Source organism: Pseudomonas sp. 10-1B (assembly GCF_000935045.1).
Taxonomy (GTDB): Bacteria; Pseudomonadota; Gammaproteobacteria; order Pseudomonadales; family Pseudomonadaceae; genus Aquipseudomonas.
In genome coordinates this window covers 113,779-171,449 of sequence record NZ_JYKS01000008.1, presented here as the reverse complement: position 1 = coordinate 171,449, position 57,671 = coordinate 113,779, and the positions used below count along the sequence as shown (strand labels likewise).

At 63.6% G+C, this 57,671-nt stretch carries 43 protein-coding genes (2 of these 43 only partly in view); 16 read left to right on the top strand and 27 right to left on the bottom strand.

Annotated elements, in window-relative coordinates; all coding sequences use genetic code 11:
* The 5 genes from purT to TZ03_RS07380 form a co-directional block, all read right to left on the bottom strand.
* Positions 1-1,127, bottom strand: the 5' portion of a protein-coding gene (gene purT / locus TZ03_RS07400; RefSeq protein ID WP_051096691.1) for a formate-dependent phosphoribosylglycinamide formyltransferase. It extends 55 nt beyond the left edge of the window; 1,127 of the gene's 1,182 nt are visible here — the first part of the coding sequence; its start codon is at positions 1,125-1,127; its stop codon lies off the left edge, out of view.
* Positions 1,128-1,203: 76 nt separating this feature from the next.
* Entirely contained in the window at positions 1,204-1,671 is a 468-nt protein-coding gene (locus TZ03_RS07395; protein WP_051096690.1) for a VUT family protein, read from the bottom strand.
* Between the two features lie 189 nt (positions 1,672-1,860).
* Positions 1,861-2,061, bottom strand: coding sequence for a DUF1289 domain-containing protein (locus TZ03_RS07390; protein ID WP_051096689.1), 201 nt, complete (start codon positions 2,059-2,061; stop codon positions 1,861-1,863).
* Complete coding sequence (locus TZ03_RS07385) at positions 2,054-2,578, bottom strand: gamma carbonic anhydrase family protein (protein ID WP_051096688.1); 525 nt, start codon at positions 2,576-2,578, stop codon at positions 2,054-2,056. The genes TZ03_RS07390 and TZ03_RS07385 overlap by 8 nt, the downstream gene beginning before the upstream one ends.
* 44 nt (positions 2,579-2,622) lie before the next feature.
* Positions 2,623-3,222, bottom strand: coding sequence for a CoA pyrophosphatase (locus TZ03_RS07380; protein ID WP_051096687.1), 600 nt, complete (start codon positions 3,220-3,222; stop codon positions 2,623-2,625).
* Between the two features lie 124 nt (positions 3,223-3,346).
* Between TZ03_RS07380 and TZ03_RS07375 the strand changes: the two genes are divergently transcribed.
* The 5 genes from TZ03_RS07375 to TZ03_RS07355 all read left to right on the top strand — a co-directional run bounded on the left by TZ03_RS07375 (position 3,347) and on the right by TZ03_RS07355 (position 13,065).
* Positions 3,347-3,898 (top strand): NUDIX hydrolase, encoded by a 552-nt coding sequence (locus TZ03_RS07375; protein ID WP_051096686.1) that lies wholly within the window; start codon positions 3,347-3,349, stop codon positions 3,896-3,898.
* Between the two features lie 22 nt (positions 3,899-3,920).
* Positions 3,921-4,475: a L,D-transpeptidase family protein gene (locus TZ03_RS07370; protein ID WP_051096685.1), complete on the top strand. Its 555-nt coding sequence runs from the start codon at positions 3,921-3,923 to the stop codon at positions 4,473-4,475.
* Between the two features lie 160 nt (positions 4,476-4,635).
* Positions 4,636-6,318 carry a ShlB/FhaC/HecB family hemolysin secretion/activation protein gene (locus tag TZ03_RS07365; protein WP_051096684.1) on the top strand — a complete coding sequence of 561 codons (1,683 nt, stop codon included), beginning with the start codon at positions 4,636-4,638 and terminating at the stop codon, positions 6,316-6,318.
* Positions 6,319-6,345: 27 nt separating this feature from the next.
* On the top strand, positions 6,346-10,872 hold the full coding sequence (locus tag TZ03_RS07360; RefSeq protein WP_051096683.1) for a hemagglutinin repeat-containing protein: 4,527 nt from the start codon (positions 6,346-6,348) through the stop codon (positions 10,870-10,872).
* Between the two features lie 132 nt (positions 10,873-11,004).
* A complete protein-coding gene (locus TZ03_RS07355; RefSeq protein ID WP_051096682.1) occupies positions 11,005-13,065 on the top strand; it encodes a PhoX family protein in 2,061 nt (686 codons plus the stop codon).
* A 546-nt stretch (positions 13,066-13,611) separates the two neighbouring features.
* On the opposite strand, the gene TZ03_RS07350 is transcribed toward TZ03_RS07355, so the two are convergent.
* Together TZ03_RS07350 and purL are read right to left on the bottom strand one after the other, a co-directional pair.
* The gene (locus tag TZ03_RS07350; RefSeq protein WP_051096681.1) at positions 13,612-13,923 is read right to left on the bottom strand and encodes an NGG1p interacting factor 3 protein, NIF3; all 312 of its coding nucleotides are present in this window, start codon (positions 13,921-13,923) and stop codon (positions 13,612-13,614) included.
* Between the two features lie 3 nt (positions 13,924-13,926).
* Positions 13,927-17,826, bottom strand: a complete 3,900-nt coding sequence (gene purL, locus TZ03_RS07345) for a phosphoribosylformylglycinamidine synthase (protein ID WP_051096680.1) — start codon at positions 17,824-17,826, stop codon at positions 13,927-13,929.
* A 504-nt stretch (positions 17,827-18,330) separates the two neighbouring features.
* Here purL and mltF point away from each other — a divergent pair.
* A complete protein-coding gene (mltF, locus tag TZ03_RS07340) occupies positions 18,331-19,788 on the top strand; it encodes a membrane-bound lytic murein transglycosylase MltF (RefSeq protein WP_051096679.1) in 1,458 nt (485 codons plus the stop codon).
* A 110-nt stretch (positions 19,789-19,898) separates the two neighbouring features.
* Here mltF and tadA read toward each other — a convergent pair whose 3' ends face one another.
* Both tadA and TZ03_RS07330 read right to left on the bottom strand, forming a co-directional pair.
* Positions 19,899-20,378 (bottom strand): tRNA adenosine(34) deaminase TadA, encoded by a 480-nt coding sequence (gene tadA / locus TZ03_RS07335; RefSeq protein WP_051096678.1) that lies wholly within the window; start codon positions 20,376-20,378, stop codon positions 19,899-19,901.
* Positions 20,378-21,760 carry a multicopper oxidase family protein gene (locus TZ03_RS07330; RefSeq protein ID WP_051096677.1) on the bottom strand — a complete coding sequence of 461 codons (1,383 nt, stop codon included), beginning with the start codon at positions 21,758-21,760 and terminating at the stop codon, positions 20,378-20,380. The genes tadA and TZ03_RS07330 overlap by 1 nt, the downstream gene beginning before the upstream one ends.
* 299 nt (positions 21,761-22,059) lie before the next feature.
* On the opposite strand from TZ03_RS07330, the gene TZ03_RS07325 reads away from it, so the two are divergent.
* Complete coding sequence (locus TZ03_RS07325; RefSeq protein ID WP_051096676.1) at positions 22,060-23,946, top strand: LTA synthase family protein; 1,887 nt, start codon at positions 22,060-22,062, stop codon at positions 23,944-23,946.
* A gap of 81 nt (positions 23,947-24,027) precedes the next feature.
* Here TZ03_RS07325 and guaA read toward each other — a convergent pair whose 3' ends face one another.
* From guaA to TZ03_RS07305, 4 genes are all read right to left on the bottom strand, one after another.
* Entirely contained in the window at positions 24,028-25,605 is a 1,578-nt protein-coding gene (guaA, locus tag TZ03_RS07320; protein WP_051096675.1) for a glutamine-hydrolyzing GMP synthase, read from the bottom strand.
* A 78-nt stretch (positions 25,606-25,683) separates the two neighbouring features.
* A complete protein-coding gene (gene guaB / locus TZ03_RS07315; protein ID WP_051096674.1) occupies positions 25,684-27,153 on the bottom strand; it encodes an IMP dehydrogenase in 1,470 nt (489 codons plus the stop codon).
* An 86-nt stretch (positions 27,154-27,239) separates the two neighbouring features.
* Positions 27,240-27,797 carry a hypothetical protein gene (locus TZ03_RS07310; RefSeq protein ID WP_051096673.1) on the bottom strand — a complete coding sequence of 186 codons (558 nt, stop codon included), beginning with the start codon at positions 27,795-27,797 and terminating at the stop codon, positions 27,240-27,242.
* A 51-nt stretch (positions 27,798-27,848) separates the two neighbouring features.
* Entirely contained in the window at positions 27,849-28,604 is a 756-nt protein-coding gene (locus TZ03_RS07305) for a sulfite exporter TauE/SafE family protein (protein WP_051096672.1), read from the bottom strand.
* A 302-nt stretch (positions 28,605-28,906) separates the two neighbouring features.
* On the opposite strand from TZ03_RS07305, the gene xseA reads away from it, so the two are divergent.
* The 3 genes from xseA (at position 28,907) to leuA (ending at position 33,224) form a co-directional block, all read left to right on the top strand.
* Positions 28,907-30,286 (top strand): exodeoxyribonuclease VII large subunit, encoded by a 1,380-nt coding sequence (gene xseA, locus TZ03_RS07300; protein WP_051096714.1) that lies wholly within the window; start codon positions 28,907-28,909, stop codon positions 30,284-30,286.
* Positions 30,287-30,289: 3 nt separating this feature from the next.
* On the top strand, positions 30,290-31,117 hold the full coding sequence (locus tag TZ03_RS07295) for a M23 family metallopeptidase (RefSeq protein WP_051096671.1): 828 nt from the start codon (positions 30,290-30,292) through the stop codon (positions 31,115-31,117).
* Between the two features lie 433 nt (positions 31,118-31,550).
* Positions 31,551-33,224 carry a 2-isopropylmalate synthase gene (gene leuA, locus TZ03_RS07290; protein ID WP_051096670.1) on the top strand — a complete coding sequence of 558 codons (1,674 nt, stop codon included), beginning with the start codon at positions 31,551-31,553 and terminating at the stop codon, positions 33,222-33,224.
* Positions 33,225-34,013: 789 nt separating this feature from the next.
* Here the strand turns inward: leuA and TZ03_RS07285 are convergent.
* From TZ03_RS07285 to zwf, 3 genes are read right to left on the bottom strand one after another with little or no spacing between them, the layout of a single operon-like run.
* Positions 34,014-34,694 (bottom strand): bifunctional 4-hydroxy-2-oxoglutarate aldolase/2-dehydro-3-deoxy-phosphogluconate aldolase, encoded by a 681-nt coding sequence (locus tag TZ03_RS07285; protein ID WP_051096669.1) that lies wholly within the window; start codon positions 34,692-34,694, stop codon positions 34,014-34,016.
* Between the two features lie 17 nt (positions 34,695-34,711).
* The gene (pgl, locus tag TZ03_RS07280; protein WP_051096668.1) at positions 34,712-35,425 is read right to left on the bottom strand and encodes a 6-phosphogluconolactonase; all 714 of its coding nucleotides are present in this window, start codon (positions 35,423-35,425) and stop codon (positions 34,712-34,714) included.
* Positions 35,412-36,881, bottom strand: a complete 1,470-nt coding sequence (gene zwf, locus TZ03_RS07275) for a glucose-6-phosphate dehydrogenase (protein ID WP_051096667.1) — start codon at positions 36,879-36,881, stop codon at positions 35,412-35,414. The genes pgl and zwf overlap by 14 nt, the downstream gene beginning before the upstream one ends.
* 211 nt (positions 36,882-37,092) lie before the next feature.
* On the opposite strand from zwf, the gene hexR reads away from it, so the two are divergent.
* The gene (hexR, locus tag TZ03_RS07270) at positions 37,093-37,956 is read left to right on the top strand and encodes a DNA-binding transcriptional regulator HexR (RefSeq protein WP_169774905.1); all 864 of its coding nucleotides are present in this window, start codon (positions 37,093-37,095) and stop codon (positions 37,954-37,956) included.
* On the opposite strand, the gene TZ03_RS07265 is transcribed toward hexR, so the two are convergent.
* The 11 genes from TZ03_RS07265 to edd form a co-directional block, all read right to left on the bottom strand.
* Positions 37,949-38,803: a D-hexose-6-phosphate mutarotase gene (locus TZ03_RS07265; protein ID WP_051096666.1), complete on the bottom strand. Its 855-nt coding sequence runs from the start codon at positions 38,801-38,803 to the stop codon at positions 37,949-37,951. The two genes, hexR and TZ03_RS07265, sit on opposite strands and share 8 nt — an antisense overlap.
* 128 nt (positions 38,804-38,931) lie before the next feature.
* Entirely contained in the window at positions 38,932-40,275 is a 1,344-nt protein-coding gene (locus tag TZ03_RS07260; RefSeq protein WP_051096665.1) for a carbohydrate porin, read from the bottom strand.
* Between the two features lie 41 nt (positions 40,276-40,316).
* Positions 40,317-41,471 carry an ABC transporter ATP-binding protein gene (locus TZ03_RS07255; protein WP_051096664.1) on the bottom strand — a complete coding sequence of 385 codons (1,155 nt, stop codon included), beginning with the start codon at positions 41,469-41,471 and terminating at the stop codon, positions 40,317-40,319.
* Between the two features lie 3 nt (positions 41,472-41,474).
* A complete protein-coding gene (locus tag TZ03_RS07250; protein WP_051096663.1) occupies positions 41,475-42,332 on the bottom strand; it encodes a carbohydrate ABC transporter permease in 858 nt (285 codons plus the stop codon).
* The gene (locus TZ03_RS07245) at positions 42,325-43,233 is read right to left on the bottom strand and encodes a carbohydrate ABC transporter permease (RefSeq protein ID WP_051096662.1); all 909 of its coding nucleotides are present in this window, start codon (positions 43,231-43,233) and stop codon (positions 42,325-42,327) included. The genes TZ03_RS07250 and TZ03_RS07245 overlap by 8 nt, the downstream gene beginning before the upstream one ends.
* Positions 43,234-43,393: 160 nt before the next feature.
* Positions 43,394-44,680 (bottom strand): ABC transporter substrate-binding protein, encoded by a 1,287-nt coding sequence (locus TZ03_RS07240; RefSeq protein WP_051096661.1) that lies wholly within the window; start codon positions 44,678-44,680, stop codon positions 43,394-43,396.
* Positions 44,681-44,784: 104 nt separating this feature from the next.
* The gene (locus TZ03_RS07235; RefSeq protein WP_051096660.1) at positions 44,785-46,035 is read right to left on the bottom strand and encodes an AGE family epimerase/isomerase; all 1,251 of its coding nucleotides are present in this window, start codon (positions 46,033-46,035) and stop codon (positions 44,785-44,787) included.
* A gap of 227 nt (positions 46,036-46,262) precedes the next feature.
* Entirely contained in the window at positions 46,263-47,717 is a 1,455-nt protein-coding gene (locus tag TZ03_RS07230) for an ATP-binding protein (RefSeq protein WP_051096659.1), read from the bottom strand.
* The gene (gene gltR, locus TZ03_RS07225) at positions 47,698-48,423 is read right to left on the bottom strand and encodes a two-component system response regulator GltR (protein WP_051096658.1); all 726 of its coding nucleotides are present in this window, start codon (positions 48,421-48,423) and stop codon (positions 47,698-47,700) included. The genes TZ03_RS07230 and gltR overlap by 20 nt, the downstream gene beginning before the upstream one ends.
* Positions 48,424-48,591: 168 nt before the next feature.
* Positions 48,592-49,551 carry a glucokinase gene (locus TZ03_RS07220; RefSeq protein WP_051096657.1) on the bottom strand — a complete coding sequence of 320 codons (960 nt, stop codon included), beginning with the start codon at positions 49,549-49,551 and terminating at the stop codon, positions 48,592-48,594.
* The gene (gene edd / locus TZ03_RS07215; RefSeq protein ID WP_051096656.1) at positions 49,548-51,374 is read right to left on the bottom strand and encodes a phosphogluconate dehydratase; all 1,827 of its coding nucleotides are present in this window, start codon (positions 51,372-51,374) and stop codon (positions 49,548-49,550) included. The genes TZ03_RS07220 and edd overlap by 4 nt, the downstream gene beginning before the upstream one ends.
* A 265-nt stretch (positions 51,375-51,639) precedes the next feature.
* Here edd and gap point away from each other — a divergent pair, with 265 nt between their 5' ends.
* From gap to TZ03_RS07190, 5 genes are all read left to right on the top strand, one after another.
* On the top strand, positions 51,640-52,641 hold the full coding sequence (gene gap / locus TZ03_RS07210) for a type I glyceraldehyde-3-phosphate dehydrogenase (RefSeq protein ID WP_051096655.1): 1,002 nt from the start codon (positions 51,640-51,642) through the stop codon (positions 52,639-52,641).
* A 198-nt stretch (positions 52,642-52,839) separates the two neighbouring features.
* Positions 52,840-53,352 (top strand): RNA polymerase sigma factor, encoded by a 513-nt coding sequence (locus TZ03_RS07205; protein ID WP_051096654.1) that lies wholly within the window; start codon positions 52,840-52,842, stop codon positions 53,350-53,352.
* An 89-nt stretch (positions 53,353-53,441) separates the two neighbouring features.
* Positions 53,442-54,404, top strand: coding sequence for a FecR family protein (locus TZ03_RS07200; RefSeq protein WP_051096653.1), 963 nt, complete (start codon positions 53,442-53,444; stop codon positions 54,402-54,404).
* A 261-nt stretch (positions 54,405-54,665) separates the two neighbouring features.
* Entirely contained in the window at positions 54,666-57,251 is a 2,586-nt protein-coding gene (locus TZ03_RS07195; protein ID WP_051096652.1) for a TonB-dependent receptor, read from the top strand.
* Positions 57,252-57,454: 203 nt separating this feature from the next.
* A protein-coding gene (locus TZ03_RS07190) for a biliverdin-producing heme oxygenase (RefSeq protein ID WP_051096651.1) crosses the window boundary here: on the top strand, positions 57,455-57,671 show its start. 377 nt of this gene lie beyond the right edge of the window; only the first 217 of its 594 coding nucleotides appear in the window; the start codon lies at positions 57,455-57,457; its stop codon lies beyond the right edge, outside the window.

The window sequence follows — 57,671 nt, the reverse complement described above, 5'->3', positions numbered from 1 at the left end:
TCGACCGATTCGTCACGCGCCAGGCACACGCCCATGCGACGGGTACCGTTGATTTCCGGCTTGCCGAACAGGCGGATGGCGGTATCCGGCTCGCTCAGCGCCGCACCCAGGTTGGCGAAGCTGGTCTGCTGTGACTGCCCTTCCGGCAAGATCACCGCCGAGGCCGACGGGCCAAACTGACGCACTACCGGGATCGGCAGGCCGAGAATGGCACGGGCATGCAGGGCGAACTGCGACAGGTCCTGGGAAATCAGGGTCACCAGGCCGGTGTCATGCGGGCGTGGCGACACTTCGCTGAACCATACCTGGTCGCCTTTGACGAACAGTTCCACGCCAAACAAGCCGCGACCGCCCAGGGCATCGGTGACCGCCTTGGCCACGCGCTGCGATTCGGCCAGGGCTTTGGGGCTCATCGCCTGCGGCTGCCAGGACTCCTGGTAATCGCCCTTCTCCTGACGGTGGCCGACCGGTTCGAGGAAGGTGGTGCCGCCCACGTGGCGCACGGTCAGCAGGGTGATTTCGTAGTCGAAATCGATGAAGCCCTCGATGATCACCCGGCCCTTGCCGGCACGCCCGCCTTCCTGGGCGTAATCCCACGACTTCTGCAGGTCGGCATCGCTGCGCAGCAGGCTCTGGCCCTTGCCCGACGAGCTCATCACCGGCTTGACCACGCATGGGTAGCCGACATCGGCCACGGCCTTGGCGTAGTCCTCGTAGGTGTCGGCGAAGTGGTACGGCGAGGTCGGCAGATCCAGCTCTTCAGCGGCCAGGCGACGGATGCCTTCGCGGTTCATGGTCAGCTGGGTGGCGCGGGCGGTCGGCACCACGTTGAAACCTTCGTTTTCCAGCTCGACCAGGGTGGCGGTGGCGATGGCTTCGATTTCCGGGACGATGTAGTGCGGCTTCTCGGCCTCGATCACTGCGCGCAGGGCAACGCCATCGAGCATGTTGACCACGTGGCTGCGATGCGCCACCTGCATGGCCGGGGCATTGGCGTAGCGGTCGACGGCGATCACTTCGACGCCCAGGCGCTGCAGCTCGATCACCACTTCCTTGCCCAGTTCGCCACAGCCGCACAGCAGTACACGGGTCGCGGTGGGCGACAAGGGGGTTCCGATACGGGTCATTTCAGGTCCTCGAAGGCATCCGGGGCCGCACCAGGCTTGGTGCCGCCCGCTGAAAAAGGACCGCTATTCTACACCATCAACCGGCGACGGCAGCCCGCCGGGCGCGAAATGCCATGGCCAGCCACACGGCGGTGACACCGGCGAATTTCGAGGCCATGGCGGTGCCGATCACGGCCGGGGTCAAGGCGCCGATCATGCCGAAGAAGATGAAGGTATCCACCGGAATGCTCAGCGCCGAACTCAGCCACAGGCGATCGCGCAGTGGCCGACGGGTGATGCTGAACACCAGCCAGTCGATCAACTCGGAGATGAAGAACGCGGTGGCACTGGCCAGGGCGATGGCCGGCTCCGAGGTGACATAGGACAGCACCAGTGCCACCAGCATGGCGACCAGGGCACCATGGCCGAAGCGGGTCTGCACCATGTCGCGCAGGATGAACACCAAGCCGCCCCAGGCGGACCAGATGACGTCCAGGTGTGGGGCGCTGGAGAAGGCGTAGTTGATCAGCACTACGCTGCTGATGTAGGCAATCAGATAGAACATGAGCAGTGACCGTCGGGCAAGCGATACAGATTACTTGATTTTCAGGTCAATGGCAGCTTGATCAAACAGATGCATTACCAGCGCTGGCCCTATCGCCGGCAAGCCGGCTCCCACAGGGATTGCACATGGCTTGCGGCTAGTGCTGTCGTTGTGGGAGCTGGCTTGCCAGCGATGAAGCCAACACTGTGCTCAGCTTCCGATCATCATCCCCGATGCAACCGCCCGCTCATGGCAAAGCTTCAGCACCACCCGGCGCTCGTCATTGCTCATCCGCCCCCAGCGGCCGATCTCGGCCACGGTGCGCTGGCAGCCGGTGCAGATATCCTGCTCGTCCAGCGCGCAGATGCTCACGCAAGGCGAGGCCACCGGCCGCTCTGCAACATCACTCATCGTCAACCACCAACTCCCGCGCATAACGCTGGGCATTGTGCACGTAATGCGCGGCGCTGGCTTCGAGCATGCGTTTCTGCTGCTCGGTCAGCTCACGCACCACCTTGCCCGGCGAGCCCATCACCAGCGAACCGTCGGGAATTTCCTTGCCCTCGGCGATCAGCGCATTGGCGCCGATGATGCAGTGCTTGCCGATGCGCGCACCGTTGAGGATCACCGCATTGATACCGACCAGGCTGTAGTCGCCCACCGTGCAGCCATGCAGCATGGCGTTGTGGCCGACGGTCACGCCTTTGCCCAAGGTCAGCGGCGAGCCCATGTCGGTGTGCATCACTGTGCCATCCTGGACGTTGCTGCCCTCACCGATATCGATCAGTTCGTTGTCCCCACGCAGCACCGCGCCAAACCACACGCTGGCATTGGCCTGCAAGCGCACGTTGCCGATCAGCGTGGCGTTGGGTGCGGCCCAACTGGTGGGGTGGCTCTCGACCCGCAGGTCGCCCAGGCGATATTTCATGCATGCTCCTCAGGCTGGGACACAGACGGCGGGGTTGGCCCCGCTCAGTTTTCGCTGTAACGCTCGGGGGGCTGGTGCAGGCTGATGCCGGCATCGAACAGCAGGTTGACCAATTCGACGATCATGATCGCCGACAACCCCCAGATCTTGTATTCACCGTAGCGGTAGCTGGGCACATACCAACTGCGCCCCTGGTAATCGATACGGTGGGTATGGTCGCGCGGGTCCTGGCGGAAGAACTCCAGCGGCACGGTGAATACTGCCGCGATCTCGGCGTCATTGGCGCGGTATTCGACAAAGTCCGGGATAACCCCGACGAATGGCGTCACCTTCAGGCCATGCAGCGAAATCAGCGGGCTCAGCGGGCCAATCACTTCCACCAGCCCAGGCGGCAGGCCGATTTCCTCTTCGGCCTCGCGCAAGGCGGTGAATACCAGGTCCGGGTCTTCCGGGTCACGACGGCCACCCGGAAAGGCCACTTCGCCACCGTGGGTGGACAGGCCCTTGGCGCGCAGGGTCAAGACCAGTTCGGGCGCTTCGCTGCGAGTAATGGGCAAAAGGACCGCCGCTTCAGGGAACCGTCGATCGGTTTCCAGTGATGCGGGTTGGTGATTGCTCATTCGGCGAAGTAGCTCGTCCAGCATTACACACGCTCGTATCCAAGGCCTGCCTTGCATGATGCACCAAAGCCACGACGCACCCAAGCCCTGCACGCTTGCGGCGACCCTGTGGCCGCGCCAAGATAGCCTTGAACAAAAGGAACGACACATGAAATTCTGCAGCGCGTGCGGCCAGCCGGTCATTCAACGGATCCCCGAGGGCGACAGCCGCCAGCGGTATGTCTGCGAGTCTTGCCAGACCATCCACTACCAGAACCCCAACATCGTCGCCGGCGTGTTGCCGACCTGGGGTAGCCAGGTACTGCTGTGCCGGCGCGCCATCGAGCCACGCCGGGGCTTCTGGACCCTGCCCGCCGGCTTCATGGAGAACGGCGAAACCCTCGACCAGGCCGCCCGTCGCGAAACCATCGAGGAAGCCTGCGCCCGGGTCGGGCCGACCAGCCTGTACCAGCTGTTCGATTTGCCGCACATCAACCAGGTACATGTGTTCTTCCGCGCCGAACTGGCGGACCTTGACTTCGATGTCGGTGTCGAAAGCCTGGAGGTGCGGCTGTTCGAGGAACATGAGATACCGTGGGGCGAGCTGGCTTTCCGCACCGTCACACGCACACTAGAATGCTACTATCGCGACCGCATCGGGCAGCACTACCCCATAGGCCATGAATACCTGCCGCCGATGAACGTCTCGACCATTACCTAGAAGCCTTCAGAGATACCCTTACATGCGCTGGTTGCTTGCCTTTTTCTGCCTTTGCGTTACCTCGGTGTCCCAGGCGGCCTTCACCGAGACCATCATCCGCAAGCCCCTGCCGGCAGCGCAAAGCCCCTCGCCCTCGCAGCAAGCCATGCAACCGCTGATCGACAAGGTGCTGGTGATCAAGTCCGAACGCCGCCTGCAACTGATCAGCCGCGGCGAACCACTGAAGACCTACCGTATCTCCCTGGGCAAGCAGCCCAAGGGCGCGAAGGAGCGCGAGGGCGACAAGAAGACCCCCGAGGGCCTGTACTGGCTGGACTGGCGCAAGCAGAGCGACCGTTTCAACCTGGCCATGCACATCAACTACCCGAATATCAGCGATGCCGCCCGCGCTACCCGTGAAGGCGTGAGCCCCGGCAGCATGATCATGATCCATGGCACGCCGATCAACGACGAGTACCCGGAGTGGTACTTCCATACGCTGGACTGGACCGATGGCTGCATCGCCATGCGCAACCGCGACATGCAGGAAGTATGGGACCTGGTGCGGGATGGGACGTTGATCGAGATCCGGCCTTGATATAGAGCCTTCCAACCAATGTTGTAGGAAACTTCCCACCATCAGGCACGAATTCGTCTGACCGGCGCATAGGAAGGGTACTGCATCCAAACCAACGACTTAATTTTTAGCATCCACGCAGACGAGTACGAGATCCGTACTCCATTTGCCGGGTGCTTGTATGCCTTGTCGATTTCACCGCATTGTCCGTTGGGCGCCAGCCTGCTGCCTGTCAGGGTTGCTGTCCATGCCTCAAGCGCTGGCCAACGACCCGGCCAGCCAACAACTGCGCGATCAACAGCAAATACTGCGGCAGTTGGAGCAGCAACAGCGGCTGGAGCGCTGGCAGCGCATACCCGCCCCATCTGAAAACGACGACACCAGCGCCCCCCTTGCTCAGCAGGACCGTTGCTGGGCCATCGATGGCATACGCGTGGCTGGCAACCGCCAGCTTTCGAACCCGGAACTGGAAGCGACCATCCGCGGCCTCACCCCCGCGTGCATGGGTATCGCCGAAATCAACCGGCTGCTGAAAGCCATCACCCAGCGCTACGTGCAAGCCGGCTACCCGACGGCCCGGCCTTACCTGCGGCAACCGCCCCAGGATGGCATGCCGCTGGACATCGACATTGTCGAGGGTTTCGTTGAAACCATCGAACTGGCGGGCCCGGCCCTGCCCTTGTCGCTGTCCGGTGCCTTCCCCAGCCTGCTCGGGCAGCCGCTGTACCTGCCGGACCTGGAGCAAGGCCTCGATCAACTGAACCGCTTGCGCGCCTATGACCTGGCTGCCGACCTATTGCCTGGCGAACTGCAGGGCGGCACCCGCGTTGTCGTGCAGCCACGCAAGGTGGCCTCGCGCTGGCACCTGGACAGCCGTTTCGACAACCGTGGCAGCGACCTCACCGGCCGCCATCGCCTGAACCTCGGCCTCGGCCTGGACAGCCCGCTGGGGCTCAATGATGACCTGCGCCTATCGCTGACCAGCACGGTGCTGGATGCGCCCGGCCAAAGCCGAGGCGTCTCGCTGTACTACAGCGTCCCCTACGGCGCCTGGACCTTCGCACTCAGCGCCAGCCAGCTGCGCTACCAGGCGCCCCTCCCCCATAGCGACAAGGCGGCCAGCGGCAGTAGCCGCTACCAAGGCCTGAGCATCGAGCGCGTACTGTGGCGCAACCAGCAAGGCATGCTCAGCGCCAGCCTCCGTCTAGACCGCAAGCAGTTGCTCAACCGCAGCGCAGGTGCGGTCATCGTCCAGCAGAGCCCCACGCTGGCCTCCCTGGAGGCAGGTATCAACCTGCTGTGGCTCGAAGGTGGCTTGTGGAATGGCTACCTGGCTATCGCCCAAGGCGTGGACGCGTTCGGTGCCGACCGCTCGCCGCTGGGCGCGGAGCGCTTGCGCCCGGACTTTCGCAAGTACCGCGCCAACCTGCTGCACTTGCGCCAGGGCCCTGTTGGCACGCCGTGGCGCTGGCAGAGCGAGCTGGGCCTGCAATACAGCAGTGACCCGCTGCCTGCCGTGGAGCAATTGCTGGCCAGTGACGACTCGGCCGTACGCGGGTTTCGCCTGCGTACCTATTCCGGTGCCAGCAGTGCGGTGTGGCGCAATACCTTCAGCCAGCCGCTGCCCCCAACCTGGGCCGCGCCTGTGCAAATACGTCCCTATATCGGCCTGGACCTGGGCTGGGTCCGGACAGCCAACGGCAAGCCGTCCCAACGCCTTGCCGGGGCCACCGCCGGAGCCGAACTGAGCCTGCCCGGCAGCCAACTGCGCCTGGGCTACCAACGCGCCCTGTACGCCAGCGACTTGCCCCGCCCACTGCTGGAACCCGGTTTCTGGGTGCTGGAGTGGACCTTGAACATCTGATTCACCCACAACAAAGAGAACGAGAACATGCAAACACTCTCGCAGTCACCGTCTATCCGCCCAGATACCTTGCGCTGGGCCATCTTCCTCGCCTTGCTGGGTTCCTCCAGCGCCGCCTTGGCCCAGGGCGGCCTGGAGGCAGCCAGCGGCCCCGCAGGCACGCCGGTCATCAACAACGGCCACGGCGTACCGGTAATCGACATCGTACCGCCCAACGCCAGCGGGCTGTCACACAACCAGTTCATCGACTACAACGTTGGCACCCCTGGTCTGGTGTTGAACAACGCCACCCAGGCCGGGCAGTCGCAACTGGCCGGCGCCTTGGCGGCCAACCCGCAGTTCCAGGGCCAGGCCGCCTCGACCATCCTCAACGAGGTGGTCAGCCGCAACGCCTCGCTGATCGAAGGCCCACAGGAAATCTTCGGGCGCCCGGCCGACTACATCCTGGCCAACCCCAATGGCATCACCCTCAATGGCGGCAGCTTCATCAACACCACTCGCGCCGGCTTCGTGGTTGGCACTCCGGAGTTCGAGGACCAGCAACTCAAGTACCTCGACACGCTCCAGGCCAGCGGCACCCTGCAGGTACTGGAGCATGGCCAGAACAATAGCGGTGGCGCCCTCGAACTGATTGCACCGCGCGTGGACAGCAAAGGCCTGCTCAAGGCCAGCGAAGCGCTCGACATCACAGTCGGGCGCAACCGCATCGACCGTCGCAGTGGCGAGGTTGTCGAACACCTGCCCAGCACCCCTTCCAGCATTGATGCCAACCTGTTCGGGGCAATGCGCGCCGGGCGTATCCGTGTGGTGAGCACTGCCGAAGGCGCGGGTGTGCGCGTGGGGGCAACGCAGGTTGTGGGCAAGGAGGGGGTCGAGATTCGCTCGGCTGGGGGCCTGCATGTCAGCGGCACGGTCGACAACCCCATCGAGCTGCGCAGCGAGCGCGGCACACTGAAACTCACCGCTGCCGATGACCTGACGCTTGAAACGGTCGACGGCCGGGCCCGGCGAATCGAAGCCAAGGCCGGCAACAAGCTCACACTGGACGCCAAGACCCGCGAGCACATCGAGCACGACAGTGACAGCTGGAACAAGAAGTTCTTGTTCATCACCCGTGAAACCTACAACCGCAAAACCACCACCACCCACCGGCAGCAACAGGGCAGTCAACTGCTGGGCAGTGACAGCGTGCTGTTGCAGTCCGGTGACGACATGCGCCTGACCGCAGCGAAGGTGGATGCAGGTAACGAGCTGATAGTCGACAGCGGGGCCGACCTGGACATCGTGGCCGGTATCGACAGCCAGCGCATCGAAGAGCAGGTGCGCCACCGCAAGGACTTATGGCGCGGCGACAGCGATAGCGACCAGCTCAAGGAAACCGCAAGGGGCAGTACGCTCGGCGCCAAGCACATGACGGTCAAGGCAAGCGGCAACCTCAACGTGCAAGGCAGCAGCCTGCACAGCCGCGGCGACTTGGCTATCCATGCAAAACAGGCAAACATCGGTACCACCACCTTGCAGGAGCGTGGAACCCAACGCGACTACCGTGGCGACCTGGTATCCGGCGCGTTCTTTGCTGATCGAAAAGGTAACGATATCGAGGGCCAGGCCGTTGCCGGCAGCAAGGTCGCCAGCGATGGCAAGCTTACCGTGACCGCCGACCAGGTCACCATCAAAGGCAGTAGCGTGCACGGCAAGCAGGATGCGGTGCTCTACAGCAAGAAAGGTTCACTGGCCATCAAGGCAGACCACGCCAGCACTACTGCCACCAACCGCAACAGCGACAGCAAACTGTTCGGCCTGCTTGGCAGCACGCACGAAAGCACGGACCACAAACAGCAGGTACTGGTCAGCGACGTCAGCTCGACCAGCAACCTGCGCCTGGCCAGCGCCGAAGAACTGCGCATCCAGGGCGCCAAGGTCGAAGCGGGCAAGCATCTGCAAGTCGAGGCCAAAAGCGACCTGCTGATCGACAGTGCGCAATCGCTCGATGAACGCAAAACCCGCGACCAGCAACGCAGCTTCACAGCCAGCGCCAGGCAGACCCAGGAAGCTGAGGATGGCAAGCCCGAGTCCCGCCAGTACGAGGCCGGCGTGGCCTATGACGTCGTGACCAGCACCAGCGAGCAGCGCATCACCAGCCAGGTTGCCAGTGAACTCAAGGGCGGCTCGGTGGACCTGCGCAGCGGCGCTCACCTGCAGGTCAACGGCTCCAAGGTCAAGGCCGGCGCAGGCGACCTCGACGTGCAGGCGCAGAAGGTGACGCTGGGCGCTACCCGCAATGACCGCGAGACGACCACCAACACCACCCAGAGTGGTGGCGGCTTGACGTTGACCGGCGGCATCGACCGACTGGGCAGCGCGTTCGAAGGCCATCACAACCGCGAGATGATGAGCGAGCGCGACAGCACCGCGCAGCGCAGCGAGTTGCAGGCCAGCGGTAACCTCAAGCTGCATAGCGACGAATTGGTTACCGAAGCCGCACGTATCAAGGCTGGCGACAACCTGCAGGTAACTGCCAAACGCATCGACAACCGCGCCGTGCAGGATACCCAGGAACGTGAAAAGCGCCGTAATGAGTGGTCTGGCAGCCTGGGCGCCAGTGTCGAGTACCGCGACCTTACCCGCCCCATCGAACGCCTGGTGCAGGGCAAGGAAGCCGCACGCTTCCAGCAAGCCTCGCCCGAGGACGCCATGGCGCCGCCTAGCGTCGGCGCCGAGATGACCGTGGAACACCTCAAGCGCCTGGAAAACCAGCGCCGCAGTTTGGCCCGTGTGAGTGAGTTTTCCGGGGCCAAGGTCGAGGTCAAGGCCGACACCCTGGCTGACCAGGGAACAGCCTGGCGGGCCGATACCGGCACGCTGAACATCGAGGCGCAGCAGCACCAGATGGACGCCGCCGAGAACACCCAGGAAACCACCGTGCAGCGCCTGGCCTTTGGTGGCGATGCCCGCCTGGACACCAGCACCGGCGAGGACCTTAATGTACGCGTAGCCGGCCAGGGCGGGTCGCTGGATAAAAAGGACAGCGCCAGCACCGCCGTGCCCGGTAGCCTGTACGGGCAACAGGGTATCCAGGTACAGCTGGGCAGCGATGGCCGCTACGAAGGTACCCGCATCGATGGCGGCGAAGGCAATGTGGTCATGCACAGTGCAGGCTCGCTGACCTTGCCACAGGCGACCGACCAGACCAAACAACAGTCACGCCAGCTCGATGGCAATGCCTGGGCCAAAGTCGGCAACCGCCCGGGTAGCACCGGTGTCGATGGCCGTGGCTATCTCGACCACAGCCAAAAGCTGAGCACGCAGAACACGGCGCAAGTGGCCCAAGTCGACGCCAAGGGCCAGGTACACCTGACCAGTAAAGGCGACCTCTTGCTCGAAGGCACGCGCATTGGCAGCCGCGAAGCCAAGGCTGGCGGCATACAGGTGCACAGCGACGGCCGACTGCAGGTCAAGGCCGCCAGCAACACCCAGCAAGCCACAGGCAGCAACCTGGGCGGCGGCCTGGAGCTGGCGGCCAAAACAGGCAAGACCAAGGGTGGTGCCATCGGCGGTCACTTCAGTCACGGCAAGCAGGACGAAAATGCACGTCAGGCGCTCGATGCTCAGTTTGCCAGCAACGGCGCACTGACCCTGAGCAGCAACGCCCGCGAGGACATCGCCCTGCACCTGCAAGGCCTGCAAGCCTCGGCCGAACGGATAAGCCTGGACGCATCGAACGGCGGCATGCTGGTGGAAGCGTCATCCAACCAGGAGCGACGCGACAACCTCGACATCACCGCCGGGGCCGGTTTCAACATGGCCAAAGGTGCGCTCGACACTCGCGGCCTGCATGGTCGCGTGAAGGTAGATTTCGACAAGCGCGACAATCTCACCTGGAATGCCAGTGACCTGCGCGCCGAGCGCCTCGAGCTGCAAAGCCGCGGCGATACCCGCATCGAAGGCGCAACCCTGGAAGCAGGGCATATTGGCGGCGCGATCGACGGTGACCTGCGCATCGCCAGCCGCAAGGACAGCGTCGATACCCTGAGCGTGAAAGGCGATGCCAGGCTGAGCCAGGAGAAAAACCCACAGGGCTATGTCAACGCGGCCACTTCGGTGGCAGGGCCGCTGGGGAGCAAGGTCGAGAAGAAGGCCGGTTCCGCCCTGAGCAAGGCCGACCCTGGTTTCTCGCCAACCTTCAGCCTCGACGTGTCGCATGTGCAGCGCGACAGTGTGGCCCGTCAGGCCGTGCTCAAAGGTAGCGACGGCATCGACCTGCAGGTCGGTGGCAACGCGCATCTGGTGGGGGCACGCTTGCAGTCGGCCAAGGGCACCGTGGTGCTCGACGCTAACTCGGTCACCCGTGAAACGCTGAGCGGGAATGACTATCGCCGAGACGTGTCGATCGATGCATCCAACTCACCGGTAGACCTGGGCACCGCAATCGCCGAGATGGCCAAGGGCAAGGGGGCGGCGGATGGGGAAAATGCGCTGGACCTGGGGGTGTTGAGGACCAGTGGGCATAGCCGTAGCGAACAGTGGGTGTCGGAGGTACAAGACAAGCACTGAAGCCGTAACGCGGGCCGCTTTGCGGCCCCAACCTGCAATTTCAAAGCCCGTTAACATTTCTGCCAGTCAATCATCATATTGGCGCTCTAAAGTCGCAGCTTGCGCCCATTCAGCCAACACAAGGACCCCCTGATGAGTCGAGGAAGCGGCGACAACCTGGACCGCAACCACAGTTGCAATCTGCCGATGGCCAACGTCATGGACGTCTACCTCAGCCGCCGCAGCGTGATGCGTGGCAGCCTGGGCGCCGCTATCGCCATGCTCGCCGGTACCGGCCTGACAGGCTGCTTCGACGGTAGTGGTGGCAACCATGATGCCCCGCTCACCGAGCCGTCTGTAACCGAACCGCACGCACCGAAACTGGCGCTGGGTTTCCAGTCCATCCCGGGCTCGCGCACCGATGCCTGCGTAGTGGCCGCCGGCTACAGCGCCTACGTGCTGGCGCCTTGGGGCACACCGATCAACAGCAACGGCAACCCGTGGAAGTCCGATGGCAGCAACACCTCGATCGACCAGGCCAATGCCATGGGCATGCACCACGACGGCATGCACTTCTTCCCCATCGACGGCAGCTCGGAAGACGGCCTGCTGGCGATCAACTTCGAGTACATCGACACCGCGGCCCTGCACCCAGCCGGCCCGACCAGCGATGTCGAGGGCAAGCGCCCGGCTGAAGAAGTGCGCAAGGAAATCAACGCCCACGGGGCTGGCGTGGTGCGCCTGCAGAAGGTCAACGGCCGCTGGCAGGTGGTCGACAACGACCCGCTGAACCGCCGCTTCACCACCGCCTCACGCATGGAAATCACCGGCCCCTTGCGTGGTACCGACCACGTCAAGACCAAGTATTCCAGCACCGGCACCCACTGCCGCGGTACCAACAACAACTGCGGCAACGGCTACACACCGTGGGGCACCTACCTGACCTGTGAAGAGAACTGGCCAGGCATCTTCGTCAACAAGGGCACCCAGCCTGAAGACCAGCGCCGCATTGGCGTGGGCACCTCCAGTGGCCAGTACAAGTGGGAAAGCGCTGCCGGTGACAGCAGCGAAGTGGCCGACGAGTTCGCCCGCTTCGACGTGACAGTCAAAGGCGCCAGCGCCACCGACGACTACCGCAACGAAGCCAGCACCTACGGCTATATCGTCGAGATCGACCCGTACGACAGCAGCACCTTGGCCACCAAGCGCACCGCACTGGGTCGCTTCCGCCACGAAGGCTGCTGCCCAGGCCTGGCGGTCGCCGGCAAGCCACTGGTGTGGTACATGGGTGACGATTCCAACAACGAGTACCTGTACAAGTGGGTGTCGACGGCAGTATGGGACGCCGCCGACGCCACCCCGGCCGACCGCCTGGCCACCGGCGCCAAGTACCTGGATCAGGGCAAGCTTTACGTAGCCCGCTTCAATGCCGACGGCACCGGCGTGTGGCTGTTGCTGGACGTGACCACCGCCACCATCGGCGGCAGCACCCTGGGCGCACTGTACGGCGACCTGGCGGGCATCATCCTCAACACCCGGGGTGCTGGCGATGCCGTAGGCGCAACGCCGATGGACCGCCCGGAATGGACCGCGGTCAACCCGCTCAATGGCGACGTGTACCTGACCTTGACCAACAACAGCGCGCGTACCTCGGAAAAGGTCGATGCCGCCAACCCTCGCGGCCCGAGCCGTCACGGCCATATCATCCGCTGGCATGACAGCGACGACCAACTGAGCTTCACTTGGGACATCTTCGCGTTCGGCGCCAACGCTGCTGGCACTGCCGACATCAACCGCTCCGGCCTGACCGAGTTGAACCAGTTCGCCAGCCCTGACGGCATGAGCTTCGATAGCCGTGGCGTACTGTGGTTCGAGACCGACAACGGCGAGAGCACCTTGACCGAGTACACCAACGACCAGCTGCTGGCGGTGATCCCCACCGACCTGATGGATGCCAGTGGCAAGCAAGTGCCGGTGAATGCACAGAACCAGGTGGACCTGCGGCGTTTCTTCGTCGGGCCGAACGATTGCGAAGTGACCGGGATTGCCTTTACCCCGGACAACAAGACACTGTTCGTCAACATCCAGCACCCGGGTAACTGGCCGTATACCGACAAGGCCACCGATGCTACCCCGGCAGGGGCCACGGTAAGGCCGCGGGCGGCGACGGTGGTGATTCAGCGTATTGATGGCGGGGAGATTGGTACCGTCTGACAGATCTGCGCGATTGGGCTGCAAAGCAGCCCCGGCTAGCTCAAGCCTTGCCAAAGTACCGGTCAGTCAGCTCTGTTCTGGCTGTACCGGCCTATTCGCGGGCACGCCCGCTCCCACAGGGATCGCATCAGGGCTGACAGGTGTTTGCCACAAGATATGCAGCGCCTGTGAGATCGAGCGCCGCCCGCGCGGCGCATCGCGAGCTGGCGCTCACTCCTACGTTTGTTTCGGGCCAGTGAGGCTTGTGCCAGGCGCGCGCGACCGCCTTGTTCGTACGACGCGATATCGAGCCATGCGCCAAAGCGTTCGCGCGCAAATCCCATAGGAATGATTGGCCCGAAACAAACGTAGGAGTGAGCGCCAGCTCGCGATGCGCCGCGCGGGCGGCGCTCGATCTCACAGGCGCTGAAGATGCAGTGGCGAGCACCTGGCAACCCTGATGCCATTGCCAGAAACCATAGAATCTCCCACAGGGATCGCACAACCTTTGAGTATTGTGCAATCCCTGTGGGAGCGGGCGTGCCCGCGAATAGCCTTGATGCGCTCTTAGAACTCGGCGAGCCGCCAGACTTCGTAGGCTGGCGTCTCGTACGGGTGGCTCTGCTTCAGGGCAGCGACGACCTGGGCTACCAGCTCGTCAGCCACCACCAGCTCCACCTTCCACTCTTCCACCACCTCGACCTGGCCGGTTTGCCCGAGGTACGGCTGGCTGCCGTCCAACGGGCGGAACTGGCCCTGGCCCAAGGTTTGCCAGGCGCAGTGGTCATAGTCACCGATGCGCCCGCCACCGGCGGCGAATACAGCGGCCTTGACCACCTCGACGTGGCTGGCGGGGACGAAGAAGGCGAGCTTGTACACGCCTTAGTTCACCCACACCCGGGCGTTGCGGAACATACGCATCAGCGCCGCATCTTCCTGCCACTCATCCGGGCGCCAGGAGTTCTGCACGGCGCGGAACACACGCTCCGGGTGCGGCATCATGATGGTCACGCGGCCGTCGCGGCTGGTCAGGCCGGTGATACCACGCGGCGAGCCGTTCGGGTTGGCCGGGTAGGCTTCGGTGACCTTGCCGTGGTTGTCGACGTAGCGCAGGGCCACGCAACCGGACACATCGGCTTCCAGCAGTGCCTCTTCGCTGGCGAACTCGGCATGGCCTTCACCGTGGGCGATGGCGATCGGCATGCGCGAACCAGCCATGCCCTGCAGGAGGATCGAGTTGGACTTCTGCACCTCGACCATGGCCACGCGCGCCTCGAACTGCTCCGAGCGGTTGCGCACGAAGTGCGGCCAGTACTCGGTGCCCGGGATCAGCTCGTGCAGGTTGGACATCATCTGGCAACCGTTGCACACACCCAGGGCAAAACTGTCGGTACGCTCGAAGAAGGCCTGGAAGGCATCACGGGCGCGGGCGTTGAACAGTGCCGACTTGGCCCAGCCTTCACCGGCTCCCAGCACGTCACCGTAGGAGAAGCCACCGCAGGCGACCAGGCCCTTGAAGGCTTCGAAGTCGACTCGGCCGGCGAGGATGTCGCTCATGTGCACGTCAATGGCGGCGAAGCCGGCGCGGTCGAAGGCGGCAGCCATCTCGACCTGACCGTTGACGCCCTGCTCGCGCAGGATGGCCACTTGCGGGCGCACACCCTTCTTGATGTACGGTGCGGCGATGTCGTCGTTGACGTCGAAGCCCAGCTTGACCGACAGGCCCGGGTTGTCTTCCTCGAGCAGCAGGTCGAATTCCTGGTCGGCGCAGTCGGCGTTGTCGCGCAGGCGCTGAACCTGGTAGCTGGTCTCGGCCCACTGGCGCTGCAGCATGCGGCGGTCGTCGTCGAACAGCACTTCGCCGTTCAGGCTGATGGACACTTCACCATTGTTGACCGGCTTGCCGATCACCGCGACGCAACCTTCGCCCAGGCCAGCGGCGCTGAATTGTGCCAGCACGTCCGGGGTGGCATCCTGGCGCACCTGGATGACCGCACCCAGCTCTTCGTTGAAGAGGATGGCCGGCACGTCCTTGCGGCTGTCGGTCAACGGGTCGAGGTGCAGGTCGAGGCCGCAGTGGCCGGCGAAGGCCATTTCCAGCACGGTGGTAGCCAGGCCGCCGTCGGAACGGTCGTGGTAGGCCAGCAGGTGGCCATCTTCGTTCAGGCCCTGGATCACGGCGAAGAACGCCTTGAGGTCTTCGGCGTCGTCGACATCCGGTGCCTGGGTCGCGATCTTGCCATAGGTCTGGGCCAGGATCGAGGCGCCCATACGGTTCTTGCCGCGGCCCAGGTCGATCAGGATCAGGTCGGTCTCGCCCTTGTCCATGCGCAGTTGCGGGGTCAGGGTCTTGCGAATGTCGGTGACCGGGGCAAAGCCGGTGATGATCAGCGACATCGGCGAGGTAACGCTCTTCTCGACGCCCTCGTCGCTCCACTTGGTCTTCATCGACATGGAGTCTTTGCCGACCGGAATGGTGATGCCCAGCTCAGGGCACAGCTCCATGCCGACAGCCTTGACGGTGTCGTACAGGCGCGCGTCTTCGCCCGGGTGGCCAGCAGCGGACATCCAGTTGGCCGACAGCTTGATGTCGGACAGCTTCTCGATACGCGAAGCCGCCAGGTTGGTCAGGGTTTCGCCGATGGCCATACGGCCGGAAGCCGGAGCATCCAGCAGTGCCAGCGGGGTACGCTCGCCCATGGCCATGGCTTCGCCGGTGTAGACGTCGAAGCTGGTGGCGGTGACGGCGCAGTCGGCTACCGGGACCTGCCACGGGCCGACCATCTGGTCACGGGCAACCAGGCCGGTGATGGTGCGGTCGCCGATGGTGATCAGGAAGCTCTTGCTGGCCACCGCCGGGTGGTTCAGCACGCGCTGCACGGCGCTGTCCAGGTCCAGCTCGCTCGGGTCGAAGTCATCGCCCAGCTCGGCTTCACGGGTAACCGAACGGTGCATGCGCGGCGGCTTGCCCAGCAGCACGTCCAGCGGCATGTCTACCGGGGTGTTGCCGAAGTGGCTGTCGCTTACGGTCAGATGCGGCTCTTCAGTTGCCTCACCGACCACCGCGAACGGGCAGCGCTCGCGTTCGCAAATGGCCTGGAAGCGCTCGAAGTCGACGGCGCTGACGGCCAGCACGTAACGTTCTTGCGATTCGTTGCTCCAGATTTCGTGCGGGGCCATGCCCGGCTCGTCGTTGGGCACGTTGCGCAGCTCGAAGCGGCCACCACGGCCACCGTCGTTGACCAGCTCAGGGAAGGCGTTGGAGATACCGCCGGCGCCCACGTCGTGGATGAAGGCGATGGGGTTGGCGTCGCCCAGTTGCCAGCAGCGGTCGATGACCTCCTGGCAACGGCGCTCCATTTCCGGGTTTTCGCGCTGTACCGAAGCGAAGTCCAGGTCTGCCGAGCTGGCACCGGTAGCCACCGACGAAGCGGCGCCACCGCCCAGGCCGATCAGCATGGCCGGGCCGCCGAGCACGATCAGCTTGGCGCCGACAGTGATCTCGCCCTTCTGCACGTGGTCTTCACGGATGTTGCCCATGCCGCCGGCGAGCATGATCGGCTTGTGGTAGCCGCGCACTTCTTCACCGTGCGGGGTGTTGATGGCCTGCTCGAAGGTACGGAAGTAACCAGTCAGCGCCGGGCGCCCGAATTCGTTGTTGAACGCGGCACCACCCAGTGGCCCTTCGATCATGATGTCGAGGGCATCGACGATGCGCTCAGGCTTGCCGTAGGCCTGCTCCCACGGCTGTTCGAAGCCCGGGATACGCAGGTTGGACACGGTGAAGCCGGTCAGGCCCGCCTTGGGCTTGGCGCCACGGCCAGTAGCGCCTTCGTCACGAATTTCACCGCCCGAGCCGGTGGAAGCGCCGGAGAACGGAGCGATGGCGGTCGGGTGGTTGTGCGTCTCGACCTTCATCAGGATGTGCACCGGCTCCTGCACCGCGCCGTACTGGCGGGTTTCAGGGTTCGGGAAGAAGCGGCCGGCAATGTTGCCGACGATCACCGAAGCGTTGTCCTTGTACGCAGACAGCACGCCTTCGCTGTGCATCTGGTAGGTGTTCTTGATCATGCCGAACAGGCTCTTTTCCTGAGCCTGGCCGTCGATGTCCCAACTGGCGTTGAAGATCTTGTGGCGGCAGTGCTCGGAGTTGGCCTGGGCGAACATCATCAGTTCGATGTCGTTCGGGTTGCGCTTAAGCCCCTGGAAGGCGTTGACCAGGTAGTCGATCTCGTCTTCGGCCAGGGCCAGGCCCAGGTCGATGTTGGCCTGGGCCAGGGCGGCGCGGCCACCAGCGAGGATGTCCACCGAGGTCATCGGCTTCGGCTGGGCGTGGCTGAACAGGTCGGCGGCCTGCTCCAGTTGGCCGAGCACGCGCTGGGTCATGCGGTCGTGCAGTTCGGCGGCGATCAGTTCGGCGTCAGCGTCGCTCAGGGTGCCGGCAACGTAGTAGGCGATGCCGCGCTCCAGGCGCTGGATCGACTGCAGGCCGCAGTTGTGAGCGATGTCGCTGGCCTTGCTGGCCCATGGCGAAATGGTGCCCAGGCGCGGCACGACCAGGAACAGGCGGCCAGTCGGCTCCTGCACCGGCACGCTCGGGCCGTACTTGAGCAAACGGCCCAGCACCTGCTGCTGGTCGGCGGTCAGCTCGCCGTCGACATCGGCGAAGTGGGCGAATTCGGCATACAAACCAGTAACAGCGGGGACTTTCTGGCTCAGTTGCTCGAGTAATTTACCGTGGCGAAAGGCAGAAAGGGCAGGAGCGCCGCGCAGGATCAACATCGTCGGGACAGCCTCAGGAAGGGGTGTGCTTAGAGGCCGTGCATTCTAGCCTAATTCGATGGCTTTCGGCACCCGCTCTAAGCCATGGCTGCCGGGCGGTGGAACCGGACCTCGGGGTCAAAAAAAAGCGACAAGCTGCAAGCTGCAAGCTGCAAGCTGCAAGCTGCAAGAAAAAACATGCCCTGCGCCGGTAATGCCAGTCAGTTAAGCCTATAAGGCACATTGGGGCTGCTATGCAGCCCATCGCCGCGGTTCGTCGCCACGACAAGCCAGCTCCCACAGGTACCGCGCAGATCCCAGGCTTTGCGCAGTCCCTGTGGGAGCTGGCTTGCCGGCGATGGGCCGCACAGCGGCCCCAAATGGCTTGACTGACTGGCATTCCCCTGCGCCGGCTGCTTTTTCTCGTGGCTTACAGCTTGAAGCTTGCAGCACAGAACCCGCTACCAGACAAGCTAACCGTTGTCGAGATATGGCTCGGCCAGTCCTTTGCGTATACTGCAACCTATGTTCGCCCACACTGCTTTGCGCCAGCGTTGCGCCAGATGGCTCCTCGCAACCGGTCTCTTTCTGCTGCTCGGTGCCTGCGTTGAAAAACCCAGCACCCTCGAGCGCGTGAAGGAGGATGGCGTGCTGCGCGTGATCACCCGCAACAGCCCGGCCACCTACTTCCAGGACCGCAACGGCGAAACCGGCTTCGAGTACGAACTGGTCAAGCATTTCGCCGACGATCTCGGCGTCAAGCTGGAGATCGAGACCGCCGACAACCTCGACGAGCTGTTCGACGACCTCAGCAAGCCCTCCGGCCCGGTGCTGGCGGCAGCCGGCCTGGTCAGCAGCGAGCGGCGCAAGGCCCAGGCGAAGTTCTCCCACCCCTACCTGGAAGTGACCCCACAGGTCATCTACCGCAACGGCCGCCCGCGCCCCACCGAAGCCAAGGGCCTGGTCGGCAAGAAGATCATGGTGCTCAAGGGCAGCAGCCATGCCGACCAGTTGGCCGCGCTGAAAAAGCAGTACCCAGGCCTGGAATACGAAGAGTCCGACGCCGTCGAGGTGGTCGACCTGCTACGCATGGTCGACGAAGGCCAGATCGACCTGACCCTGGTCGACTCCAACGAACTGGCAATGAACCAGGTGTACTTCCCCAACGTGCGGGTCGCCTTCGACCTCGGCGACACCCGCGACCAGCGCTGGGCGGTGGCGGCCGGCGAAGACAACAGCCTGCTCAACGAGATCAACGAGTTCCTCGACAAGGCGCAGAAGAACGGTACCCTGCAACGCCTGAAAGACCGCTACTACGGCCATGTCGACGTACTGGGCTATGTGGGCGCCTACACCTTCGCCCAGCACCTGCAGCAGCGCCTGCCCAAGTACGAGAAGCACTTCAAGAACTACGCCAAGGTCGAGCAGGTGGACTGGCGCCTGCTGGCCGCCATCGGCTACCAGGAGTCGATGTGGCAGCCGGAGGTCACCTCCAAGACCGGCGTGCGCGGCCTGATGATGCTGACCCAGCGCACCGCCCAGGCCATGGGCGTGTCCAACCGACTGGACCCGAAGCAGAGCATCCAGGGTGGTGCCAAGTACTTCATGAAGATCAAGCAAGAACTCGACGACAGCATCCAGGAGCCGGACCGCACCTGGTTCGCCTTGGCCGCCTACAACGTCGGCGGCGGCCACCTGGAAGATGCCCGCACCCTGGCCAAGCGCGAGAAGCTCAACCCGAACAAATGGCTGGATGTGAAGAAGATGCTGCCGCGCCTGTCGCAGAAGCAGTGGTATCGCCAGACCAAGTACGGCTACGCCCGCGGCGGCGAGCCGGTGCACTTCGTGGCCAACATTCGGCGTTACTACGACATCCTCACCTGGGTGACCCAACCGCAGCTCGAAGGCCAGGTGGCCGAGGGTAGCCTGCATGTGCCTGGGGTTAACAAGGACAAACCGGCGGAGCAGTCGCCGCCGATGTGAGCCTGTACCGGCCTCTTCGCGGGCACGCCCGCTCCCACAGGTACAGCACAGGTCTGAGGGGGGTGATATTCCTGTGGGAGCGGGCGTGCCCGCGAAGAGGCCGGACCAGGTTAGCCCTTGGCCCGCCGGGCCTTGAAGAAGTCACTGAGGATCTGCCCACACTCCTCCGCCAGCACCCCGCCCTCCACCATCACCCGGTGGTTCAAAAAGCCCTGCCCGAAGAACTGCCCCTGGCTCTGCACGATCCCGGCCTTCGGCTCCAGCGCCCCGAACACCACCCGCATCACCCGCGAATGCACGATCAACCCCGCACACATGCTGCAGGGTTCCAGGGTCACGTACAGGGTGCTGCCCGGCAACCGATAGTTGCTGGCCGACTTCGCCGCCGCGCGGATGGCCACCATCTCGGCATGCGCACTGGGGTCGCTGTCGATGATCGGCCGGTTGAAACCCTGGCCGATCACCTGCCCATGCTGCACCAGCACCGCCCCCACCGGCACCTCGCCCATGGCTGCGCCTTCGGCGGCCAGGGCCAACGCCAGGCGCATGAATTCCTGATCGCGGCTGCGATCGATGATCTGCGGGCGCATCAAACCACCGCGATCGCGGCCATCAGGCCGGTTTCCATGTGGTCGATGACGTGGCAGTGGAACATCCAGGTGCCCGGGTTATCCGCCACCAAGGCCACCTGGGCGCGCTCATTCTTGCCCAGCAGGTAGGTGTCGGTGAACCACGGCTCCTTGATGTCATGACGGTTCGAGGCGATCACCTTGAAACTCATGCCGTGCAGGTGGATCGGGTGCTGGTACTGGGTCATGTTTTTCAGCTCGAAGATGTAGCTCTTGCCTTTCTGTAGCGTGGCGATCGGCCGGTCGGCACAGGTCTTGTCGGTGATGTCCCAGGCTTGGCCATTGATCTGCCACAGGCTCGGCGGCCGGCCATTTTCGGTGTTGACCGAAACCTTGCCGACCCACTCGAAATTGAAGTTCAGCTTCTCGGCGTTCTCCAGGTCCGGCTCGGCCACCGGGTTCGGCGGCAGGGCTGGTGGCCAGTCGCTCGGCGCGTCATTGCTGGCCACCGAGCGCAAGGTGCCCAAGCGCACGAAACCATCACGCATGGAAATTTCTTCGCCCGCCTCGGGAATGCGGATCGCCAGGCAAATACGCATGCCAGGGCCCAGCCAGTATTCGTCGTCCAGCACGCGCGGGGTAACAGGGTTGCCGTCGAGGGCATAGATCTTCGCCTCGAAGTTGCCCTTGAGGTTCAGGCGATACGTCCAGGTGTTGTCCAGGTTGAGCAGGCGCAGGCGCACCACCTGCCCGGCCGGCAGTTCGGTCACCGAGTCGGCCTGGCCGTTGATGGTGATCAGCCGCCCGGCAGTGCCATTGCGCGCCGCCTCGCGGGGGATGCTGAAAGGTAGCCAGGCGCCCTGTTCGTCCACGTGCCAGTTCTTCAGGCTCAAGGTGCGCTCATGCAGGAAACCGGTAGGCTCGCGCTCCTCGACAATCAGCGGGCCGACCAGGCCACGGCCCAGCTCCTCGGAACTGCTGACATGCGGGTGGTACCAGTAGCTGCCGGCATCAGGCACGCGGAACTTGTAGTCGAAATACTCGCCCGGCTTGACTGGCAGCTGCGACACATAGGGCACACCGTCCATTTCCAACGGCAGCCGGATGCCATGCCAGTGGATGGTGGTCTCGACCGGCAGGTGGTTGATGAAGCGCACCCGCAACCAGGTGCCCTGGCGCACCCGCAGCTCGGTGCCTGGCGCCGACGGGCCGAACGCCCAGGCCTCGGTCTTGAAGCCCGGCACCAGTTCGACATCGAGTGGGGCGGCGATCAGCTCGTAGTCGTGGCCAGCATTGTCGTCCTCGACCTTGCCCAGCCAATAGCGCGCCACGCCACCGGCGCCCAGGCCAACCACAACCAGGCCAGTCAGGCCCTTGAGCATTTGTCGACGGGTGAAGGACATCGGTGCGGGTACCTCGTTTCTGCGCAATCAGTCTGCCAGCAGGCGCCAGCGATGAAGGGCGAATACGATACACCTGCATTTGCGAAATATTAAGTGAAGTCTTGTCGCACGGCTGGGATGCGGCCCTGAGCGGCCGCTGGCCTGCCGTATCCCTGGGTGAGCGCTTGATGCGCCTGGGCTGACTTGCTCAAACAAGGGCTGGCTGCTTAAGTTCAAGCAGATGGATCCGTAGGTAGTGGCCTTCTGCCCGCCTATCGCTCCAAAATACACCTGCTGCATCCATGCGAGGGTTTGACAACATGCAGAGAAGGAACTCTTTATTACACATTTCTCTCCTGCTCGCTGTTGCCCTTCTGCTCGTGCCGAAGATCATCCTGATCGAGTTCTTCTCCCATCGATGGGTGGACACCGGCGTTAGCGATATTGCGCTGTACGTACTACAGGATGTGATGCTTGCGACCGCCCTCTATGTAATCGCCGTCAATACCATTGCCAGGAATAAATTCAATTTCTATCTGTTGTGCATCGTCTCCGGCGCCTTGTTGCTATTCCTGCTGATAGACATGCGTGTCCGGGAGCTATGGCTGAAGCCTCTGAATTGGCAACTGATAAGCTACAGCCTGCAAAACGCAAGCAACCTGACCTCCGGAGCCGAAGTTTTCCTCAAGCAATCTGCCGGTTTTGGGCTCACATTCAGGTTCATTGTTTTCGTGCTCTTTCTCGCTTACCTGGCGACGTGGTCTTTCGTTGGGCTGGCCACTTACCTCGCTTATAAAGCACAGCGCACAGAGGTCACAAAGAAAAAAACCTACCCCTGGGCTTCGCTGCCAGTGTTATTCGCCCTGCTTATCGGCGCCATCTATGCCAAAGACGCACGCTACGACCTGAACAAAAATATTGTCATCAGCCCGCTGGTCACCACGCTCAGAAGCACCACCTCCTTAAACGCCGCTCCGCACAAGCCTCCGCTGCCATTCGAGCAACCCGCCTACCCGCTATCCCGCGTAAACAACCTCCAAAAACTACAATCGCACGCGACGCCAGACTTCAAGAACCTGGTGTTCATCGTCCTGGAATCGGTTCGCTGGAACAGCACTTTTGCTGCGGACATCAAAACCGCTGAAAAGTACCCCACCTTCGACAAGCTCTCCCGGGAGGGCATGCTGTTTAAGTCGTACGTATCAATCCCTCACTCGTCCAAAGGCTACCACTCGATACTGACCGGGCTGCACGCCTACCCCGACGTTGAGATCAAAGAGGCCATGCAGCTGCATCAACCTAGCGTCATCCATGAGCTGAAAACCCAGAAGAACATGGAAGCCGTCGCCTTCAGCTCATTGTATCTACAGTTCGAGAACATGGATGGTTTCTTGAAATCCATCGGGGTATCTAATGCCTATGAAGTCTCGGACATCCTCGCCATCGAAAACCTCCCAACACACTCCAGTAGCTTCGGGGAGAGTGACGAACAGCTATTTTCTTCCAGCATCCCTTACCTGCAGAACATCAAGAATAAAGGCAAAGGCTTCATTGCATTGTACTTCCCTAGCGCAGCGCACTACCCCTATGAGTGCAGCCACGACGCCACCTTGCAGAGCGAACTTGAAAAGTACGAAAACTGCATAGCGAAAAGTGACAGCGTACTGGGTGAAATGCTGAAATCATTTGACCAGTCCGGCCTGCTGGACTCGACATTATTCGTGCTCGTGGGTGACCATGGTGAATCGTTCGGCGAGCACGGTTTATTCATTCACAACGCTTCCATGCATGAAGAAGAAGTTGCCGTGCCGCTGATATTCTGGGCGAATGGCAAGGCGCTGCCAAACCCCGACTCAACGACCAGCCACCAGACCGATATTGCGCCCACGGTTGCCGATTTCTTTGGCATTACCGAATCGCCCCTGTCTGTACAAGGCGTTAGTTTATTGAGGAAGCATGACAAGCGTTCGTTCTTTATGTCCACGTTCTTTGACCAACTGGCGTCAGCCTTGGTAGAGCATCCTCACAAATACATTTATGAATTCAGCTCGGACACCCTGACGAAATACAATATCGAGGAGGATCCGCAGGAAAAGAACCCGCAACCCGTGCTGGGTGATGAGTTCACCGCCGTCAAGAACAGGCTGCTTGCCTATAACTTTTACCAGAAAGCGCTATTCGATCAAAAGCCTGAGCGGCCTGAATGAGCAAGAACCAAAAAGCCCGCAATGCTGCGAGCTTTTTGGTGTATGCATGCCTGTCGGTGCCAGCTTAGGCCGGCTGCCCGATCATTCCCACTCGATAGTGGCCGGCGGCTTGCTCGACACGTCATAGGTCACGCGCGAAATACCGTCGATTTCGTTGATGATACGGCCGCTGACGGTTTCCAGCAGCTCGTACGGCAGGTGCGCCCAACGCGCGGTCATGAAGTCCACGGTCTCGACGGCACGCAGGGCAACGACCCAGGCGTAGCGACGGCCATCGCCAACGACACCGACCGACTTGACCGGCTGGAACACCACGAACGCCTGGCTGGTCTTGTGGTACCAGTCGGCCTTGCGCAGTTCTTCGATGAAGATGTGGTCGGCACGACGCAGGATGTCGGCGTATTCCTTCTTCACTTCACCGAGGATGCGTACGCCCAGGCCCGGGCCCGGGAACGGGTGGCGGTAGACCATGTCGTACGGCAGGCCCAGCTCCAGGCCGATCTTGCGCACTTCGTCCTTGAACAGCTCACGCAGCGGCTCGACCAGCTTGAGATTCATTTCCTCCGGCAGGCCACCGACGTTGTGGTGCGACTTGATCACGTGGGCCTTGCCGCTCTTGGCGCCAGCCGACTCGATCACGTCCGGGTAGATGGTGCCCTGGGCGAGGAACTGGATGTTTTCCAGCTTGCTGGCTTCGGCATCGAACACGTCGATGAAGGTGCGGCCGATGATCTTGCGCTTCTTCTCCGGGTCGGCTTCGCCTTCCAGGTTGTCGAGGAACTGCTTTTCAGCGTCGGCGCGGATTACCTTGACGCCCATGTTCTCCTTGAACATGGCCATCACCTGGTCGCCTTCGTGCAGGCGCAGCAGGCCGTTGTCGACGAACACGCAGGTCAGCTGGTCGCCGATGGCGCGGTGCAGCAGCGCAGCAACGACAGAGCTGTCGACACCGCCGGACAGGCCCAGCAGGACGTTGGCCGAGCCAACTTGCTCACGCACCTGGGCGATGGCGTCTTCGACGATGTTGGACGGGGTCCACAGGGCTTCACAGCCGCAAATGTCCTGAACGAAGCGGGACAGGATGCGACCGCCCTGCTTGGTGTGGGTCACTTCCGGGTGGAACTGCACGCCGTAGTAGCCGCGCGCGTCGTCGAACATGCCGGCGATCGGGCAGCTTGGGGTGCTGGCCAGCACGTGGAAGTCGCTCGGCATCTGGGTAACCTTGTCGCCGTGGCTCATCCACACGTCCAGGCCCAGTACGCCATCGTCGTCGACGTGGTCTTCGATACCGTCGAGCAGGCGGCTCTTGCCGACCACGTCGACACGGGCATAACCGAACTCACGCAGGTCGGAACCTTCGACCTTGCCACCCATCTGCTCGGCCATGGTCTGCATGCCGTAGCAGATACCCAGCACCGGCACGTTCAGGTCGAACACGGCCTGCGGCGCGCGTGGGCTGTTGGCTTCGTGGACCGACTCGGGGCCGCCGGCGAGGATGATGCCGCGCGGGTTGAATTCGCGGATCGCTTCATCGTCCATGTCGAACGGGTGCAGTTCGCAGTACACGCCGATTTCGCGCACGCGGCGGGCGATCAGCTGGGTGTACTGGGAACCGAAATCGAGGATCAGGATGCGGTGAGCGTGAATGTCGAGGGCCATGACTCAATCTCGTCAGTGGAAATCGGAAACGACGCGGGGCTGTCGTGACAGCCCCGCATGCTTATATTGCTGGAAGCCTCAGCCTACGCGGTAGTTAGGGGCTTCTTTGGTGATTTGCACGTCATGCACGTGGGACTCGGCCATGCCGGCACCGGTGATGCGCACGAATTCCGGCTTGGTGCGCATCTCTTCGATGGTTGCGCTGCCGGTGTAGCCCATGGACGAACGCAGGCCGCCCATCAGCTGGTGGATGATCGCGGCCAGGGCGCCCTTGTAAGGAACGCGACCTTCGATGCCTTCCGGTACCAGCTTCTCGGCGCCGGCCGAGGAGTCCTGGAAGTAACGGTCCGACGAGCCTTGTGCCTGTGCCATCGCACCCAGCGAGCCCATGCCGCGGTAGGCCTTGTAGGAACGACCCTGGAACAGCTCGACCTCACCCGGGGCTTCTTCGGTACCGGCGAACATCGAACCCATCATCACGCAGGAAGCACCGGCAACGATGGCCTTGGACAGGTCACCGGAGAAGCGGATGCCGCCATCGGCGATCAGTGGCACGCCAGTGCCTTCCAGTGCTGCTGCAACGTTGGCAATGGCGCTGATTTGCGGCACGCCGACACCGGCAACGATACGGGTGGTGCAGATCGAGCCTGGGCCGATACCGACCTTGACGGCGTCGGCGCCCGCTTCGGCCAAGGCCTTGGCAGCCGCGCCGGTGGCGATGTTGCCGCCGATCACCTGCACTTGCGGGTAGGTTTCCTTCACCCAGCGCACGCGGTCGATCACGCCTTTGGAGTGACCGTGGGCGGTGTCGACTACAACCACGTCAACGCCAGCAGCCACCAGGGCAGCAACGCGCTCGCCGGTGTCCTTGCCGGTGCCGACGGCGGCGCCGACGCGCAGGCGACCTTGGTCGTCCTTGCTGGCCAGCGGGTAGGCCTTGGCCTTTTCGATGTCCTTGACGGTCATCATGCCCTTGAGGTTGAACTTGTCGTCGACGATCAGGACTTTTTCCAGACGGTGCTTGTGCAGCAGTTCGCGGACTTCGTTCTTGTCGGCGCCTTCGCGGACGGTGACCAGGCGCTCTTTCGGCGTCATCACGTCGCGGACCTTGGCGTCCAGGCGGCTTTCGAAGCGCACGTCACGGGAGGTGACGATACCGACCAGGTCGCCGTTCGCCAGCACCGGAACGCCGGAGATGTTGTTCAGGCGGGTCAGGTCGAACAGGTCGCGCACGGTAGCGTCGGCGTCGATGGTGATCGGGTCCTTGACCACGCCAGCCTCGAACTTCTTGACCTTGCGGACTTCGCCGGCCTGCTGCTCGATGGTCATGTTCTTGTGGATGATGCCGATGCCGCCTTCCTGGGCCATGGCGATGGCCAGGCGCGCTTCGGTCACGGTATCCATGGCGGCGGAAACCAGCGGAATGTTCAGCTCGATGCCACGGGTCAAACGGGTCTTGAGACTGACTTCATTGGGCAGTACCTCGGAATAGCCAGGTACAAGGAGGATATCGTCGAAGGTCAGGGCTTCTTGGCTGATACGCAGCATCGCGGGGGCTCCCGGGCGGGAAAAATGGAAGCGCGCCATTATACTCATGCACGGCGCGCCGCTCAATGCAAAATAAGGGCCTTCGGTCAGCCTTGTGGCAGTTTTACCTGCACCACGGCCACCGGCTGGTCGAGCCAGTCGGCGAAGCTGTCGAGAAAGGCCTGGGTGAACCCGGCCTCGCCCCAGTTGTTGAAGATGAACCCGAGGTTGGAAAAGGCACATGGCTGCAGGTAAAGGAAGCCATTGATGTCATCTTCGAAGCCGCACAGCGGGCAGGTGAAGTTGTCACTGACACCGGGCATCCACTCTTCCAGGCTTTCGAACAGCGGCTCGCCCACCTCGCGCCGGCACTCCGGGCAACCGGCCTCTTCGAGGAAGCCGTCGGTGGGGGTGTAGATGCAGCGCTTGAGCATCACCTCCAGGCCATTGACCTGCGCGCCGAAGGGCAGTTTTTCCGGATGCAGCGCCACCTTGCGCGCCCCAGCGGCCAGGGCATGGCCCATGCGGTTGCCGGTGCGACCACAGGTGGTCAGCTGCTCTTCGACGATCTTCTCGCGCACCAACCAGCGCAGGATGGCACGGGCGCGGGCTTCATGCACCGGGACGGTAGACAGCTTGGGAACGATGATGCTCTGGGTGTTCATGAACGGGAAAAGCCTGAAAAACTGCAGTAATGACGCAATTCTACCGCCTGCTCAGGCGCTCAGGTAGCGGCCGATCAACGCCAGGCCACTGGCCAGCACCAGCCAGGTGACCAGGCGCACGAAGGCTTCGCGGGACAGCCGGGTGGTCAGCCTGCGCCCCACCCAGAGGCCGACGAACATCACCGGCAGCAGGCAGGCGGCGAGCAACAGCAGGCTTTGGTCGGCATAGACACCGGCAATCAGGAACAGCGACAAGCGCACCACCGTGCTGCAACTGATCAGCGCGCTCTGGGTAGCGCGCACTTGCTCCTTCACCTCCAGCCGCGCGCTCAGGTAAAGGGCATAAAGGAACCCACCGCTGCCGAACAAGGCGCCGAACAGGCCACCAGCGGTGCCCATCGGTATCGCCCAGAAGCCCGACAAGTGCGCCGGCCGCACCTTCACCGCCAATCCATACAGCGCATAGGCGGTGACGAAAACGCCCATCAACAGCAGCAACACGTCGGACTTCAACTGCAGCAGGAACACCACGCCCAGCGTGCAGCCCACGGCCATGAACGGCAGCAGCCGCAACAACTCGCCCCGCACCACATAGCGGCGCGATGGCAGCAGGTTGCCGAAGGCGGCGACAAAGTCGAGCAGCACCAGCAGCGGAATGATCCGCGACAGTGGCATGAAGTGGATCAGCACCGGGCCGGCTACCAGCGCGGTGCCGAAGCCGGCGATGCCGAAGACGATGTAGGCAACACCGACACCGAGCAGGATGGGCAGCCAATCAAGGCCGGAAAGCGACAGTTGGGCGAGCATCGTGCTGGGGCCTGGATAGTCCTTTTAGGGTGCATCGTAGTGAGAATCGCGAGGGACGGATAGGGCCGCAACACATGCGACGAAGCTGAAAACCTGGGGCTGCTCCGCAGCCCTATCGCGACGCGAGGCCGCTCCCACCTCGACCGCATAGGCCTCAAGCCCTGTGCAGTACCTGTGGGAGCCGGCTTGCCGGCGATGAGGCCAGTCCAGGCAATACAAGACAGTTGCTCCCACAATTGCGTCAAGGCTGACAGCAGGGGCAAGACAGACAACCAGGGCCGATGTCCTTTATGATGCCGGCCATGATCAAAGACCCTTTCGAACGACTCGGCCTGGACCGTGAGGTCCTTACCGTCAGCCAACTCAACGGCCGCGCCCGCGTATTGCTGGAAGACGTGTTCCGTAGCGTCTGGGTAGAAGGTGAGATTTCCAACCTCGCCCGCCCGGCGTCCGGCCACATGTACTTCACCCTCAAGGACAGCGGTGCCCAGGTGCGTTGTGCGCTGTTCCGGCAGAATGCCACGCGGGTGCGCCAGGCCCTGCGCGATGGCCTGGCAGTGCGGGTGCGCGGCAAGGTTTCGCTGTTCGAGGGGCGTGGCGACTACCAGCTGATTCTCGACACCGTCGAGCCGGCCGGCGATGGCGCCTTGCGTCTGGCCTTCGAGGCATTGAAAGAGAAACTCGGTGCCGAGGGGCTGTTCAGCGCCGAACGCAAGAAGCCACTGCCGGCCCACCCGCAACGCATCGGTATCATCACCTCGCCCACCGGCGCGGTGATCCGCGACATCATCAGCGTGTTCGGCCGCCGTGCCCCGCAGGTGGAACTGAACCTGATCCCCACTGCGGTACAGGGCCGTGAAGCCATTGCGCAGATCGTGCGCGCCATCCGCCTGGCCGACAGCCTCGGTTTCGATGCGCTGATCCTGGCCCGTGGTGGCGGCTCGCTGGAAGACCTGTGGTGCTTCAACGAAGAGGCCGTGGCGCGTGCCGTGGCCGCCTGCGTCACACCGATCGTCAGCGCCGTAGGCCATGAGACCGATGTGTCGATCAGCGACTTCGTCGCCGACGTGCGCGCACCCACGCCGTCTGCCGCCGCCGAACTGCTGGCCCCTGACAACAGCGGCCTGCAGCAACGCCTGGATGGCCTGCAGCGGCGCCTGCTGCTGCGCATGCAGAACCGCCTGAGCCACGACCGCCTGCGCCTGGAGTCGCTGACCCGGCGCCTGCGCCACCCCGGCGAGCGCCTGCGCCAGCAGGCCCAGCGCCTGGACGACCTGGACATGCGCCTGCGCCGCGCGTTCATGCTCAACCTCAACCAGCGCCACGAGCGCCTGGCACGCCTGGACACCCGACTGGCCGCGCAGCACCCGGGGCGCACCCTGAAACTGCTGGGCCAACGCCTGGATAGCCTGGCCGAACGCCTGCCACGGGCCATGCGCGAAGTGCTCAAGGATCGCCGTCAGCGTTTCCAGGCCCAGTTGCAGACACTGCAGGTGGTCAGCCCATTGGCCACCCTCGCCCGCGGCTACAGCATCCTGCTCGATGAAAAGGGCCAGGCCATCCGCAGCGCCGAACAGACCCACAATGGCCAGCGCCTGACTGCCCGCCTGAACGAAGGCGAGCTGTTGGTACGAGTCGAAGACAACCACCTGACCCCGGTCACCCTCTCACTACTGGACTGACACATGCCCCGCCTGCTCGCGCCCCTGCTTGCCCTCTCCCTCCTGCTACTGGCCGGCGGCGCCCAGGCCAGCTACATCACCCGCACGTTGAACAAGCCGGTACCTGGCGGCGTGGCGGTGGTCGACCTCGGCCCTGCCGCCAGCGCGCCCAGCGCCCGCTTCGACGGCAAGCCGGTGCTGGTGGTGAAGGAGCAGAACAACTGGCTGGCCATCGTCGGCATCCCGCTGACCCAGAAGCCCGGCACCGCGGTGCTGAGCCAGGGTGGCCGCACCCTGCCCTTCACGGTCGGCAGCAAAAAGTACCCCGAGCAGCGCATTACCCTGAAGAACACCCGCCAGGTCAACCCGAACCCAGCCGACCTCAAGCGCATCGACCGCGAGCTGGCCGAGCAGATCAAGGCCTACCGCAGCTTCAGCCCGACCCTGCCGAGCAACCTGATCCTCGACAAGCCGGTCAACGGCCCGCTGTCGAGCAAGTTCGGCGTGCGTCGCTTCTTCAATGGCGAAGAGCGCAACCCGCATGCCGGGCTGGACTTCGCGGTACCGGCCGGCACGCCGATCAAGACCCCGGCCAACGGCAAGGTGACCCTGGTGGGAGATTACTTCTTCAATGGGCGCACAGTGTTCGTCGACCATGGGCAGGGCTTTATCAGCATGTTCTGCCATATGTCGAAGATCGATGTGCAGGTCGGGCAGCAGCTGCGCCGCGGCGAGGTGGTCGGGCGCGTAGGTTCTACCGGGCGGGCTACCGGGCCGCACATGCACTGGAACGTCAGCCTCAATGATGCGCGGGTGGACCCGGCGATTTTCATTGGGGCTTTCCAGCCCTGATATCGGCGGCACCTGCTTCGCGGGCATGCCCGCTCCCACAGGTATTGCGCCGCATCCGAAGGCTACGCTGTACCTGTGGGAGCGGGCGAACCCGCGAAGAGGCCAGCACTGCTCAGATCAATTCCATTGTGTTGCGCCATCGAAAAATACCGCGCAACAATCAATAACAACCTTAAAAATACCAGCCATAAAATCTCGCCTAATGGCTTTTTTTAAGCATTTCTCTCAATTTTCCCCGAACGCTTGCCATCCCCCACCCCACTGGTTAAGTTTGAAGGCATGAAAACCTTCAGCACCCTCATCCTGCTCCGACAACATCGCAGCCTCTGCCTGGTCAGCGCCCGACTACCAGGCTGAATCGCGTCGCCTCGCCTTTTCATCTCGTTATCGCTCGGCAGGCCCGATCTCGGCCGCACACAAAAGGATTGCTTCCATGACCATGCTCAAAGACCCTTCGAAGAAATACCGCGCTTTCCCGACCATCGACCTGCCTGACCGTACCTGGCCGTCGAAGACCATCACCGCCGCGCCGATCTGGTGCAGCTCCGACCTGCGTGATGGCAACCAGTCGCTGATCGAGCCGATGGATTCGGAGAAGAAGCTGCGCTTCTGGAAGACCCTGGTGCAGGTTGGCGTGAAGGAGATCGAAGCCTCGTTCCCGTCCGCTTCGCAGACCGATTTCGACTTCGTGCGCACCCTGATCGAAGACGGCCACATCCCGGATGACACCACCATCCAGGTGCTCACCCAAGCCCGTGAAGACCTGATCGCCCGCACCTTCGAGTCGCTGCGCGGGGCGAAGAAGGCCATCGTCCACCTGTACAACGCTACCAGCCCGTCGTTCCGCCGCATCGTCTTCAACCAGGACAAGCAAGGCGTGAAGGACATCGCGGTGAACGCGGCCAAGCTGTTCGTCAAATATGCCGCCCAGCAACCGGAAACCCAGTGGACCTTCCAGTACTCGCCAGAAACCTTCAGCGCCACCGAGCTGGAGTTCGCCAAGGAAGTCTGCGACGCGGTCATCGAAGTGTGGAACCCGACGCCTGAGCACAAGGTCATTCTCAACCTGCCGGCCACCGTGGAAGTTTCCACCCCGAACATCTACGCCGACCAGATCGAGTGGTTCTGCCGCAACGTCAGCCGCCGCGACAGCGTGATCATCAGCCTGCACTGCCACAACGACCGTGGCACCGGCATCGCCGCCACCGAGTTGGGCCTGATGGCCGGGGCCGACCGCGCCGAAGGCTGCCTGTTCGGCAACGGCGAGCGTACCGGCAACGTCGACCTGGTGACCTTGGCGCTGAACCTCTACACCCAGGGCATCGACCCGCTGCTGGACTTCTCCGATATCGACGGCGTGCGCAAGGTGGTCGAAGAGTGCAACCAGCTGCCGGTACACCCGCGTCACCCGTACGTCGGCGACCTGGTGCACACCGCCTTCTCCGGCTCGCACCAGGACGCTATCCGCAAGGGCTTTGCCAAGCAGCAGGAAGGCGAACTGTGGGAAGTGCCGTACTTGCCGATCGACCCGGCCGACATCGGCCGCAGCTACGAGGCGGTGATCCGCGTCAACAGCCAGTCGGGCAAAGGCGGCATCACCTACCTGCTCGAGCAGGAGTACGGCATCAGCCTGCCGCGCCGCATGCAGATCGAGTTCAGCCAGGTGGTGCAGGGTGAAACCGACCGCCTGGGCCTGGAAATGACCGCCCAGCAGATCTACAGCCTGCTGCACAAGGAATACCTCCAGGCCAACGCTCCGTATGCACTGGTCAGCCACCGCCTGCAGGAAGAAAACGGCCACAGCGCCGTGGAAGTGGAAGTCGCCGGCGAAGGCGAGACCACCCTGCACTGGCGTGGCAAGGGTAACGGCGCGCTGGAAGCGCTGGTCGCCGGCCTGCCGATTGCCGTGGAGATCATGGACTACAACGAGCACGCGATTGGTGCTGGCACCAACGCCAAGGCGGCGGCCTACATCGAATTGCGCGTAGCCGGTGGCCGCCCGGTGCACGGTGTGGGTATCGACGAAAACATCACCACCGCCAGCTTCAAGGCACTGTTCAGCGCCCTGAACCGCTCGCTGAGCCAGCAGGAAGCCAAGGCGGCCTGAGCCATACCGCGATGAACGAGAAAGCCCGCATCCTGTGATGCGGGCTTTTTTGTTGGCCTGTGCCGGCCCTTTCGCGGGTAAACCCGCTCCCACAGGGCTCCGCTACAACATTCAAGAGCTGCTGTGTGCCCGTCCGGGCCCTATCGCCGGCAAGCCAGCTCCCACAGGTATTGCACAGGGCTTGAGGCCCATGTGGTCGAGGTGGGAGCAACTGTCTTGTATTGCCTGGATTGGCCTCATCGCCGGCAAGCCGGCTCCCACAGGTATTGCACAGGGTTTGAGGCCCATGTGGTCGAGGTGGGAGCAACTGTCTTGTATTGCCTGGACTGGCCTCATCGCCGGCAAGCCGGCTCCCACAGGTATTGCACAGGGCTTGAGGCCCATGTGGTCGAGGTGGGAGCAACTGTCTTGTATTGCCTGGACTGGCCTCATCGCCGGCAAGCCGGTTCCCACAGGTCTTGCACAGGGCTTGAGGCCCATGCGGTCGAGGTGGGAGCAACTGTCTTGTATTGCCTGGACTGACTCATCGCCGGCAAGCCAGCTCCCACAGGTATTGCACAGGGCTTGAGGCCTATGCGGTCGGTGGGAGCAACTGTCTTGTATTGCCTGGACTGGCCTCATCGCCGGCAAGCCGGCTCCCACAGGTATTGCATAGGGCTTGAGGCCCATGCGGTCGAGGTGGGAGCTGGCTTGCCGGCGATAGGGCCAGGACAGGCAATGTACAGATCAGAGGCAAAAAAAAAGGGGCGCCGACCAAGCGCCCCATAAGCCGTAAAGCACACAACAAATTCAGTTGGCTTCCAGCAGCGCCATTGCCTCTGCGCTACACGCTTCGATCCGCGCCCAGTCGCCGTTCTTGATCCAGCTGCTGTCGAGCATCCAGGTGCCGCCCACGCACATCACATTGGGCAACGCCATGTAATTGCGCACGTTGGCCGGGTTCACGCCGCCGGTAGGGCAGAAACGAATATCGCCGAATGGGCCGGCAAAGGCCTTGATCGCCGCTACACCGCCGCTGATTTCCGCCGGGAACAGCTTGAAACGGCGGTAGCCGAGGGCGTAGCCCATCATGATCTCGGACGGCGTGCTGATACCCGGCAGTAGCGGGATCTCACTGTCCACACCGGCTTCGAGAATGTCCTGGGTAATGCCCGGGGTAACGACGAATTGCGCGCCCGCGGCCTCAACCGCCGCGAACATGCCGCGGTCGAGCACGGTGCCAGCACCCACGCAAAGCTCCGGGCGCTGCTCGCGCAATACCTGGATGGCTTTCAGGCCATGCTGCGAGCGCAGGGTCACTTCCAGGGTACGGATGCCGCCGGCGGCCAGGGCATCGGCCAAAGGCAGGATGTCTTCCTCACGGGCGATGGTGATCACCGGCAGGATGCGCGCCTTTTCGCAGATGGCGTCGACCCGGGCGGCTTTCTCGGCCATCGAGAGCTTGGGTTGTGGGCGTTCGAGGGTGGTCATGACAGTGGATCCTTGGCTCATGGGCACCAGTAGATGTCCAGGGGGTCGTGAAGAAAAGCGCGAATCGGCATTTCAGTAAGGTCTTTGCCAGCCAGCGCGGCGCGCAGGGTAGCGAGTTTGCCCTGGCCTTGCACGGACAGCGCGATGAAGGCGGCGCTGGCCAGCAGGGAGCGGGTCATCGACAGGCGCTGGTGCGGCACGCTCGGCGCCAGCAATGGCAGGCAGTGGCGTTGGCTGGCCAAATCCAGGCCCGCCTCCAGGTTGGGGCTGGCAGGGAACAGCGAGGCGGTATGGCCATCGTCACCCATGCCCAGCACCAGCACATCGATTGGCGGCAGCGCGAGCAATGCCTGGTCGGCCTTGCCGGCAGCGGCATCGAGGCTTTCCGCCTGCTGGTACAGGCCAACGAAGCGGGCTTTGGCTGCCAAGCCCGTGAACAGGTGGCGGGCCAGCAGGCCGGCGTTGCTGTCGGCGTGCTCCACCGGCACCCAGCGCTCATCGGCCAGGCTAACGGTGACCTTGGCCCAGTCCAGGTTTTCGCTGGCCAGTTTTTCCAGGAACGGCACCGGGCTGCGGCCACCGGACAGCACCAGGCAGGCCTGGCCTTTGCCGGCAATGGCTGCGCGCAGGCGTTCGGCCACGTCATGGGCCAGGGTTGCCGCCAGGGTTTTGGCATCCGCCAGGTCGTGTACCTTCACGGCTTCTGGCAGTTTAAGTTCAGATATCCCCATACCACGCCCTCCCGTCGCGCGTGATCAGTGCAATCGAGCTCATCGGGCCCCAAGAGCCCGCCGCGTATGGCTTGGGCGCATCACCCGCATTTCGCCAGCCGGCGATCAGCTGGTCGCACCACTTCCAGGCATACTCGATTTCGTCCTTGCGCACGAACAGGTTCTGGTTGCCGCGCATCACTTCGAGCAGCAAGCGCTCGTAGGCATCCGGAATCCGCGCGCTGCGCCAGGTGTCGGAAAAATTCAGCTGCAACGGGCCACTGCGCAGTTGCATGCCCTTGTCCAGGCCCTGCTCCTTGGTCATCACCCGTAAAGAAATGCCTTCGTCCGGTTGCAGGCGGATGATCAGCTTGTTACCGATCTGCAAACGCTGTTCCGGGGCGAAGATGTAGTGCGGCGTTTCCTTGAAGTGGATGACGATCTGCGACAGCTTCTGCGGCATACGCTTGCCGGTACGCAGGTAGAACGGCACGCCCGACCAGCGCCAGTTGCGAATGTCGGCGCGCAGGGCGACGAAAGTTTCGGTGTCGCTCTGGGCGTTGGCGTTGTCTTCTTCCAGGTAGCCGGGCACCGGCTTGCCTTCGCTGTAGCCGGCAATGTACTGGCCGCGCACCACACGGGTGCTCAGCCCATCGCCAGTGATCGGTGCCAGGGCCTTGAGCACCTTGACCTTCTCGTCGCGGATGGCATCGGCGGACAGTTCGCTGGGCGGGTCCATGGCGATCAGGCACAGCAGCTGCAGCAGGTGGTTCTGGATCATGTCGCGCAGTTGCCCGGCCTTGTCGAAGTAGCCCCAGCGGCCTTCGATACCGACCTTTTCAGCGACGGTGATCTCCACATGGGAGATGGAATTCTGGTTCCACTGGGTTTCGAACAGGCTGTTGGCAAACCGCAGGGCAATCAGGTTCTGCACCGTCTCTTTGCCCAGGTAGTGGTCGATACGATAAACCCGGCTTTCCGGGAAGAACCGTGCCACGGCATCGTTGACCCGGCGCGACGACTCCAGGTCGTGGCCGATGGGCTTTTCCAGCACCACTCGGGTGCGCGGGGCCAGCCCGGCCTTGTCGAGGTTTTCGCAGATTGCCCCGTACACCGCCGCCGCCGTGGCGAAGTAGGCGATCAACGGCTGCTCGCCCGGCAGTTGCTCGGCCAGGGCCTGGTAGCCTTCGGGCTGGAGGAAGTCCAGGTGCTGGTAGTCCAACCGGGCGAGGAAGCGGCCCAGCGCGGCGGGCTCGATATCGGCCTCGGGCACATGCCGGCGCAGGTGGGCTTCGATGCTGTTCAGGTGGTCCTGCGCGCTGCCGGCCTCGCGGGCCAGCGCCAGCAGGCGGGTTTCTGGGTGCAGCAGGTTGGCTCGGTCGAGCTGGTAGAGCGCAGGAAACAGCTTGCGCAATGCCAGGTCGCCGAGGGCGCCAAACAGGGCAAAGGTGCAAGGTTCGACACTGATCGCAGCCATGATGTTGGTTCTTTCCTAAAGTTGGTCTAGGAATACCGCTTTCACATACGGTTTTCAAGGGATAATGTAGTAAAAACCACAACATTACCGACAAGTGTTACAGACAAGTGGTGCGTCACCCGCACCGACAGTACGATAGACGACCGTGCAAAAAGCCTGCTGCTCCGGCAGCCGGCTGTCTTCCCGACCCAAGGACACACCCATGGACCGCGTGCGAAACCTCCTGGAACAGATCCAGGGACGCCTCGACGAGCTGAACAAGGCCGAACGCAAAGTCGCCGAAGTCATCCTGCTCAACCCGCAACAAGCCACCCGTTTCAGCATCGCTGCGCTGGCCCAGGCGGCCAAGGTCAGCGAGCCGACCGTCAACCGCTTCTGCCGCTCGTTCGGCGTCAGCGGCTACCCCGAGCTCAAGCTGCAGCTGGCGCAGAGCCTGGCCAGCGGCGCCGCCTACGTCAGCCGCGCGGTAGAGGCCGACGATGATCCGGCAGCCTACACCCAGAAGATCTTCGCCAGTGCCATCGCCTCGCTCGACAGCGCCTGCCAGCAGCTTGACCCGCAGCAGGTCAGCCGTGCCGTGGACATGATGATCCAGGCCCGGCAGATTCACTTCTTCGGCCTGGGTGCCTCGGCCCCGGTGGCCCTCGACGCCCAGCACAAGTTCTTCCGCTTCAACCTGGCGGTGTCGGCCCACGCCGACGTGCTGATGCAGCGCATGCTGGCCTCGGTGGCCCACACCGGCGACCTGTTCGTGATCATTTCCTACACCGGGCGTACCCGCGAACTGGTCGAAGTGGCACGCCTGGCCCGGGAAAACGGCGCTTCCGTGCTGGGCCTGACCGCCGCCGGCTCGCCGCTGGCCAACGCCTGCAGCCTGAGCCTGCATATTCCACTGCCGGAAGATACCGACATCTACATGCCGATGACCTCGCGGATCATCCAGCTGACCGTGCTCGATGTGCTGGCCACCGGCATGACCCTGCGCCGTGGCGTGGACTTCCAGCCGCACCTGCGCAAGATCAAGGAAAGCCTCAACGCCAGCCGCTACCCGATCGAGGACGACGAACTCAACTGAGCCGGTGCGCCTGCAGGCGCAGGTGGGCACGCTGCCCCGGCGCCAGGCTCAGGCCTTCACCACTGCCGCTGGCAGCCTCGACGCAGACGAAGCGCTGGCATTCGCGGCCGGTCACGCCCATCAACGGGCGGTTGCCGGGGTGCCAGACCACGGTGTCGTCGCTGTCACCGGTATCGATGCACAGCTCGCGCTGCCAGGCCGGGTCCTGCAGTTGCACCCGCGGCGTGCCCGGGTAGACCTTCTGGCAGCCACCCTTGAGCTTCAGCGCGCCATCTTCACGGCAGGCCTGGCGGTTGAGGCGGTCGTAGCCTTCGATATCCTCGAGCCCGGACAGCGCTATCTCGGATACGTCACTGATCCGCCAGTAAGCCAGCAGCGCATGGCTCAGCTGGCAGGGCTCGCTGTCCTGATGCTCGGTGCTCAGGCTCAGCTCCATGCGGCTGCCCAGCCGGGCCTGCAGGTCGACCTGCCAGTCGCACAGGTCCAGCCGCCACTTCAGGGTCACGCCCTGCTCGTCCTCGCGGCTGTCCACCAGCTTCCAGTCCAGCAGCCGCGCCCAGCCATGGGCCGGCCACAAGTCTTCGCTGGGGTGGCGGCCATACCACGGCCAGCACACCGGCACACCACCACGGATCGCGCCCACCTGCGGCCACTGCTCGGCGCACCACAGCCAGGGCCGCTCACCCGCCGGTTGAAAGTGCAGCAACTGCGCGCCCTGGCGGCTGAATGCCGCCTGGCAACGGGGGTGATTGATGATCAGCACATCGCGCTGCTGGTAACGCTCCCACTCGAATGTCGGCCGCGGCCGCTGCGAGGTGAAGAAGCGATGGAGCGGATGTTCGGGCATGGTTCAGAGCTCTTGTTGTTTAAGATAGCGCTGTCTCGGCCTATCCCCGACACCCACTGCAGGGCAGTGGGTGCCGAATATCTAAATAGTACCGAAAATGGATTGGCGTAAATTTACAACATTAGCCCTCAGAATGACGACTGAATCTTCAACCCTGCGACCAGCGCGTTGTCCACCTCATCCACCCCGCCGGGGCTCTTGATGTATTGCAGGTTGGGCCGCACGGTCAGCCAGTTGGTGACGTGGAAGCCGTAGTAGAGCTCGGCGTTGTACTCGGTACGCTGCAGCGGCACGAAGCCGGGGTTGTCGTAATCGCCGATGCCGCTCTGGGCGTTGAGCAGTTCGGCGCGTTTCTTCACGTCGTCATTCACATGAATGCGTGCCACGCCAAAGCCGATGTCGTCCTTGGGCCGGGCGTCGAAGGCGCCTTTGTAGACCAGACCCAGTTGTTGGTAGTTGTCGACCACGTTGGTGGCCTTGTCATGCACGGTGAAGTTGGCGAACAGGCTGAGGCCACGGTTGACGTCGCCGCCATGGGCGGTGACCTGCTGCTGCGCCACTACCCACCAGCCATGCTTGCTGGAGTGCGACTTGAAGGCTTCGCCGGTCAGCGCCTGCGGGTTGCCGTTGAGGTCATCGAACACATCGTCGGCCTTGGCCGTGCTGTAGTAGTAACCCAGGCGGTATTCGCCCGGCAGGCCGTTGACCTTGGGTGACCACACAGCTTCCACCGGCAGGATCGCACCCTTGGTGCCACTGCCACTGAGCTTGAAGCCGTTGCCGGTTTCCAGGTTGGACGGGTTCTGCTCGAAGGCGCCGACCTGGACGAAGAATTCCGGGGTGATGTTGTACTTGACCCGCAGCGCCCACTGGCTGACCGGCCAGTTGTACCAGATGCCGCCTACCCAGTTGCCCACCTGCGAGCCGCAGAAGGCCAGGTTCTGGAAGTCGCAGGGGAAGCTGTTGAAGTCCTCGCCCTCGCCGAAGCGGCCGAATTTCACGTCCAGCGCGCCGTCGAAGTACTTCTGCTTGATCCACATCTGGGTCAGGCGCCAGGTCTGGCCACGGCCCCACACTTCCTGCACCGAGCTGAACTGCCCGGCGCGCGGGTCGCTGATGCGGTCGTTGGACAGGTTGCGGCCGCTGCGCTCGGTGATCGCCAGCTTGAACTCGGCATCGTGCCAGCCCAGGATCTTCTGCAGGTCCAGGTGCGCGCCGAGGGCGAACTGGTCGCTGTAGCGCGCAGTCTTGTCGTCGTTGTAGCCGCCGTGCAGGTTACCGGCCACTTCACCGACATAGTCGAGGGTGAAGTCGTAGCCTTTTTCCAGCAGTTCGGTGCGGGCACCGCCCCAGTCGCCAGTCATCCATTTCGATTCGCTGGAAAAGGCCTCGGCAGCCTGCGCGCCGCTGCTGCCGACCACGGCGAGCAAGGCCAGCGAGCCCAATGTCCTGATACGTTTGCTCTGTTCCATCCCTTTGCGTCCTCTTTTTTCTTATTGATGGTGTAGACGAGTCAACGGCCTTTGAAGTGAGCCACGTTGTCCTTTACCGCTGCGCCAGTGCTGGCCGGGTGCAGGCGCTCGCCGCTGGCAGCGTCGAACAGCAGCACCCGGGCCGGGTCGAATTGCAGGCTGAGGCTATCGCCGACCCGGCACGCCACATCCGGCGCCAGGCGGCAGCAAACCTTGGTCTGGTTGAGGGTGACGAACACCAGCAGGTCCGGCCCGGTGGGCTCGGTTACCTGCACCTCGGCGCGAACACCCGGCAGGCCATTGCCCTCCGGGGCACCCAGGGCAATCTGTTCAGGGCGGATGCCGAGGATGACCTCACGGCCATCAAACACGTCAGCGGCCAGCCCCAAGGGCAGCTCGCAACGCGCCTGGCCGCTGTCGAGCAGCGCCAGCAAGCGGCCATCCTGTTGCTTCAGACGCACCGGAATGAAGTTCATCGGCGGCGAACCGATGAAGCTGGCGACGAACTGGTTGGCCGGGTCGTTGTAGATCTGCTGCGGGGTGCCGAACTGCTGGATGATGCCGTCCTTCATCACCGCCACCTTGTCGCCCAGGGTCATGGCCTCGATCTGGTCATGGGTGACGTACACGGTGGTGGTTTTCAGGCGCTGGTGCATCAGTTTCATTTCGGTGCGCATCTCGACCCGCAGCTTGGCATCGAGGTTGGACAGCGGTTCGTCGAACAAGTAGATCTTCGGCCGCCGCGCCAGTGCCCGGCCCATGGCCACGCGCTGTTGCTGGCCACCGGATAGCTGCGCCGGCTTGCGCGCCAGCAGGTGCTCGATCTGCAGCAGCTTGGCCACCCGCGCCACCTCCTCGTCGATGGCCGCCTGGGGCAGCTTGCGGATCTTCAGGCCAAACTCGATGTTCTCGCGCACACTCATGGTCGGGTACAGCGCGTAGGACTGGAACACCATGGCGATGTCGCGGTCCTTGGGGCTCATGCCGCTGACGTCCTGCTCGTCGATGAGGATCGCGCCGCCGCTGATCTGCTCCAGGCCGGCGATGCAGTTCATCAAGGTCGACTTGCCGCAGCCCGACGGGCCGACCAGAATCAGGAACTCGCCATCCTTGATCGACAGCTGGATGTCCTTGAGGGTATCCGGCAGGCCGCTGCCGTAGGTCTTGTTCACGTTGCGAAGTTCGAGCGTTGCCATGACTTACCCCTTTACCGCGCCGGCAGTCAGCCCGCGGACGAAATATTTGCCTGCCACCACATAGACCAGCAGGGTTGGCAGGCCGGCGATCATTGCCGCCGCCATGTCGACGTTGTATTCCTTGGCCCCGGTGCTGGTGTTGACCAGGTTGTTCAGGGCCACGGTGATCGGTTGCGAGTCGCCGCTGGAAAACACCACGCCGAACAGGAAGTCGTTCCAGATCTGGGTGAACTGCCAGATCAGGCAGACCATGATGATTGGCGTGGACATCGGCAGGATGATGCGGCGGAAGATGGTGAAGAACCCGGCACCGTCCAGGCGTGCGGCCTTGACCAGCGCATCGGGGATGCTCACGTAGAAGTTGCGGAAGAACAGCGTGGTGAAGGCCAGGCCATAGACCACGTGCACCAGCACCAGGCCGCTGGTGGTGCTGGCCAGGCCGAGCTTGCCGAGGGTGAACGAGGCCGGCAGCAGCACGGTCTGGAACGGCAGGAAGCAGCCGAACAGCAGCAGGCCGAAGAACAGCTGCGAACCACGGAAGCGCCACATCGACAGCACATAGCCATTCAGCGCGCCGATGGTGGTGGAGATCAGCACCGCTGGCACGGTGATCATGATCGAGTTCCAGAAGTAACCGCTGACCGTGGCCCAGGCCTTGACCCAACCGACGCCGGTGATCACCGCCGGCCAGCTCAGCAGGTTGCCGGTGCTGATGTCTTCCGGGGTCTTGAAGCTGGTCAGCAGCATCACCACCAACGGCACCAGGTACAACAGCACGGCCAGTAACAGCAGCGCATGGATGGCGATGCGGCTCAGGCTGAGTGCCGGTTTTTCGGCAGGGCTATGTAATGAGCTATGCATGGCGTTTGCTCCGCAGCTCCGAGTACAGGTAAGGCACGAGGATCGCCAGGATCGCCCCGAGCATGAGGATGGCGCTGGCCGAGCCCATGCCCATCTGCCCGCGGCTGAAGGTGAACGCGTACATGAACATCGCCGGCAGGTCGGACGAGTAACCGGGGCCACCGGCAGTCATCGCGGCCACCAGGTCGAAGCTCTTGATGGCGATGTGCGAAAGGATCATCAGCGAGCTGAAGAACACCGGCCGCAGGCTGGGCAGCACCACCCGCCAGTAGATGCGCGGCAGGCTGGCACCGTCGATCTGCGCGGCGCGGATGATCGACTGGTCGACGCCGCGCAGGCCGGCGAGGAACATCGCCATGATGAAGCCCGAGGCCTGCCAGACGGCGGCGATCACCAGGCAGTACACCACCCGGTCGGGGTCGATCAGCCAGTCCAGGCGAAAGCCCTCCCAACCCCAGTCGCGCAGCAGCTTGTCCAGGCCCATGCCAGGGTTGAGCAGCCACTTCCAGGCAGTGCCGGTGACGATCATCGACAGCGCCATGGGGTACAGGTAGATGGTACGGATGAAACCTTCGCGGCGGATGCGCTGGTCCAGCAGTACTGCCAGCAGCACGCCGATGGCCAGGCTGATGGCGATGAACAGGCCGCCGAATACCAGCAGGTTCTTGCTTGCCACCCACCAGCGGTCGTTGTCGAACAGGCGGGCGTATTGCGCAAGCCCGGCCCATTTGTAGGTGGGCAGGAAGGTCGAGGTGGTGAAGGACAGCACGAAGGTCCAGAGGATGTAGCCGTAGAAGCCCACCAGGACGATGAACATGCTTGGCGCCAGTACCAGCTTGGGCAGCCAGCGCTGTAGCGCGTCCAGGGGCGAGGCCCGCAATTGGGCGGTGGTTGTGGTCATAATGTGTTACCCGAAGACCAGGCAGTGTGAGGCTCTGCCTTTTGTGTTGTCGGCACTGGCCCTATCGCCGGCAAGCCAGCTCCCACAAGGCATTCACTGCCTTTGAAAACTGTGGGGTACCTGTGGGAGCTGGCTTGCCGGCGATAGGGCCATCAGATCTTTACTGGGCAGCCTTGATCGCCGCCGCCAGCTTCTTCGCCGCATCGGCAGGGTCGGCCTTGGGGTCGTTGATGTAGTTGGTCACCACATCGAAGAATGCGCCCTGCACGGCCAGCGTGGTGGCCATGTTGTGCGCCATGCTCGGCTGCAGGCCGCCATTCCTGGCGTCGGCGAGGAAGTCCTTGGCGGACGTCTGCGCGCAGGCATCGAAACCGTACTTGCCCATGTCGGCGAGCATGTCGTTGCGCACCGGGATCGAGCCCTTGTTGGTGCTGAAGACCTTCTGGAAGTCCTCACCCAGCACCTTGCGGGCGATGTCCTGTTGACCGGCAGCCGTGCCGGCGTCGTTCTGCTTGAACACCACCAGCGAGTCGATGTTGTAGAGGAAGGCCTTGTCGGTACCGGGGAACGGCACGCACTGGTAATCCTTGCCGGCGGTTTTCTGCGCCAGGGTCCATTCGCTCTTGGCCCAGTCGCCCATGACCTGCATGCCGGCCTTGCCATTGATGACCTTGGCCGCTTCCAGGTTCCAGTCCTGGCCCTTGCCATCGGGGTCCATGTAGGTGGCGACCTTTTTCAGTTCGGTCAGCGCCTTGACCATGTCCGGGCCGGTCAGGGCGCTGCTGTCCAGATCCACCAGGGCTTTCTTGTAGCCCTCGGCACCCATTACCGACAGCACCACGCTTTCGAACACGGTGCTGTCTTGCCACGGCTGGCCACCATGGGCGAGCGGGATGAAGCCGGCGGCCTTGAGCTTGTCGGCAGCGGCGTAGAACTCGTCGAGGGTGGCCGGCGCCTTGTCGATGCCGGCCTTGTTGAACACTTCGGGGTTGATCCACAGCCAGTTGATGCGGTGGATGTTCACCGGCACGGCAACATAGTCACCGTCGTACTTCACGGTGTCGGCGACCTTCTTGTCGAGCAGCGCGTCCCATTTTTCTTCCTTGGCCACATCCTTGAGCACATCGGCATCGAGCAGGCCGGTGGCCGCCCAGTCCTGAATGTCCGGGCCTTTGATTTGCGCGACACCAGGCGGATTGCCTGCCACTGCTCGGCTCTTGAGCACGGTCATCGCCGTGGCACCACCGCCGCCGGCGACGGCGCCGTCCTTCCAGGTGAAGCCATCTTTTTCGACCTGGGCCTTGAGCACATCGACCGCCGCTTTTTCACCACCGGATGTCCACCAGTGCACCACTTCGACACTGCCTTTGGCGTCGGCAGCCAGGGCACCCAGCGGGAACAGTGAGGCGAGGGAAATTGCGGCAGCGAGACGGAGCGTGGAATTCATCGAAGCACCTTTCTTGTTGTTATGCCGTGCAAGTCGGTCGCTTGCGTTGCATGCAGTCTAAACAGCGTGCCCGCCTCGTCAGGTAACGAAGCGATGCGTGAATGTCATCGTTTGGTTACATTGCCGGCCAGGCCGCTGGCCAGGCTGGGCGCCAGCGGTAAGCCTGGCAACAGCAGCGCCTGGTAGGCGTGGTAGAGGTCGGGCTTGCCCGGCCAGATGCTCCCGGCCGGTTGGTTGTGGGCATCGAGTTCGTGGTGCCAACTGCCAGCGACAGGGTCGATGAAATGGTTGGCGATGAAACCCCAGCAGCGGCGATACCAGTGCTCGTAGTGCGCCTCGCCGGTGCGTTGCAACAAGGCCGCCGCGCCAGCGCAGGCCTCGGCATGCACCCAGTGCAGGCGCGCGTGCACCACTGGGCGATCGGCCCAGTCCAGGGTGTAGACGAAGCCGGGGGCGCCATCGACGTTCCAGGCGTGCTGGCAGGCGCCGTCGAACAATGCACGGGCACAGCCCGGCAGCCAGCCCGGCGCGTGCAGGCCGGCCCGTTCCAGGCTGGCCTCCAGGTGCAACAGCAGCCGCGCCCATTCCAGGGCATGTCCAGGCGTGGTGCCATAGGGCCGGAAGTGATCGGCCGGGTGATCGTGGTTGTACTGCGGCAACGGCTGCCAGAAGGCGTCGAAATGCTCGATGACCCGGTAGCCGTTGGCGGCGGCATGGCCATGGATGATGCGTTCGGAGATACGCAGGGCGCGTTGCAGCCACAGGCTGTTGCCGGTCACATCTGCCAGGGCCAGGAAAGCCTCGGTCGCGTGCATGTTGCTGTTGGCGCCACGGTACGGCTCAGGCAGCTGCCAGGTGCGGGAGAAGGTTTCCCGCAGCGCACCTTCTTCTTCGCTCCAGAAATGCGTTTCGATCACCTCGGTTGCGTCCGCCAGCAAGGCGGGGGCATCGGCAATGCCTGCCAGCACCGCCGAGCTGGCGGCCAGGGCGACGAAAGCGTGCAGGTAAGCCGCCTTGCCGCTTTCGCTGTGGCCGCCGGGCTGGGCGAACCAGCCGCCGTAGGTGGCGTCCTGCATCGCCCCGCGCAGGGCGGCCACGCCGTGTTCGGCATGGGCCAGGTAGCCGGGCACGCCTTGCAGATGGGCCAGGGCAAAGCAGTGGGTCATGCGGGCGGTGTTCATGGTTTCGGCGCGGGCGCCGGGGGCGAGTTGCCCCTTGGCATCCAGGTTGCCAAAGCCGTCGGGCAGTTTCGAGGCCTTGGCGAAAGCCAGCAGGCGCTGCGCTTCGGCCAGGCGCCAGGCGGAGTGGGCCGGGGCGTCGAGCCATCTGGTGGAAAGCAGGTTGGAGGTGTTCATGGGCCAGCTTGATCCTTGCCAGTCGTGTGCGGATTCTAGCCAGCGGGGTTAGCTGGGATGTCACGAAGGACGGTGGGATTGTCACTGGGCAGTGACATTTGGGTGGCCTGCAATGGCCCTATCGCCGGCAAGCCAGCTCCCACAAGGACCGCACAAGTTTCAAGGTATGTACTGTACCTGTGGGAGCTGGCTTGCCGGCGATAGGGCCCGCACAGGCAATACAAAATTCAGTCCATGCCCCGCGGCAGGTACAAGGTCACCCGTAACCCGCCCTCGCGCAGGTTCAGCAAGCTCACCTCGCCACCATGGCTATGGGCAATGTTGCGCGCAATGCCCAATCCCAGCCCATACCCCTGCTGCTGCCCGGCCAGGCGGAAATGCGGCTCGAACACCTGTTCCAGTTGCTGCTGCGGCACACCCGGCCCTTGGTCGTCCACCTGCAGCACAAACCCCTCGGCACTGTCGATAATGCGCAAGCGTGCCCGCTCGCCGTACTTGATGGCGTTGTCTATCAGGTTGCCGATGCAGCGCCGGAGCGCCAGCGGCTTGCCCGGGTACGGCGCCAGCGCCCGGCCTTCGAGCGTGATGCGGCCATCGCCCAGGTAAGGCTCGGCCAGAATCTCCAGCACCTGGTTGAGGTCGACCGGCTCGATATTCTCGTGGATGTCGGTGTCCTTCACGCACTGCAACGCGCCTTTGACCAGCAGTTCCAGCTCGTCCAGGTCCTGGCTGAACTTGGCCTGCAGGCGCTCGTCCTCCAGCAGTTCGACGCGCAGGCGCAAGCGGGTGATCGGCGTGCGCAGGTCGTGGGAAATGGCACTGAACAGCTGGCTGCGCTCGGTCAGGTAGCGGCTGATACGCTCGCGCATGCTGTTGAACGCCCGGCCCACCTCGACCACTTCGCTGCCGCCGCCTTCGGCCACCGGTGCCACATCGGCGCCCAGCGACATCTCCCGGGCAGCCCGTGCCAGGCGCTTGAGCGGCCAGCTTTGCCAATGCACCAGCAGGCCGATGAACAACAGCAGCAAGGCCGTGGTCAGCACGATGAAACCGATCTGCTGGCGCGGCAGGCGCTCAGCCTCGAGGCTGGTGTAAGGCTCGGGCAGCAGTGAAGCGATGTACAGCCACTCGCCCTCGCCCAAGCGGATCTGTGTCACCAGCACCGGCGGATTGAGCGGTTCCAGGGTCAACGAATAATGCGCCCAGGAGCGCGGCAGCTCGTCGAGCTTGAGGCCGCTGTTGAAGATGCGCAGGTCATCCGGCCCGACGAACTCCACGGAAATGTCCATCTGCGAACCCAGGCGCTCATGCAGCACCTGCTGGAACACCTCGATCACCGCCTGCTTGCGCGGGGTGATGGGCAGTACCGGCATGTCCAGCGGCTTGGCGTTGAGCGACACGAAGAAGCGCGTACCGCCCATGCTGCGCAGCTGGTCGAGCACCAGCGGCCGGTAGGCCACCGGCAGCGAGCGGAAGTAACTGACACTGGCGCTCATCGAGTGGGCCAGGCTGCTGGCGCTGGCGCGCAAGCCCTGCAACTGGCTGGCGCGCAACTGGGCGACCCAGATGATGCTCGACAAGCCCTGGGCCAGCAGTACCACCAGCAGGGTCAGTGCCAGCATGCGCGCCAGCAGCGAGCGTGGCAGCAGGCGCCAGCGCCGCTCAGGGCGCACTGCAGACATGCGCCGCCAACAGGTAGCCACTGCCGCGTACAGTGCGGATCAGCCGGGGTGGTTTGTCGGTATCGCGCAGGCGCTGGCGCAGGCGGCTGACCGCCATGTCGACGATGCGGTCCAGCGGCATCGGCTCGCGGCCACGGGTGGCGTTGCCGATGGTGTCGCGGTCGAGGATCTGCTGCGGGTGGTCGAGAAACAGCTTGAGCAAGGCGAAGTCGGCGCCGGAGAGAATCACCTCCTCGCCGTCGCGGTGGAACAGGCGGTGGCTGACCGTGTCCAGGCGCCAGTCGTCGAAGGCCAATACCGCGCTGCCCGACGCTGCCTGGCCGAATTCGGCGCGGCGCAGCAGGGCCTTGATCCGTGCTTGCAGTTCGCGGGGGCTGAACGGCTTGCCCAGGTAGTCGTCGGCGCCCAGCTCCAGGCCAATGACCCGGTCGGCCTCATCGGAGCTGGCAGTGAGCATGATGATCGGCACCCGTGCCTGGCGCGGGTGCTGGCGCACCCAGCGGCACAGGCTGAAGCCGTCTTCGTCGGGCAGCATGACATCGAGGATGACCAGGTCGCAGGGCGTGGTTTCCAGAGCGTGGCGAAAGCCCTTGCCGTCGGCTTCGGCATGCACCTGGAAGCCGGAGCGGCTCAGGTAGGTTTGCAGCAGTTCGCGGATTTCCTGGTCGTCGTCGACCATCAGGATCGATTTTCCGGCAGTGCTCAAGGTGGTCCTTCCTCTTGTTGGTTACAGGTCTTTGCTGCCTGTTTTTATTGGGGCTGCTTTGCAGCCCTTCGCGGGCTTGCCCGCTCCCACAGGGATCGCACAACTCATGACACAGCAATGCACCAGTGGGAGCGGGCGAGCCCGCGAAGGGCCGCAAAGCGGCCCCAGTCAATGATCCAGCGCCTGTTGCAAGGCCACCCCGGCCCCCAGCAACCCGGAAAACTCCGCCGTCACCAGCCACACCGGCACGCCAGCGAAATAGCCACTCATGCAACCCTTGTCGGCAAAGCTCGCGGCAAATCCGCTGCGCAGGAACAGCTCGGCAAAGCGCGGGATCACGCCGCCGACAATATAGACCCCACCCCGGGCGCCCAGGGTCAGTACATTGTTACCAGCTACTCGCCCGAGGAACCGGCAGAACTGCTCGACCACCGCCAGCGCCCGTGGCTCGCCGCCCAACGCGGCATCGGTGATCTGCGCCGGGGTCTTGTGTCGGGGTATGTCGCCGTCCAGCACGCACATCGCCTGGTACAGGCGCAGCAGGCCACCGCCACTGAGCACCGTCTCGGCGCTGACATGGCCGATCTGGCCGTGAATCTGTTGGTGGATCGCCGCTTCACGGGCATTGCCCACCGGCAGGTCGACATGCCCGCCCTCCCCCGGCAAGGCCAGCCAGCGCTGTTCGCCCAGGCGCAACAGCGAGCCTACGCCCAGCCCGGTGCCCGGCCCGATCACCAGCGCCGGCCGCGACGGGTCGGCCTGGCCTGGGCACACCTCGCGGAACTCGCCCTGGCGCAGGCGGGTCATGCCCAGCGCCATGGCGGTGAAATCGTTGATCAGCAGCAGCCGCTCGACCTGCAATGTCTTGCAGAAGGCCGTGCGGCCAAGACGCCAGTGGTTATTGGTGAAGCGGAACTCATCGCCATCGACCGGCCCGGCCACCGCCAGGCATACCGCCGCCAGGCCGCCGCGGGCGATGCCCTGGCCTTCCAGGTAGGCCTCGATGGCCTGTTCCGGGCTGGTGTAGTCCGCGGTGGCGAAGACTTTCACCTCATGCAGCTGGTTGTCACGCCACAACGCAAAACGGGCATTGGTGCCGCCGATGTCGCCAACCAGCAGGTCCTTCATTTGAGGTTCTCCAGGGCCGAGGTGAAGGCACTGGCGCCCTGCTCTGCCGGGCTGAACGCCATGCGCATGAAGCCGAACAGCTCGCGCCCGCAGCCCAGGTCATTGCCCTGGGGCGCCGGCGGCAGGTCGCGGCTGGCCAGCTCTTCGGCCGACACCATCACCCGCAGCGTGCCTTCGACACCATCGACCCGCACGATATCACCATCGCGCACCCGTGCCAGCGGGCCACCGTCATAAGCCTCGGGGCAGACGTGAATGGCCGCCGGAATCTTGCCCGAGGCACCGGACATGCGCCCGTCGGTGACCAGTGCCACCTTGTAGCCACGGTCCTGCAGCACACCGAGGAACGGCGTGAGCTTGTGCAGCTCGGGCATGCCGTTGCAGCGCGGGCCCTGGAAGCGCACCACGGCGACGAAGTCACGCTCCAGCTCGCCAGCCTTGAATGCATCGGCCAGCGACTGCTGGTCGTGGAACACCCGTGCCGGGGCCTCGACCACCTGGTGCTCGGGGGCGACGGCAGACACCTTCATCACGCCACGGCCGAGGTTGCCTTCCATCACCCGCAGGCCACCTTCGGCCGAGAACGGCCTTGCCACCGGGCGCAGGATGCTTTCGTCCAGGCTCTGCCGCGGCCCTTCGCGCCACACCAGCTTGCCGTTGTCGAGGAACGGCTCCTGGGTATAGCGGCGCAGGCCGTGGCCGGCCACGGTGTTGACGTCTTCGTGCAGCAAGCCAGCATCGAGCAGCTCGCGGATCAGGAAGGCCATGCCGCCAGCGGCCTGGAAGTGGTTGATGTCGGCCTTGCCGTTGGGGTAGACGTGGGACAGGGTCGGCACCACTTCGGACAGGTCGGCCATGTCCTGCCAGGTCAACTGGATACCCGCCGCCTGGGCAATCGCCGGGATGTGCAGGGTGTGGTTGGTCGAGCCGCCGGTGGCGTGCAGGGCGACGATGGAGTTGACCAGCGCCTTCTCGTCGACGATTTCGCCCAACGGCATGAAGCTGCCACTGGCCTTGGTCATGCGCGTGACCTGCTGCGCGGCCTCGGCGGTGAGCGCATCGCGCAGCGGGGTGTAGGGATTGACGAACGAAGCGCCCGGCAGGTGCAGGCCCATCACCTCCATCACCAGCTGGTTGGTGTTGGCGGTGCCATAGAAGGTGCAGGTACCCGGGCTGTGGTAGGACTTCATCTCCGACTCCAGCAGTTCCTCGCGGCTGGCCTTGCCCTCGGCGTAGCGCTGGCGCACGTCGGCCTTCTGCTTGTTGGAGATGCCGGAAACCATCGGCCCGCCGGGGACGAAGATGGTCGGCAGGTGGCCGAAGCGCAGCGCGCCCATCATCAGGCCGGGGACGATCTTGTCGCAGATACCCAGCATCAGCGCGGCGTCGAACATATTGTGCGACAGCGCCACGGCGGTGGACATGGCGATCACCTCGCGGCTGGCGATGGCCAGCTCCATGCCTGGCTCGCCCTGGGTCACGCCGTCGCACATGGCCGGCACGCCACCGGCGAACTGGCCGACCGAACCGACCTCGCGCAGGGCCTGCTTGATCTGCTCGGGGAAGTGCAGGTACGGCTGGTGCGCCGAGAGCATGTCGTTGTAGGCCGAGACGATGGCCACGTTGGCCGCGTTCATCAAGCGCAGGGTCTGCTTGTCGTCGCTGCCGCACCCGGCCACGCCGTGGGCGAAGTTGGCGCACTGCAGGCTGGCGCGCATGGGGCCTTCACTGGCCGCGCCGCGAATCAGCTGCAGGTAGCGTTCGCGGGTGGCACGGCTGCGTTCGACCAGCCGTTGGGTGACCTCAAGGATGCGCGGATGCATGTACTGGACTCCAGGCTAATTGTAAGGGCGGTTTACCGGGCATTTCCCCTCCAAACGATTGCCGCCTAGGCTCAAGGTTGAGGAGCCGGCTGCATCGGTGGAGGCACATCGCCCAACCACTCGTTGTATATTTAAACAAAATACTGCCACTAAAAAGGCTTGTTTTCTATCCGCCAGTGAATAATCTTGTAATTCCAACAACAAAACCGTTTCAGTGAAGCTCCTTTGTGCCACAGGTTTCACTCGGACTGCCAGAGGTACTGCCATGACCCTTCGCATCGCCATCAATGGATTCGGCCGAATCGGGCGCAACGTCCTTCGCGCACTGTATACCCAAGGCTACCGCCAGGACCTGCAGGTCGTCGCCATCAACGACCTGGGCGACAGCGCCATGAATGCCCACCTGCTCAAGTACGACAGCGTGCACGGCATCTTCGACGCCAGCGTCGAAGCCGACCACGAAAGCCTGACGGTCAATGGCGACCGTATTGCGGTCAGTGCCATCCGCAACCCGGCCGAACTGCCCTGGAAGGCCGAGGCGATCGACGTGGTGTTCGAGTGCACCGGGCTGTTCACCGACCGCGCCAAGGCCGCCGCACACCTGGCCGCCGGGGCTGGCAAGGTGATTGTCTCGGCGCCGGCCAAGGGTGCCGATGCCACTGTGGTGTACGGGGTCAACCATGACATCCTGCGGGCCTCGCACCAGGTCATTTCCAACGCCTCCTGCACCACTAACTGCCTGGCACCGATCGCCCAGGTGCTGGACCGCGAGTTCGGCATCGAGCAGGGCCTGATGACCACCATCCACGCCTACACCAACGACCAGGTGCTGACCGACGTGTACCACGGCGACCCGTACCGCGCGCGTTCGGCGACCCAGTCGATGATCCCCAGCAAGACCGGCGCCGCCGAGGCCGTGGGCCTGGTGCTGCCGGAGCTGGCCGGCAAGCTGACCGGCATGGCGGTAAGGGTGCCCGTGATCAACGTGTCGCTGGTGGACCTCACCGTCAACCTCAAGCGTGAGGCCACTGCCGAGCAGGTCAACCAGCTGTTCCTCGAGGCCAGCAGGCATTCCAGAGTATTGGGCTACAACGCCTTGCCGTTGGTTTCCTGCGATTTCAACCACAACCCGCTGTCGTCGATCTTCGATGCCAACCATACCCGGGCCAACGGGCGCATGCTCAAGGTGCTGGCCTGGTATGACAATGAGTGGGGGTTCAGCAACCGCATGCTGGATAACTGTTTGGCGTTGTGCCGGGCTGGGTGAGTTCGCCACGGCATTTTCGGTGCCTGTGAGATCGAGCGCCGCCCGCGCGGCGCTCGATCTCACAGGCGCAGATAATGCCGCGGCGGGCACCCTCCAGCCCATTACCCACAATCTTTACCTTTTCCTAACACTTCCACACTTGACCTTCGGCACAGTTGATAAGCATTATCATTCACCTTTCGTCGGCCAGGTTCCCCCGTGAGTCAGTCCCGGTTCAACTCCGTTTTCCTCGTCCAGCGCCTTACCCTGCTGCGTACCCTGCAGCGCATGGTGGGCAACCCCAGCACGGCCGAGGACCTGCTGCAGGAAACCTACCTGCGGGTGTCCCGTGCCCTGGGTGAGCGGCCCATCGAGCATATCGAGCCGTTCGTGTTCCAGACCGCGCGCAACCTGGCCCTCGACCACCTGCGCGCGCGCCGGGTGCAGTCGCGCATGCTGGTCGACGACGTGCCCGACGAGGTCCTGCACAGCGTTGCCGCGCCAGCCACCAGCAGCGAGGACGCCGCCCATGCCGAACAGTTGCTCAAGCACCTGAGCGTCAGCCTCAACCAACTGAGTGAACGCCAGCAACGCATCTTCATTCTCAGCCGCCTGCACGGCGCTACCTACCTGGAAATTGCCGAGCAACTGAATGTCTCGCCCAGCACGGTACAGAAGGAGCTGAAACTGATCATGGCAATCTGCATGGGGGTCGCCGACCGCCTCAAATGAGCCGACCGCCGACCGGGCGATAACGCAAAACCCTTGCCACACCCCGCCTTAGCCTTGATCATTCGCAAAAAACCATTCAAGGATTCACCGTGACCGACAGCCCCGCCCCTCGCCCGTCACCCGCCGGGCCCAGCGCCCGTGCTCGTGCCATGGACGAGGCGCTGGACTGGCTGGTGCGCCTGCAATGCGCCGATGCCGAGGACACCCAGGCCTTCGAAGCCTGGCTGAGCGCGGCGCCGGAAAACGCCGCGGCCTATGTCGAGGCAGAAGCATTGTGGAACGGTGCGCCACTGCACCAGGTGGCCACGCAGATGCACCAGCAACAGCGCCGTTCGTGGCGCGGGCGCCTGCGCAGCCACTGGAAACCCCTGGCCACGGCGGCGGTGCTGCTGGTTGGGCTGTTCACCGTCGGCAACCTGCCCATGCGCCTGCAGGCCGACCACCTGACAGTGGTGGGCGAGCGCCAGCGTCTGGAGCTGGAAGACGGGGCGAAAGTGCTGCTCAACACCAATTCGGCGTTTGCCAGCGACCGCCGTGACGGGCGCCAGGTCGCCCGCCTGCTGCAGGGCGAGGCTTACTTCCAGGTCCCCGAGGGGGCGCTGCTGCCACTGGAGGTTCAGGCCGGGCCGTTGCGCGCACAGGTGCGCGACACCGACTTTGCCGTGCGCTACCTCGACGGCGAGGCACAAGTGCGGGTGCAGCGTGGCGATGTCGACCTGCAGGGGGGCCGCGATCAGCGCATCCGCCTGAGTGCCGGCGACAGCATCAGCGTCGGCCCGCAGGGTTTTAGCCAGCGCCAGCGCCCCGACATGCACAAAGACCTGGCCTGGGTCGATGGCCGCCTGGTGTTCGAGAACTGCCCGTTGAGCCAGGTGCTGGCCGAGGTACGGCGCTACTACCCGGGCTGGATCATCAACCGCAATGCGCAGCTTGAAGACGTTGCGGTCACTGGCAACTATCGCCTCGACCAGCCGTTGGAAACCCTGCGCGCACTGGCCCACATCACCTCGGCACAGCTGCATGAGTACCCGGCGCTGGTCATCCTGAACTGATCTTTTGCCTGTACTGGCCTCATCGCCGGCAAGCCAGCTCCCACAGGTACTGCACAGGGCTTGAGGCCTATGCGGTCGAGGTGGGAGCTGGCTTGCCGGCGATAGGGCCCTGACAAGCAACACATGATTACGCTCCCTTGAAATTATTTTTACGCGGTCGCGCTACCCCGCCCGTCTCGTTATAGCCAATGCAACTGATTCTTGTTTGAAAACGAGAACAGCCATCACCTATAACAGTCCGCGCGTCAGGGAGCGCTTTCGATGTCCACAGGTCCTACCCGCTCGTCCACCCTTCCCCGCCGTACAGGGCAACTGTCCCTGCTGACCTTGGCCCTGCTCGCCAGCGGCGCCTGCAGCCTGCCAGCGTTGGCTGCCGAGCCGGCCCAGGCCACTAGCCCACGCATGGGCGACTACCGCTTCAGCATCGGCCAGCAGCCACTGGTTTCGGCGATCAACGCCTTCAGCCAGGTCACCGGCTGGCAGGTTGGCTTCAGCGCCGAGCTGGCCGACGGCGTGGCCTCGCCGGGGGTACAAGGCTCGCTGGCACCGGAAGCCGCGCTCAAGCGCCTGTTGCACGGTACCGGCCTGGGTTATCGCAAGATCAGCAACGGCAATGTGGTGCTCGAACGCCAGGCCGGCGGCAATGTGGTCGCCCTGCAGCAGGTGACTGTCAGCGCCACCCGTAGCGCCCAGGATGTCAGCCAGGTGCCGAGCACCGTCAGCGTGCAGACCCGCGAGCAGCTGGACCGGCAGAACGTCAACAACATCCAGGACCTGGTGCGCTACGAGCCAGGCGTGTCGGTGGCCGGCACCGGCCAGCGCAGTGGCCTGAACGGCTACAACATCCGCGGCATCGACGGCGAACGGATCCTTACCCAGATTGACGGCGTGTCGATCCCCGACAGCTTCTTCTACGGCCCCTACGCCCAGACCCAGCGCAACTACGTGGACCCGGAGATCGTGAAACGCGTGGAAATTCTCCGTGGCCCAGCGTCTGTGCTGTACGGCAGCAACGCCATCGGCGGCGCGGTGAGCTACTTCACCCTGGACCCGGACGACATCATCAAGCCCGGCAAGGACGTGGGCGCGCGCCTGAAGACCGGCTACAGCTCGGCCGACGAAAGCTGGCTGACCTCCGCCACCGTGGCCGGCCGCCAAGGCGATTTCGACGGCCTGCTGCACCTTAGCCAGCGTAACGGCCACGAAACCGAGACCCACGGCGGCCACAGCGGTGACGGCCTGTCGCGTACCGAAGCCAACCCGATGGACGTGCGCACCACCAACGTGCTGGCCAAGCTGGGCTGGAACTACGCCGACGACGCGCGCCTGGGCTTCACCTACGAGCGCTACAAGGATGACCGCGACCAGAACATCCTCAGCGCCGTGGGCGGGCCGTTCAACAACGGTACACCGCTAGGCATGTACCGCAGCCGCGCTGGCAACGACACCGTGACCCGCGAGCGCTTCGGCCTCAACCATGAATTCGGCCTGGACTCGCTGGTGGCCGACCACATCAAGTGGAGCCTCAACTACCAGATTGCCAAGACCGACCAACACACCGAGGAGGTCTACTTCCCGTTCAGCCGTACAGTGCTGCGGACCCGCGACACGACCTACAAAGACCGCCAATGGATGTTCGACGCACAACTGGACAAGGCATTCAGCATTGGCCAGACCGATCACCTGTTGACCTACGGCGCGACCGTCAAGCATGAAAAGGTCACCGGCTCGCGCAGCGGTACAGGCACCTGCCTGGCCGTAGGCGGCGCTTGCCGGGCCATCGGCCAGGTCAGTGCCTCCGACACTCAGGCACTCGTCAGCGATTTCCCGGACCCGACCGTGAACACTTACAGCCTGTTCGTGCAGGACGAGATCCGCTGGAACGACTGGACCTTCCTGCCAGGCGCACGTTATGACTACACGCGCATGGAGCCCAAGTTCACCGAAGAATTCCTGCGTGGCCTGGAGTCCACCAGCACGGCGCCCACATCCCAGGACGACTCGGCCAAGAAGTGGCATCGCGTGTCGCCCAAGTTCGGCCTGACCTACGCCTTCAACGACAACTACACCTGGTACGGCCAGTACGCCGAAGGCTTCCGTACCCCTACCGCCAAGGCCATGTTCGGCCGGTTCGAGAACCTGCAGGAAGGCTACCGCGTCGAAGGCAATCCGAACCTGGAGCCTGAAAAGAGCAAAAGCTACGAAACCGGCCTGCGCGGCAACTTCGACGCCGGCAACTTCGACGTGGCAGTGTTCTACAACAAGTACCGCGACTTCATCGACGAAGACGCCGTGCAAAGCTCCAACCTGGATCAGACCTTCCAGGCCAACAACATCAAGCACGCCACCATCAAGGGTGCCGAGGTCAAGGGCCGCCTGAACCTCGATCACTTCGGTGCGCCGCAGGGCCTGTACACCCAGGGCTCGATTGCCTATACCTATGGCCGCAACGACGACACCGGCCAGCCGCTGAACAGCGTCAACCCGCTGAAGGGCGTATTCGGCCTGGGATATGAGCAGCAGAACTACGGCGGCCTGCTGAGCTGGACGCTGGTCAAGCGCAAGACCCGTGTCGACGACAGCACCTTCTACTCGCCTGATGGCTCGAGCAGCAAGTTCCGTACCCCGGGCTACGGCGTGCTGGACCTGACCGGCTTCTACAAGGTCACCGACGACGTCACCATCAACGCCGGCCTGTACAACCTCACCGACAAGAAGTACTGGCAGTGGGATTCGGTACGCAGCTACGACGGCCAAGGTGAAGCCGGCGTGACCCAGCCGGCCAACATCGACCGCCTGACCATGCCGGGGCGCAACTTCGGTATCAATGTGGTTTGGGATATCTGATCCCGTCCGCCTGTACTGGCCTCTTCGCGGGCAAGCCCGCTCCTACAGGTATTGCGCAGGCCTCAAGGTTTGTGTTGTCCCTGTAGGAGCGGGTTTACCCGCGAAAGGGCCGGTACTGCCAACACAAATACCGGCTTTTTTTACTGTCCCGCCCCCGCTGTTTCGTCTTGTATCTAGACGCCCCTTTTTCCAAGGACTACCCCATGACCGACCGCCCAGCTCTGCGCTCCCAGCGCCTGAACCAGATCACCCACGCCCCGCACACCGAGCTGGATGCCCTGGTAAAATCCCACGCGCCCTTCGACAGCCGCGAAAGCTTCGCCCGCTTCGTCGTCGCCCAGTACCTGTTCCAGTCCGAGCTGCAGGCCCTGTACAACGACCCGCAACTGATCGCAATCGTCCCCGACCTGGCCGAGCGCT

What these genes read in the sequence shown, in the direction of transcription:
- TZ03_RS07330 (WP_051096677.1), bottom strand. Translation starts at nt 21,760, where the DNA reads ATGTCCTTCACCCGTCGACAAATGCTCAAGGGCCTGACTGGCCTGGTT.
- TZ03_RS07370 (WP_051096685.1), top strand. Translation starts at nt 3,921, where the DNA reads ATGCGCTGGTTGCTTGCCTTTTTCTGCCTTTGCGTTACCTCGGTGTCC.
- TZ03_RS07220 (WP_051096657.1), bottom strand. Translation starts at nt 49,551, where the DNA reads ATGAAGGACCTGCTGGTTGGCGACATCGGCGGCACCAATGCCCGTTTT.
- xseA (WP_051096714.1), top strand. Translation starts at nt 28,907, where the DNA reads ATGATCAAAGACCCTTTCGAACGACTCGGCCTGGACCGTGAGGTCCTT.
- TZ03_RS07260 (WP_051096665.1), bottom strand. Translation starts at nt 40,275, where the DNA reads ATGGAACAGAGCAAACGTATCAGGACATTGGGCTCGCTGGCCTTGCTC.
- mltF (WP_051096679.1), top strand. Translation starts at nt 18,331, where the DNA reads ATGTTCGCCCACACTGCTTTGCGCCAGCGTTGCGCCAGATGGCTCCTC.
- TZ03_RS07375 (WP_051096686.1), top strand. Translation starts at nt 3,347, where the DNA reads ATGAAATTCTGCAGCGCGTGCGGCCAGCCGGTCATTCAACGGATCCCC.
- TZ03_RS07385 (WP_051096688.1), bottom strand. Translation starts at nt 2,578, where the DNA reads ATGAAATATCGCCTGGGCGACCTGCGGGTCGAGAGCCACCCCACCAGT.
- TZ03_RS07325 (WP_051096676.1), top strand. Translation starts at nt 22,060, where the DNA reads ATGCAGAGAAGGAACTCTTTATTACACATTTCTCTCCTGCTCGCTGTT.
- edd (WP_051096656.1), bottom strand. Translation starts at nt 51,374, where the DNA reads ATGCATCCGCGCATCCTTGAGGTCACCCAACGGCTGGTCGAACGCAGC.
- TZ03_RS07195 (WP_051096652.1), top strand. Translation starts at nt 54,666, where the DNA reads ATGTCCACAGGTCCTACCCGCTCGTCCACCCTTCCCCGCCGTACAGGG.
- TZ03_RS07395 (WP_051096690.1), bottom strand. Translation starts at nt 1,671, where the DNA reads ATGTTCTATCTGATTGCCTACATCAGCAGCGTAGTGCTGATCAACTAC.
- gap (WP_051096655.1), top strand. Translation starts at nt 51,640, where the DNA reads ATGACCCTTCGCATCGCCATCAATGGATTCGGCCGAATCGGGCGCAAC.
- TZ03_RS07305 (WP_051096672.1), bottom strand. Translation starts at nt 28,604, where the DNA reads ATGCTCGCCCAACTGTCGCTTTCCGGCCTTGATTGGCTGCCCATCCTG.
- TZ03_RS07255 (WP_051096664.1), bottom strand. Translation starts at nt 41,471, where the DNA reads ATGGCAACGCTCGAACTTCGCAACGTGAACAAGACCTACGGCAGCGGC.
- TZ03_RS07240 (WP_051096661.1), bottom strand. Translation starts at nt 44,680, where the DNA reads ATGAATTCCACGCTCCGTCTCGCTGCCGCAATTTCCCTCGCCTCACTG.
- TZ03_RS07365 (WP_051096684.1), top strand. Translation starts at nt 4,636, where the DNA reads ATGCCTTGTCGATTTCACCGCATTGTCCGTTGGGCGCCAGCCTGCTGC.
- TZ03_RS07245 (WP_051096662.1), bottom strand. Translation starts at nt 43,233, where the DNA reads ATGACCACAACCACCGCCCAATTGCGGGCCTCGCCCCTGGACGCGCTA.
- tadA (WP_051096678.1), bottom strand. Translation starts at nt 20,378, where the DNA reads ATGCGCCCGCAGATCATCGATCGCAGCCGCGATCAGGAATTCATGCGC.
- TZ03_RS07360 (WP_051096683.1), top strand. Translation starts at nt 6,346, where the DNA reads ATGCAAACACTCTCGCAGTCACCGTCTATCCGCCCAGATACCTTGCGC.
- pgl (WP_051096668.1), bottom strand. Translation starts at nt 35,425, where the DNA reads ATGGGGATATCTGAACTTAAACTGCCAGAAGCCGTGAAGGTACACGAC.
- purL (WP_051096680.1), bottom strand. Translation starts at nt 17,826, where the DNA reads ATGTTGATCCTGCGCGGCGCTCCTGCCCTTTCTGCCTTTCGCCACGGT.
- TZ03_RS07285 (WP_051096669.1), bottom strand. Translation starts at nt 34,694, where the DNA reads ATGACCACCCTCGAACGCCCACAACCCAAGCTCTCGATGGCCGAGAAA.
- TZ03_RS07380 (WP_051096687.1), bottom strand. Translation starts at nt 3,222, where the DNA reads ATGCTGGACGAGCTACTTCGCCGAATGAGCAATCACCAACCCGCATCA.
- TZ03_RS07310 (WP_051096673.1), bottom strand. Translation starts at nt 27,797, where the DNA reads ATGAACACCCAGAGCATCATCGTTCCCAAGCTGTCTACCGTCCCGGTG.
- TZ03_RS07250 (WP_051096663.1), bottom strand. Translation starts at nt 42,332, where the DNA reads ATGCATAGCTCATTACATAGCCCTGCCGAAAAACCGGCACTCAGCCTG.
- TZ03_RS07235 (WP_051096660.1), bottom strand. Translation starts at nt 46,035, where the DNA reads ATGAACACCTCCAACCTGCTTTCCACCAGATGGCTCGACGCCCCGGCC.
- zwf (WP_051096667.1), bottom strand. Translation starts at nt 36,881, where the DNA reads ATGGCTGCGATCAGTGTCGAACCTTGCACCTTTGCCCTGTTTGGCGCC.
- TZ03_RS07355 (WP_051096682.1), top strand. Translation starts at nt 11,005, where the DNA reads ATGAGTCGAGGAAGCGGCGACAACCTGGACCGCAACCACAGTTGCAAT.
- TZ03_RS07265 (WP_051096666.1), bottom strand. Translation starts at nt 38,803, where the DNA reads ATGCCCGAACATCCGCTCCATCGCTTCTTCACCTCGCAGCGGCCGCGG.
- guaA (WP_051096675.1), bottom strand. Translation starts at nt 25,605, where the DNA reads ATGGCCCTCGACATTCACGCTCACCGCATCCTGATCCTCGATTTCGGT.
- TZ03_RS07295 (WP_051096671.1), top strand. Translation starts at nt 30,290, where the DNA reads ATGCCCCGCCTGCTCGCGCCCCTGCTTGCCCTCTCCCTCCTGCTACTG.
- TZ03_RS07390 (WP_051096689.1), bottom strand. Translation starts at nt 2,061, where the DNA reads ATGAGTGATGTTGCAGAGCGGCCGGTGGCCTCGCCTTGCGTGAGCATC.
- TZ03_RS07230 (WP_051096659.1), bottom strand. Translation starts at nt 47,717, where the DNA reads ATGTCTGCAGTGCGCCCTGAGCGGCGCTGGCGCCTGCTGCCACGCTCG.
- leuA (WP_051096670.1), top strand. Translation starts at nt 31,551, where the DNA reads ATGACCATGCTCAAAGACCCTTCGAAGAAATACCGCGCTTTCCCGACC.
- guaB (WP_051096674.1), bottom strand. Translation starts at nt 27,153, where the DNA reads ATGCTGCGTATCAGCCAAGAAGCCCTGACCTTCGACGATATCCTCCTT.